Source organism: Paenibacillus sp. J31P316 (assembly GCF_056269105.1).
In genome coordinates this window covers 1-57,671 of record NZ_JBWDNI010000020.1, presented here as the reverse complement: position 1 = coordinate 57,671, position 57,671 = coordinate 1, and the positions used below count along the sequence as shown (strand labels likewise).

Here is a 57,671-nt window from a genome sequence, read left to right as displayed (position 1 = left end):
GGAGCGGGAAGAAATGTACGGCGAGCATTTCGATATCCCGGCGCCGGATGAGCTGATCTTCGCCAGCTGGTTCGAGGGCGGGGAAGTGTTCCGCAGCGGCTGCGCGTATACGCGGGGCAGCGGCAAGGTGTTCTATTTCCGTCCGGGGCACGAGACGTATCCGACGTATTGGCACAAGGATATCCAACGCGTCATCGTCAATGCGGCGAATTGGGCGCGTCCCGTGAAGCGGGAGCGGCCGTACCGCGGCAACGCGCAGCCGCTCGAAACGCTGGCAGGCAAGTAACGAAGGGAGAGGGACAATAATGAACAAATTTCGTATTGGCTTGATCGGACTCGGCGGGATGGTGCAGTCGCATATTCGGTGGATCACCGCCGAAGGGAGGTTCGACGTGGTCGCGGTGAGCGACGTAAACGAATCGGCGCTGGCGGCTGTCGGCGATCAGCTCGGCATTCCGGCGGAACGGCGGTACGCGGACTTCGTGCAGTTGATCGCCGACCCGGACGTCGACGCAATCGTGTCCGTCACGCCGAACCATGTCCATGCGGACATTATGCGGGCGTGCCTGGAGGCGGGCAAGCCGTTCCTGGGCGAGAAGCCGTTTACCCGCGTCTTCGACGAAGCCCCGCCGCTGCTCGCGCTCTACGAACAGCAGCCGGTTGCCGGCATGATCGGCTTCAGCTACCGGTACACGCCGGCGTTCCGCTACGCGCGGGAGCTGCTGCGGGAAGGGAAGCTGGGCACGGTGCGGAGCTTCTCGGTCCAATATTTGCAGGACTGGGGGTCCGCGTCCCGGGGCACGCCGTATATTTGGCGGTTCAACAAGGACATTACTGGAACCGGCACGCTCGGCGATCTCGGGTCGCATATGATCGATCTGGCTCGATTCCTGTTCGGAGAATTCGCCGAGCTCTCGTCGCTGCTGCAGACGCTCATTCCCGAGCGGCCGGATCCGGCGACCGGCGGGATGGTGAAGATCGAAGTCGACGACTTCGTCAGCTTCCAGGCACGGATGGCTGGCGGGGAGGTCGGCATCTTCCAGTCCTCGCGCAACGCGATCGGCTCCGGCAATCAGCACGAAGTGTCCGTTTACGGCGACGTCGGAACGCTGCACGCCTCGACGATTAATCCCGACCAGCTGATCTGGATCCGCCAAGAGGCGCCGGGCCAGCTTGCGCGGACGGTCCTCGACGTGCCGTCGCGCTGCAAGGTAACGCAGTACGAGGATTTCGCGGCCATGCTGGACGGTGTCGCGACGGACGGACTGCCGGACTTCATGGACGGCTACCGCAACCAAGAGGTGCTGGATGCGGTTATCCGCTCGAACGCGGAGAAGCGCACGGTGAGCTTGGCGGGCGAGGCGTTGGAAGTGGCAGCGCTGGAAGCCGAGGCAAGAGGCTGATCAAGCTGAGGTCGAAGGAGGATGCGAGGCGTGGCGCGGGATGATAGCGCTGCTTATCGCGAGCGAACGATCAGGTAAGCTGGAAAGCAGAAGAGCGAAGCAGATAAGGGTGCTTCGTTCTTTTTGTCGTATAAGTGTGTCAGCATTTGGAGGTGGAGGTGTCGAAGAGGGCGCGAAATTGTGCGATAGAGCAGCTTTTGGAGGCGGAGGTGTCGAAGAAGGCGCGAAATTGTGCAATAGAGCAGCTTTTGGAGGTGGAGGTGTCGAAGAAGGCGCGAAATTGTGCAATAGAGCAGCTTTTGGAGGTGGAGGTGTCGAAGAAGGCATGAAATTGTGCAATAGAGCAGCTTTTGGAGGTGGAGGTGTCGAAGAGGGTGCGAAATTGTGCAATAGAGCAGCTTTTGGGGGTGGAGGTGTCGAAGAGGGCGCGAAATTGTGCGGTAGAGCAGCTTTTGGAGGTGGAGGTGTCGAAATTGGTTCGACATTGTGCGCTAGCGACTTTTGGAGGTGAGAGAGAACGTAAAATGTCGACTGCTGTTCGAACGTGCAAAGCCTCCGCTGGCGGGGCTTTTTTTGGTTCGGCATGAATGAATTGGGCGCTGCCTGCATTTATTGGTATCACGGAGCGGAGGAAGCGGGCCGGGCGAGGGGGAGGCCGCCCGCGAATTTATGTAATGGGTTTCACTCCGAATCGGATATCGATGGCGAGCGAAAGCCGCGCCGTTCCTGATGCTGCCCTGCTTGCAGACGAATGAAACAAAATGCCGTCCGTATTATGGAGCCGGATAGGAGGGATGCCGCACGTTTTTGGCAACGGTTTCAAAATCAAAGAGAGGAACGGTGAGTATTGATGAAGGTTCGAATCGGGAAGAAACTAGGGCTCGCGACCGCGCTTATCGCCTTCGTCGGAGGCAATTCGCTGTTCGCGCCGTCCGCGCACGCGAGTAATTACACGGCGGTCGTGAACCCCGGCACGCAATACCAAACTTTCGAAGGCTGGGGGACATCGCTCGCGTGGTTCGCCAATCGGATCGGCGGCGCGCCGGACGCGGTCCGTAACAGCTACGCGGATAAGCTGTTCGCCAGCAGCGGGCTGAACATGAACATCGTGCGCTACAACATCGGAGGCGGCGAGAACCCGGCCTATCCGAACAACATGGAGCTGCGGGCGCGCGTGCCCGGCTTTCAGCCGACGCAGGGCATCTATGATTGGACGGCGGACGCCAACCAGCGCTGGTTCCTGCAGGCGGCGAAGTCGCGGATCTCTTCGAGCGAATTCATCGCGGAGTCCTTCTCGAATTCGCCGCCATGGTGGATGACGCAGAGCGGCAGCGTGACCGGGAATTACGGGGCGGCCAACAATTTGCGGGACGATATGTACGATGCCTTCGCGGACTATCTCGTGACGGTCAACAAGCATTTCAAGGATTACTGGGGCGTGACCTTCCGGACGCTGGAGCCGCTGAACGAGCCGAATGCGAGCTGGTGGACGTACGGCAACCGGCAGGAAGGGGCGCATTTTGACCGAAACAAGCAGGAGATCATTATCCAGAAGGTCGCGAATTTGCTCACGACGCAGGGCTCGCCGACCAAAGTGAGCGCTTCGGACGAGACGAGTATCGACGACGGACGCGATACGATCAACAGCTTTTCGTCCGCGACCAAGAACGCGATCTGGCAGTACAACGTGCATACGTACGGCGGCAGCGACCGGGTCGGCTTCAATACGGCGGCGGCCGGCAAAAACATCTGGATGTCCGAGCACGGCGACGGCGACGCGTCCGGCATGGAGATGGCGCGTTCCATCGTGTACGACCTTCGCTACATGAAGAACACGGGCTGGGTATACTGGCAGGCGGTCGACGGCGGCGGATGGGGGCTCATGGACGTGAACGACCTTAACGATCCGAGCTCCAACTTCACGGCGGTGACCAATAAGAAATACTACGCGCTGGCCCAGTGGAGCAAGTTCATCCGCCCGGGCTACAAAATCATCGACATCGGGGACGGCAACTCCATCGCGGCGTACGACACGGTATCGAAGAATCTCGTCATCGTTACGCTGAACGACTCCAGCAGCTCCAATACGGTGACGTATGACTTGTCGGCTTTCTCGTCCATAACAGGGTCCGTGACGGGTTACCAAACGGTCACGTCCACGGGAGATAATTTGGCGCCGATCTCGGGGCTGACGCTGACGAACAAAACGTTTCAGCGCACGATTCCCGCGCAATCTACGGCCACGTTCGTCATTTCGGGCGCGAACTATACGCCGCAGCAACCGATCGATACGTCGGCGTATTACAAGATCATCAACCGCAACAGCGGCAAAGTTCTCGATGTGACGGGCAGCTCGACGACGCTCGGGGCAGCGCTCGTACAGAATACGGGCGGCAGCAATTACAGCCAGCAGTGGCAGTTCGTCGATGCGGGCAGAGGTTATTACAAGCTGAAGAACCGCGGCAGCGGGCAGCTCGCGGACGTCAATAACGCCTCGCAGAACGACGGGATGCAGATCATCCAGTACTCGGACAACGGCGGCGCGAATCAGCAGTGGAGGATTACCGATGCGGGCGGCGGATACGTCAAGCTCTTCAACAAGAACAGCAATAAGCTGATGGACGTAAGCGGGGAGTCTACCGCGGACGGAGCCGCGATCATTCAGTATACGGATCATGGCGGGAACAATCAGCAGTGGCAGCTGGTGAAGCAGTAGGGGAAGCGAAGCTTGCGAAGGGCAGGCGGGAGCGAGAGGGGGGAGGCTAAGGGCTAGAGGCTAGAGGCTAAAGGCTAAAGGCTAGAGGCTAGAGGCTAGTTAGAGCCTCCCTCGCCCCTTATCGCGTGCGGCTAAAATCGTTCCAGGGCCATGGGGCCTTGCGGCGGTTTTAGCCGTTTTTGTTGCCTGCGGCAGGCTTGCGCCAGCGGACAGGAAAAGGCGTCCGGCGACATGAGGGGCTGCTTGGTGCCGAGTTCGCCTAATTGATCAAAAGAGGGTGAATGAATCACCTTCTTGGTGCCGAAGTGGTCTGATTGAGCAGAAGAGGGTGAATAAATCACCTTCTTGGTTCCGAAGTGGCCTAATTGATCAAAAGAGGGTGAATGAATCACCCTTCTTGGTGCCGAAGTGGCCTAATTAAGCAAAAGAGGGTGAACGAATCACCCTCTTGTCGTCAAATCCAGTCGACTATGCACGGGGCGCCGCTTCGGCGCCTGACGACGTAGTTGCCGTTCGGCCCGCCTGAGCTCGGGCCACCCGTGACCGTCCGGCAGAGACCGATCTGGCCCGGACAATAAGGCGCGTCTGCGTCGGCGTCTCCGGCTCGACCGTCGCCTCGATCTTTGTCACAACGAAAAATCCCCTTTGATCTCCACCTTATCCTTCACGACCGTTTCCATATAGGTCTTGCCCCAGCTGTACATCGCTTCGAGGATCGGCATGAGACTCGTCCCGAGCTCGGTCAACGAATATTCGACTTTGGGCGGCACGACGGGATAGACGTTCCGGTGAACGATGAGGTCGTCCTCCAGTTCGCGCAGCTGACTGACGAGCATGCGCTGCGTAATATCGGGGATCAGCGTCTTCAGCTCGCCGAAGCGCTTGGTGCCTTCTTTGCCGAGATGCCAGAGAATCAGCATTTTCCACTTGCCGCCGATGACGGACAGCGTCAGTTCCTTCTCGCAGTTGAACGTTTTCTCGTCCAGATGTCCCATGATCACAACCTCCTCCGACCCCCATTATAGTCCACGGTATACTTTTAAGCACTAGATAAGAAAAAAGTGCGTACTACCCATCCTGCAGGCATGGGGGCTATACTAGCACCGAACGGTAAACGCATTCAAACATGGAGAAGGAGCGAATCAAACAATGAAACTTCAATTGGCTTTGGACTTGGTGGACATTCCGGGCGCGAAGGCGCTGGTAAAGGAAGTCGAGTCGTTTATCGATATCGTGGAGATCGGGACGCCGGTCGTAATTAACGAAGGACTGCGCGCCGTGAAGGAGATCAAGGAGGCTTTTCCGTCGCTGACAGTTCTGGCCGATCTGAAAATCATGGATGCGGGCGATTATGAGGTCATGAAAGCGGCCGAAGCGGGCGCGGACATCATTACGGTGCTCGGCGCTTCGAACGACCGCACCATTGCGGGAGCCGTGAGCGAAGCTCGCAAAACGAATCGTCAGATCATGGTCGACATGATCAACGTACTGGACATCGAGACTCGGGCAAAGGAAATCGACGCGCTCGGCGTAGACTATATCTGCGTACATACGGGCTACGACCTGCAGGCCGTCGGTCAAAACTCGTTCGAGGATCTGCAGACGATCAAGCGCGTCGTCAAGCATGCGAAGGTCGCGATCGCGGGCGGCATCAAGCTGAGCACGCTCCAGCAGGTCATCGACGCGAAGCCTGACCTCATTATCGTGGGCGGCGGCATTACCGGCCAAGAAGACCGCCGTGCGGCGGCGTCCGACATTCGCGAGCTGATCGCGCAAGGGTAATCGGCAATGGGGAAGATTCCGACGTATACTACGATGCTGTTGGAGGAGCTGACCGCGGCACTGAACGGCATCTCGGAGGATCAGGCCGAAGCGTTCATGGAGCTGCTGCTCGGAGCGCGGCGAATCTATACGGCAGGCGCGGGACGTTCCGGCTTCATGACCCGCGCGTTCGCCATGCGGCTGATGCATCTGGGCCTGCCCGTCTATGTCGTGGGCGAAGCAGTGACGCCGGCTCTTGGCGCAGGGGACCTGCTCGTCATCGGGTCGGGCTCGGGCGAGACAGGCAGCCTGGCGGCAATGGCGGAGAAGGCGAAGCAATTAGGCGCTTCGGTGGCGCTCGTCACGGTCGAGCCGTCGTCGCGGATCGGAAGGCTGGCGGATGCCGTCGTCCGGATTCCCGGAGCGACGAAGGCGCTGTCCGAGCAGGAGGCGAGATCGGTCTCGGTCCAGCCGATGGGCTCGCTGTTCGAGCAGGCGCTGCTGCTCTTCTTCGACTCGCTTATCCTGCGCATAATGGAGAAGCAAGACATGACCGCTGAGTCGATGAAGCTTCGGCATGCCAACCTGGAGTAGCACAGGGGCATCAACAAGGCAGAGACAGTGGATAATAGAGATGACCGAATAGCCAAGGCCGCATTTCCCCTTAAGGGCGGGAAATGCGGCCTTTTTGCATACGCGGAAGGCAACTGCAGCCGCAAATATTGGCAATGTCTATAGCGTCTATTCGAAACCGGTATTAGACCCGCCGCGGCTGCCGGGCTTAAGATGAATATCACATTCACCAACGCCGTCATTTCACCATTTACCAATCCAACATCCGATCAAGGAGGCAGAGACACATGTCCATTTATTCGTATGAGGTCGAAAGCGCGAATCATGGTAACCTTCCATTGTCCAACTACCGCGGCAAGGTGTTGCTTATCGTGAATACGGCCAGCCGCTGCGGCTATTCCCGACATTTCGCAGGTCTTCAGAAGCTGTATGAAGCCTATCGGGAGCAGGGCCTTGAACTGCTCGGCTTCCCTTGCAACCAATTCAACGCCAAGGAGCCGGACAGCGACCCGGAGCTGCGCGCGTACTGCGAGGACACCTTCGGAATCACGTTCCCGTTCGCGGCTAAGACGGACGTAACCGGTCCGCACGCACATCCGTTGTTCGCTTACTTGACCGAGCAGCTGCCGTTCGAAGGGTTCGATCTGTCGACCGAGAACGGGCGGTGGATGGATTCGTTCGTGCAGACGAAGTATCCGGAGCTGTATGGCGGCAACGGCATCAAGTGGAATTTTACGAAGCTTCTTATTGACCGCGACGGTCGACCGATTGCCAGGTTCGAGACGCCCGTCGAGCCGGAGGAGCTGGTGCCGGCGATCGAGGCGCTTTTGAAGGAATAGCGAGGAGAAGCAGACGCAAGGAATATGCATGGATCTACAAGGATAACGCGAAGGTAAAAGGCGGCTTCAGCTTCCGTAACGAGGCCCGGTTGTTTGACGTTCGTCCCGAACAGGTAAATAAGGGTACGACTTATTTGACGGGGTGATAGGCATGAACGAGTTCGAGCGGAACGATAAGCGGATTCGCCAACAGGGGAAACGCGACAATCCGGAAGGGATTCCGACGGACAAGGAGAGCTTGTTCGACCGCTTCAAGAGCGAGCAGACGGTGGATCCCATTCCGGTGGAGGACCTGACGATCGGACAGCAGGACGAGAAGCGGAAGGATCAGACGAAACATGATTCCTCCAGCGAACGTAGATATCGTACGGGGATATAAGGAATCTCATTCGAGCAGGCAAGAAGCGCGCTGCCTGCCCCGGATCGAGAGAACGACAATCGCCGATAGGTCGAAGGGGGAATCGCAATGCTTCCACGGACGATGCAGGAGCTGGAGCAAGTTCGCAAGGCATGCAAGAAACTGGTTACCAGAAGGGCGATGCTGTCGGGGACGGCGGCGATGGTGCCGATTCCGGGCACGGACATGCTGGCGGACGTCGGCATGCTGATGCGCCTCATTCCGGATATCAATAAGCGGTTCGGTCTCTCGGAAGAGCAGCTGGACGGTCTGGACACGCGGCGCAAAGCCGTCGTTTACAGTATGATCACATCGGTCGGCAGTCAACTGATCGGCCATGCCGTGACGCGCAGATTGGTGTTCGCGCTGCTGAAGAAAGCCGCCGCCCGCATCGTGACCAAGAGCACGACCAAATTCGTTCCCGTCATCGGCACGGCGGTCGCCGGCGCGCTCAGCTTCAGCGCGATGAAATACGTCGGCAACAAGCATGTCGACGATTGCTACCGGGTGGCGAAGCGGATGCTCGAGGAGCAGGCGCGCGGGCAGCTTGGCGATCCATTGCCGGCGATTGACGATAAGATAGCGACCTAAGCGCAATAAAGGGAAGAACGGGACGCAAAAAAGGGAAGAACAGGACGAACCTGTTTCTTCCCTTTTTCGTTTGCACGGGCTGTTTTAAGCCAACTGGTGTTAACCATTAGCCAAGATCCAAAGCGGCGTTAAGCAGCTGGACATCATCGACGAACAAATCCACTGAATTGGAGAGCGAAGTGTTCATTATGAAGATTTGAGCCAGAGTCGCGCCCGAGAAAGCAGGCTCTACGTTGAAATAAGCCGTCTTCCAGTTGTTCGCCGTGCCGTCCGGCAGGCGGGAAGGAATCGTGGCCACGAGGCCCGTATTCTGATAGACCAATCCTGTCGTGTAGTAAAATACGCAGACGATGACGGATGGCCCAAGGCCGGAACCGTTCTTCGACAAAGCAACCATCAATTCGAAGCTGTTGCTATCTGGCACGCTGACGAACTTGTAGATATAAGAGCCGGACGTTCCGGCTGCAACTTGGGCGGAATTTGATCCTGTATTGCTGTAGGTCGTATTGAGGCTTGCTCCGGAGCTGGTCCACCCCGTAAGGCCGGATTCAAAACCGCTGTTGGTTACATAATTAACGATACTCATCGTTATTCCCCCTCATAGTTTGAATGTGAAGCTATCTCATTCTATGAAGGCTTGTACGGCTTGGTTCTTCCAAACGGCTATACGAGCAGCCTATTTGCTAGATTTAGCCGACGTTGCGAGGGACGGCAAGGAGAACGCAAGCCTAGAATACGATCATGCCGCCGTCAGATGAAACTGTCAGTCTGCCATTACCGCATTCGTTTTGGCGATACTGGCTTCGAACGTATAGTCCCCGGAACCGACTTTAAGGACGAACCCGGCGGCTATCTTGACGAGGTCCGTAATTCCGTCCGTGCCGGGGGAAGCAGCGCCTGCCGAGCTCCACAGCACCGAGCTTCCTTCGGTTAAAATAAGTTCCTCGTAGCCGACCGCACCCGCTGGAAACGGGATTTCCACGGTGGCCGTGACGTTCGCCGGCACGCGAACCTCCAGCCGGAACCGGCTATCTTCCCGCTGCCATGCGCTGCCGACGGTACCGTAAGGCGTTCGTATGGAGCAGCGGACATGCTCGAGACCGACCATGGGACGAGGGCGAACGGAAACTTCCCGGTAGCCGGGCTGCTCGGGGCGGATGCCGCCAAGACTCCGGTAGAACCACGAGCCGACGGAGCATAGCGCCGGATGGTTCTTCGACGAGGTGCCGTCCGGTTCGACGCTGTCGTTCCATTTCTCCCAGATGGTGCCGGGACCGCGTTCGAGCATGTAGCCCCAGCCGTTAAACCCGGGATTCGTCATGATAGCGAAGACGACGTCGGAGCGGTCGTACTTGTCCAAGGCGGCCACGATATACTTCGTGCCGAGAATACCGCCGGTTATATGGTCGCCGTTGCGGCGGATGTCCTCGACGAGCTTATCAAGCAGCTCTGCTTCCAAGGCAGCGGGGACAAGACCCAGGAACAGCGGGAACGCGAGCGAGAATTGGCTGCCATTGCCGTAGACGAGGTTCTCCGCATCATAAAGCCGGTCGTGGAAGCTCCTCTTGATGCTGCCTGCCAGCTCGGCGTACGAGCGGGCATCGTCCGTTTTGCCCAGCGCATCGGCAATGGATGACATCAGGGAGACGTTCCAGTAATAGAATCCGGTTCGAAACAGCTCGCTCGGCGTTTCTTCCAGGGACAGCCAGTCGTTGCCCCAAGCGCGTTCGGGCTGCGTCAAGATGTCCTGCTCCGTCCGGCTTCGCAGGTAATCGATCCAACGGGCCATGCCGTCGTAATGGCGCTCCAGCAGGCGAAGATCGCCTTCATGCCGGTACATCTCCCACGGCACCAATATATAAGCCGCGCCCCATGCCGGGTCGACGCCCATTTCTTTGGCGCCGGGGGACACGCAGCGGACGCCGCCGTCGGGACGCTGCGAGGTCTCGATGTCTCCCAACCACTTGGTATAGAAGCCGGCCATGTCGAAGTTGCAGAGCATCGCCTCCGCGGTCACGTGGGCATCCGCGCCCCAGCCGCGTTTCTCGCGCGTCGGGCAATCTTCCGGCACGCCGTGAAGGTTGTTCAGGAGCGTCCGTACGAACGCATGCTGAATGCGGTTAAGGAGCTCGTCGGAACAGGCGAATTCTCCCGTGACGGCGACGTCGCTGTGCACGACCTTGCCTACGAGCTGATCTACGGTGAGACGGCCGGGAAAGCCGGTAATTTCAATATACCGGTAGCCCTTGTAAGTGAAGGACGGCTCCCAGGTTTCCGTTCCCTCGCCCTTGAACACGTAACGGTCCGTCTGCTCGGGGTTGGTGTTGGACCCGAACAGGTTGCGGGTCATCGCGCGGCCCGACTCGTCGAGCAGCTCCGCATAAGTCAAGGCGATCTCCGTGCCGCGGGGGGCTTCCGCGGAGAGCTGCAGCCACCCGGCGTAATTCTGTCCCATATCCGCGACGTACACGCCGGGCACCGGTTCCGTCAGCGCGATCGGGGACAGCGATCGGACGATGCGAATCGGCGGCTCGACGGCCGCCTCCAGCCGCGTACGGAAGGACGGAAGCGCTTGCGCGGCAGCCCATGCGCGGTCGTCGTAGCCGCGGTCGTCCCAGCCCGGTTTCTCTTCGCGCGCGTCGTATCGTTCGCCCGCGTAGAAGAATTCGGTGATGATCGGACCGGCTTCCGTCCTCCAAGAGAAGTCGGTCGCAATCGTCTCGCGGCTGCCGTCCGCCAGTAGGATATCCGCTTGAAGAATGAACTTGGGCGTCTCCTGGGCGGGTGATTCGTTAGGCGGTCCGGTCAGATAACGGTAGGGACCGGAGCCGATGGTCGCGGCAAGCACGTTCTCGCCCGGCACGAGCCATTCGGTGATGTCATGGGTCCGATAGAGCGCGCGTTCGTGGTAATCCGTCCAGGCGGGCTCCAGGACGGCGTCGCCGACCTTGCGGCCGTTCAATCGAAGCTCGTAGAGCCCGCAAGCCGATACGTGCACGCGTCCGCCCGCGGCGTCGCCGGTCAGATTGAACGATTTGCGAAGCAGCGAGCCGCTCGGCGCTTCCAACCATTCGGCAGTCCAATCCTCGGCTTGCGCCGGACCGAGCTCGAAGCGGTGGATGGCGGAGAAAGGACTGGCCATTCTGCTTTCGTTCCAAACGCGCACGCGCCAGTGGTACGTTCGGCCGTCTTCCAGCGCAGGGCCGGCGTAGGCGATTTGATTGGACCGGCCGGACGGTACGAAGCCGCTGTCCCATACGTCGCCGATTTCGCGCTCCGAGCTTGAGGAGGAAGCGGCGACGATGATTTGGTAGGCGGTCTGCGAGACGCCTCTCCGGTCGGCCGAAAGCAGCCATTGAAAACGGGGCTGCCGATCGCCGAGTCCGAGCGGATTATGGGAATAATCGGTTTTCAAATCCGTTGGGGCTTGAAGCGAAGTTGCAAAGGCTGCCATCGGTATACACGCACCTTTGTTGTCAGAGCCGCTGAGTCAGCAGGGGCTCATGGAATATTTGTCAGAATATACCCAATATAATATACTCTTTATATCCATTGTCAATCATGCGTTTCAACTCGGGAGGTTCCAGTTTCATGAAGGCGCAAATTCCGTTATACAGTCAAATCCAACAGTACGTGCTCGAACAAATACAGACGGGCGCGCTCCGGCCGGGCGACCAGGTACCGCCGGAAAGGCAGCTGGCAGACCTGTTCAACGTCAGCCGAATTACGGCCAAGAACGCGATTATCGGACTGGTCGCCGAAGGGTACTTATTCCGTCACCGCGGCAAAGGAACGTTCGTCACGGAACAAGAGGCGCCCGTGCAAGTCATAGAGAACGCGAACGCCCCAAGCTCCGGTGCCGGGAGCGTTCGTTCCGGCAGCATACCATCCGGCATTGCTGCCTCGGTCGGCGCGACGCTAGCGGAAGCGCGGTCCGGGCAGCCCCGGAGAGTCGGGATGATCATGCCCTGGATGGAGTTCCGCTACCAATCCTTGCTCGTCTCCGGCGTGGAATACGAGCTGAGCCGGAGAGACTGCCATCTCGTCTTCAAGCGGGTGGACGAACAGAACGGGGAAGAACGATCGGCGCTGCAGAAGCTGCTCGAGCTGCCGGTCGACGGGCTGATCATCGTCGCGAGCCGCAGCGATTTCATTCACGACGACCTGCTGCGGCTGCTGCTGGAGAAGTTTCCGGTCGTCTTCGTGGAGAAGTATTTTCGCGACTACAAAGTACATGCGGTCCATTGCGATACGGAGAAGGTCGGGTACATGATGGGGGAGTACTTGATTCGGGCAGGCAAACGCAAGGTTGGTTACGTGAGCTATCCCGCGAATTATACGGCAGGGGTCAAGGAGCGGCTGTTCGGATTCCAGTCGGCGGCAATGGCGGAGGGAATACCGCTCGTGCATTTGAGCCTGTCGCTGACCATTTCGCCCGAGGTCGTGACGGGCATGAACCAGCTGCATCATCAGCCGGTTCCGGCGGCCATCTTCGATTTTCTCGACAGCCATCTTGACCTGGAGGCCATCGCCACCGTCGATGCTCATATCGCCCAGTTCGTGGGCAGGGCGTGCTGGCAGCGGGGAAGGCAGATGACGATCGTCAGCTGCGACGAGCCGAGCTTCTCCGCGGAATGCATCATGCCGGAAGCGTACGTCGACCAGTCTCCGGTAGAGATGGGCATCGCCGCGGCCGAGCTTATCCTTGATGTTATGGAACAGCGGCATGCGGACACGTCGATTCGGAGAATCGAACCTAAGCTTGTCGTGTTAAAGTAAATGAAATTGGATATATTGACTTATCCAATTTGCGTTCCTATAATGGGGGAGAAATAATCCCATTCGAGGTGATCGCATGCGAGGATTAGCAGGTAAAGTCGCCGTCGTGACCGGCGGCGCGCAGGGACTGGGCGAGGCCATCTCTGCGCGGCTGAGCGAAGAGGGCTGCGAAGTGTGGATGCTGGATCTTAATCCATCCGGAGAGGAGACCGCCCGCGCCATCGGCGGCAAGACGGGCCTTGCCGTGCATTTCGAGCTGGCGGACATACGGGACGAGGAGACGCTGCGCGACGTCTTCCGGAAGATCGACGCGCATTCGTCGCGCGTCGATATCCTTGTCAACAACGCGGCTCGCTTCGTGTTCAAGGGGCTGGAAGCCAGCGCGCAGGATTGGAACGAGACGCTCGGGGTCAATGTTATCGGCACGTCCCTCGTGACGCAGCATTGCGTGCCGCTGATGAAGAAGGCCGGCCAGGGCGCCATCGTCAACATGTCTTCTGTAAGCGGTTTCATTGGGCAATCGAACTTCGCGACTTACAACGCGACGAAATTCGCCATCCGCGCGCTGACGAAATGCTGGGCGATCGACCTGAGTCCGCATCGCATTCGCGTGAACAGCGTATGCCCCGGCTACATTCGGACGGAGGCTTTCGAGAACAGCTGCCGGCAGCTCGGCATCGACGCGGAGGAAGAGAATCGCCGGGTGTCGCGTCTCCATATTTTGGGGCGGCAGGGCACTGCGGAGGAAGTGGCGGGAGCGGTCGCGTTCGCGGCATCGGACGACGCGTCGTTCATGACGGGAGAAGACTTAATGATCGACGGGGGGTATATGGCCTTATGAGTCCGACGAATCGATGGACCGTAGCCGTGACGGATCATGCTTTCCCGGACCTGCGGCAGGAAGAAGAGATCCTGCGGCCGTTAGGTTTTGACTTCCGCGTCGGCCAGTGCAGGACGCCGGAGGAGACGGCGGCGTTCTGCGGCGACGCCGATGCGATTCTAACCCAATGGGCACCGATCACCGCTGACGTCATCGAAGGACTGAACCGCTGCAAAATCATCGTGCGTTACGGAATCGGCGTCGACAGCGTCGATCTTGAAGCCGCGAAGCGGAAGGGCATTCCCGTCGTCAACGTGCCGGATTATGCCGTGCAGGAGGTTGCTGACCATACGCTTGCGCTGATGCTTGGCGTCGTGCGCAAGATTCCGAGGGTCGTCTCCCAGGTGCGGCAGGGCGTATGGGAAATCGCGCCGTGCCGCCCGATCATGGGCTTGGCCGGCCGCGTTCTCGGCACCGCGGGCTTCGGCAATATCGCCCGTGCCGTCATCCGGCGGGCGCAGGCTTTCGGCATGAAGACGATTGCTTACGATCCGTATGTGCCGGAGCAGGCATTCGCCGAGCACGGCGTCGAGCGCGTGGATTGGGAAGGTCTGCTGCAGCAGAGCGACATCCTGTCGCTTCATCTTCCGCTGACCGATAAGACGCGTCATGCCGTCGATCGCGAGGCGTTGTCCCGCATAAAGCCGGAAGCCTACCTGGTGAATACGTCGCGCGGCGGCATCGTGAACGCGGACGATCTGGCGGAGGCGCTGCAGGAAGGACGGCTTGCGGGAGCGGCGCTGGACGTACTGGAAGTCGAGCCGATTGCGCCGGAAAGTCCTTTGCTGCAGCTGGACCAGTGTCTCGTGACCAGCCATTGCGCCTGGTATTCGGAGGACTCCCTGCTGCTGCTTCAGAAGTACGCCGCGCTGGAGATCGCGCGCCTGTTCGGCGGCGGCCGGCCGCTCCATATCGTCAATCAAGTGGAGCCGCGCCCGATTGTCTAGCCGTGAAGAAGAGAGGAGGGCATTCATTTGCAAGCGCTAGTCTACAAAGGTCCGCGAATCGTGGAAATCGAAGAAACGGAGATGCCGGTATACCTTCCGCATGAAGTGTTGATTCGGGTGGAGAGCGTCGGTATTTGCGGCAGCGAGCTGGAGGGATACCTCGGGCATAGCAGCATTCGGAAGCCGCCGCTCGTCATGGGGCATGAATTTTCCGGCCGCATTGCATCGGTGGGCGCACAGGTTGTCGGCTTGGTTAAAGGCGACAAGGTCGTCGTTAACCCGCTGATCGCTTGCGGCAACTGCGCCAACTGCTTGGCGGGCAGGACGAATATCTGCCTCGCGCGGCAGATCGTAGGCATTCACCGTCCAGGCGCTTTCGCCGACTATGTCGCAGTCCCGGCCGGCAACGTACACAAGCTTCCAGAAGCGATGGATGCGCGTCTGGCCTCCTTGGCAGAACCGCTTGCCGTCGCCGTTCATGCCGTGAAGCTGGGCATGCGCCCGCTGGAGGATCTCCTGATCTACGGAGCGGGACCGATCGGCATGCTTTGCCTGCAAGCCGCGCGGCAGATGGGAGCGGGCAGGATCGCGATCGCCGACATCCAGCCGGGGCGACTTCGGCTTGCGGAGCAATGGGGCGCAGTGGCAATCGATGCCGCGGACTTCGACCGGCAGTACAAGCAAGCTTTCCCGGGCGGGGTATCCTGCGTGATCGACTGCGCGGGGGTGCAGGCAACGCGGGACGGCGCGCTCGCAGCGGTCCGATCCGGCGGCACGATCGTGATGGTCGGCCTGGGCCAGGATCGCTCCCGGCTGGACGTGAATGACCTGGTGCGCAGGGAAACCGCGCTCGTCGGATCGTATACGTACTCCCCGGCCGACTTCGAGCAGGCGATCGGGCTCCTGAAGCAAGGCCGAATCGATATTGCCGGATGGACCGAGTCGCGCCCGCTTGCCGAAGCGCCGGACGCATTCCTCGAGCTCGTTGAAGGACGCAGCGCATTCGCAAAGATTTTCCTGACCCCATGATTCCCTTACTCCATGACCCTCTGATTCTATGACTCCATGACTCCGTTTGAATGAACCTGCTCGCGCCATCCTTTCATCGTAAATCCATATCGAGAGGAACGAAGCCCATGCCTGTCAGAATGATCGACTTGTCGCTTGATATCTACCACGGCGCGCCGACGTTTGCCTGGGATCCGAAATGCGCCGTTATCGTGCATAACACGACCGATTCCATCGGTTACAACATCACGCAGTTTTCGATGAGCTCGCACCAGGGCACGCATCTGGATGCGCCGTTCCACTTCTTGGACGACGGCAAGACGGTGGAGCAATTAACGCTGGAGCAGTGCGTCGGAGATGCACTCCTGATCGACCTGTCGCACAAAAGACCGAAAGAGCCGATTACCGTTGACGACTTCGCGCCGTACGCTTCCCGCATCACGGAGGGCGCGAAGGTCATCTATCGCACGGACTGGTGCAGCCAGTTCCCGGCCAAGCATTACTTCTCGGACTTTCCGTATATGACGATCGAATTGGCCGAGTGGCTGGCGGCGCGCAGGATCGGCATGATCGGGATGGACGTGCCGACGCCGAATCCGACCGACTACGATCCCGTCCATAAAGTGCTGCTCGGGGCCGAGATCGTCATCGTGGAGGGCTTGAAGGGTTTGCGCCAAATTGACGCCGAGACCTTCTTCTTCGCCGCCGCGCCGCTGAAGCTGATCGGCCGCGACGGCGCGCCGGTCAGGGCATATGGCATGCTGAACGAGTAATCGCCATGCTTGCCCATTAACATGCAGCGATTAACATGCAGCGAATTAACATGCAGCGAACGGCGCAAAAAAAAGCGGCAATCCGGAATGCCCCGGAATGGCCGCTTTTTAACGCTCTTAATAAAAACGTTCGCGTCCTAAACCAACACCTCGAACAGCCGCGCCGTGAACCGCCCGTCAAGACGGACGGTCAGCGAGCCCTGCGATTCGTTCAGGCTCGCTCCCGCCTGCTTATCGGCATGCGCCGCGGAAGGGTAAAGCTGGCGCACCCGCGCCTCGCGTCCCCGCAGGAAATCGAGCGGCAGCGTCAAGCATTCGTCTCCGCTGTCCAGGCGCCATACGGCGATGACCGCTCTGCCCTGTTCCTCGTTCCATAATCCCGCGCTGCCGAAGGCCTGCTTGTCCCCGATCCGCATCATGCCGGTCGGCCAGATGCCGGAGGATTGCCGGATGAAGCCGCGCAGCTCCTTGAAGAGCGCGATTCCTTCCTGCGCCAGCGCGAAGTTGCGCCCGTCCGCGCGATCGATTCGTCCGGACATGTACAGGTTCGCGAGCAGGCCGTTCACCATATTAAAGATCGTCTGCTCGCCGTCCTGCATCCGCGCGGCGTCGCGTTCGAGCGCGGCATCCGCCTGCTCCCTGTCCGGGAACAGCACGGGCATCGGATACGCCCAGATGCCGGCATGCTCCGGGGCCAGCGTCGCCAGCGCTCCGGACACGATGGCCGGATACTTCCAGTAGATTTCCTGGTCGGAGGTGCTTTGCACGTCGAAGCGCTGGAGGATTCCGTAGTCCTGCCGCATGGCGCCCGAACCGCAATTTTCCCAAATGATGTTCGGTTGCCGCTCGCGGACCTCGTCCATGAAGCGGTAGAACGCGTCTACGTAATCGAGCAGACCGGCCGCTTCCGAGCCGTTCGGCTCATCGATGCCAGTGCTGACGCATTGGTTATAGTCGTTCTTGATATAGGAGACGCCCATGGCGGCGAGCCGGTCGATAACGCCGTGTACATACGCGCGAACGTCGGGATTCCGGTAGTCCAAGTAGACGCGGTCCGAAGCGCCGATCCGCCGGCCTCCACGGAGGAGGAACCAGTCGTCGGGCTTGTTGAAGAGGTCCGCTTCTTCGCCGCACACTTCGATTTCCAGCCACAGTCCGGGCAGCATGCCTTTGGCGCGAATGAGACCGAGGATACCCGGAAGTCCGTCCGGCCCGAAACGGTCGCCGCTCGGGTTCCAGTCGCCGAGCCCTTGTCCCCAGTTCGCCGTCCGCGAGCCGAACCAGCCCGCATCGATCATGAACACTTCTGCACCGGCACGGGAAGCTGCATCGATTAGCGGCACCAGGGACTCCACCGTGGGATTGCCCCAGAGGCAGTTCATGTAGTCGTTGAAAATAACGGGATATACGCTGCCCGGCGTCGGCAGCTCCCGAAGTAGCGTGCGCCGGTAACGCGTCAGCTCCCGGATGGCTTCTTGAAAGCCGCCTTTGACGCAGCCGAACGCGGCCGTCGGCGCTTGGAACGTTTCGCCGGGGGCCAGCGTCTTCCACCAGCCGCCGTAGCGTTCGCTTGCGGCATCGAGCTGCACGTATAAGCCGCCGGTCCGGCTCGTGCCGCCGAGGCTTCTCCGGCCGATCTCCATATGCCAGTGCGAGGAAGCTTCGATCTGGCCGTACCAGACCTGTCCGCATTCCACGTCCTCGATGACGATCATCGGCACGAACCGTCCCGTGCTCCACGTGCCGACGGACGAGAAATGAACCGCCGCGAAATCGGGATGCACCGCCACCGGATACACGCCGAGCTCCTCGAGGCCGGCGCTGCGCCACTGTCCTTCGCCCTCCCATGTTTGGAGGCAGTAGTGAACGCGGATTTTGGCGGGATCGTTCCAGTCGCGGATGCCCCCCGCCGCCAGTCCCTGCACGAAGAGAGAAGACACATGATCGAGTGCGATCGGTTCCGAGCCTTCATTGGTAGCGCTTACGTTTTGGCGGTAAACCGAAGCGCCGGTTACCCAGTCATAGGCGACGGTGACGGCGATACGGTGCTCCGGGTGGCGGTATATTAGCCTGAACCCGTCCGCGCGATCGATAATCTCGTGCAGCACGAGACCTTCCGTGACGCTCGAATAGCCGTCGTTCAGCGCCGCATAGCGTCCGAACGTCCGAGGGCGAACGCCCAGCTGCACGGGAGCGACGGCCAGCGGATCCAGAGCGTCGGCGCCGGCTCCGGTCGTGCCCAAGTAGGTTTGTCCCAGCTTTTGCCCGTGAGCTTTGAAAATCATCTGCATCTGTTCATGCTTCTTGTTCATGGTCGACGCCCTTCCTTAGGAACGGATAATGGCAGCGGAGCGGCAGCCGAACGCGTCTCGGGCACAGCCGCTGTCTCGCTTCAGTGTATGCCCGATGGAGGAGGGACACAATATCGAATCTTGCGGGGGAAGCTATCGGATCTTGCGGGCGGGAAGGCGAGGCGTCCGTATCTGTATCCTAAGCTTCTATGTCTCCGCCCGGCGGCGGTAATCCCGCGGAGATACTCCGTTCTTCTTCTTGAACAGCTCGTTAAAGTAAGTGATGTCCTGGTAGCCGACGGCAGACGCGATATCGCTGATTTTGCGGTCGGTGGCCCGGAGAAGGCGGCAGGCTTCGTGCATGCGGACGTTCTGATGATAGGCTTTCGGCGGCATGCCCGTGTGCTTCTTGAACATGCGGTGCAGCTGGCGCTCTCCGATGCCGGCAATGGCAGCCATCTGCTTCGCGGGTAGTTCTTGATCGAAGCGGCCGTGTATGGCGGCAATGACCGCCTCGACGCCGTCGGGGACGAGGGCAGCCGCGCCTGAGGCATCGCTTCGGCTATCCAGACGGAAGAGATAGAGGAGCAGACCCAGGACGCCCTGATAAAGCGCGGCTTCGCGGCCGGGGCGGTCCGTCTGATATTCGTCGTGAAGCCGCTGGAACATCCAGTGGAATTCCCCGTTCGAATCGCGGAACCTGCGGTATTGCTCCGATTCCAGCAAAGGCTGCAGTACCGCTCCGCCAGGTACGGAACCGACGAGATGAAGCGCGGCCTCCGGCGCGATGACGCAATTGTAGACGATGAGGGGATGCTTGGGAGCGGCAGCCGAAGGCCGGAACACATGCGATACGCCCACTGGGAGGAAGAAAATATCGCCATGCACGACGGGGAAGCCTTCCTCCCCGATATGATGCGTACCCGCCCCCTCGCTGACGTAGCTGATCTCCAGAAAATCATGCCGGTGCTCCGTAAGCTCGAAGTTCTCGATTACCCGATTGACGTAGATCGGCAAGGAAGGATTGAAGAACGTTCTCCCGGTATACAGGAGGATCGGACGATGAAGCGTCATGGCTGTATCTCCTCTTTTTGAATGTCTGAATGACCCTGAATAAAAGTCCATTTCACCCTGAAAATAATTCGTGCTTCCATCTTATACTGAGGGAACGGAACGATACAAGACAACAGTTAAGCATAGAAATGGAGCGTGCAAAAGGATGAGTATTACCGTAACATCGCTTACTTCCGAGTACCGCACGGAGCTGCTCGGGACGGACGTTCAAGCGCCTCGGTTCGGCTGGAAGCTGGATTCGGATCGCAGAGGCACGGTTCAGGAAGCCTATCGGCTTCAAGTCGCGGAGGCGAGCGGGGAATATGCGGCGCCGCTCTGGGATTCCGGCCGCGTGCTGTCGGAGGCGTCGATTCAGCTCGCGTACGCAGGTCCGGCGCTGCAGCCGCGAACGCGCTATAAGGCGCGCGTGCAGGTCTGGGACGCCTTCGGCCGCGAGTCGGATTGGAGCGAGTCCGTCTGGTGGGAAACGGCGTTCTTCTCGCCGGACGAGTGGCAGGCAAAATGGATCACGCCGGCTGCATCCGCCATCGATCCGCAAGCAGCGCCGGTATTCTTGCTGGCCAAACGGTTTGCGGTTAAGGCGGGCGTTGTATCCGCGCGCGTGTATGCGACAGCCGCAGGCGTGTACGAGCTGTACATGAACGGGGAGAAGGTCGGCGACGAGCTGCTCTCGCCGGGCTGGACCAGCTACCGTTACCGCCAGCAGTATCAGACGTATGACGTGACGAATCAAGTGACGGCCGGCGGCTTGAACGGTATCGGCGCCATGCTCGGCAACGGCTGGTACAAAGGGCGGCTGGGCTGGGAAGCCAATAAAATCAATCACTACGGCGACCGCCGCGCGCTGCTGCTGCAGCTGCATATCGTCTATGCCGATGGCACGGAAGAGGTCGTATGCAGCGACGGTTCGTGGAAAGTCGCCGAAGGCCCGATCCGGCTGGCGGACATTTACGACGGCGAGACGTACGATGCGAATCTGGAGCAGAGCGGCTGGAGCACGGCGGCGTTCGACGATTCGGCCTGGAGCGGGACGGAAACCATCGAGCTTCCCGTGGCGCAGCTGAAGGCGCAGGAGCATCAGCCGATTCGCGTGACGGAGATCATCAAGCCGAAGAGCCTCATCGTTACCCCGAGAGGCGAAACGGTGCTGGATATGGGGCAGAACATGGTCGGCCGCATTCGAATTGCGCTGGATGTACCTAAGGGTACGACGATCACGATCCGGCATGCGGAGGTGTTGGACAAGGAAGGCAATTTCTATATCGGCAATCTTCGTACGGCGAAGCAAACGATCGCGTATACAGCCGCAGGCATCGCAGGCGAAACCTACGCGCCGACGTTTACCTTCATGGGATTCCAGTATTTGAGCATCGATGGCCTTCCGGAGGGAGCTGCGGTTGGGCTGCTGGAAGCCGTCATTGGCGAAGTCATTCATTCCGACATGGCGCCGACCGGCGAGTTCGATTGCTCGAGCGACATGGTGAACCAGCTGCAGCATAATATCCAGTGGGGCCAGCGGGGGAATTTCGTCGACCTGCCGACGGATTGCCCGCAGCGCGACGAGCGTCTTGGCTGGACAGGGGACGCGCAGGTGTTCGTTCGAACGGCTGCGTTCAACTACGATGTCGCCTCGTTCTTCACCAAATGGCTGCGGGACTTGAAGGCCGATCAGCGACCGAACGGCAGCGTGCCGTTCGTCATACCGAACGCGCTCAGCTCTTCCGGGCTGCCGCCCGCGGACGAGGATATCCCGACTTCGGCCGCCTGGGGCGACGCCGCGGTTATCTGCCCATGGACGATCTATCTCTGCTATGGCGACGTCCGCTTGCTGTCGGAGCAGTACGAGAGCATGCGCGCGTGGGTCGACTATATCCGCGGCCAAGGGGACAACGAGCATCTGTGGAACACCGGCTTCCATTTCGGCGACTGGCTGGGGCTCGATGCCAAGGAAAACAGCTACGTCGGCGCAACGCCGCGGGATCTGATCGCAACGGCGTACTTCGCGTATTCGACCCGTCTGCTGCGGGAAACGGCGGTCGTGCTCGGCAAGGCGGCGGACGTTCGCAAGTACGGCGAACTGTACGAGCGGATCAAGGCGGAATTCCGGCGCGAGTTCTTGACGCCGAACGGCCGGCTGGCCGCGCCGACGCAGACCGCGCATGTGCTGGCGCTTGTGTTCGAGCTCGTCGAAGGGGACGCGAAGAAACGGATCGCGCGCGATCTCAACCAATTGGTCGTGGAGAACGACTATCACCTGACGACGGGCTTCGTCGGCACGCCGTACCTGTGCTTCGCGTTGTCGGATAACGGCTATCATGCGACAGCGGTTAAGCTGCTCATGCAAGAGACGTACCCATCGTGGCTCTACTCCGTATCGAAAGGCGCGACGACGATCTGGGAGCACTGGGACGGCATCAAGCCGGACGGCTCGTTCTGGAGCGACGACATGAACTCCTACAATCACTACGCTTACGGCGCGGTCGGCGAGTGGATGTACCGTTACGTGGCCGGTCTTGATATGGATGAAACCGAGGCGGCGTATAAGAAAATCCGCATTCGCCCTCGTTATGCGGACGGCGCGCTGACGCATGCGCGCGCGGCGCTGGAATCGCCGTACGGCCGGATCGAATCCGGCTGGAAGCAGGAGGCGGGAGAGACGGTCGTACGCATCGCCATCCCGGCGAACACGACGGCGGATGTTATTCTGGAAGGCGTCACGCTGGCCGAGCTGCAGGAAAGCGGCATTTCGGCTGCGGCTGCCGACGGCGTGCAGGCGGCGGCCGACTCCGATAGCGGCGTTCTCCTGACCGTCGGATCGGGCGAGTATGCGTTTCGTTACGCGGTGAAGCAGCAGGTGGAGGAGCCGGTGCTGGCATAGCAGCGAAGGACGATCATACGCGGGAGATTGGACGCGACAAGCCCCGAAGGAGCCGATAGGCTCTTTCGGGGCTTGTTGTTGTTGAGGCCGGCGAACGGCCTAGGGGGGCGCTGACGAGTTCGGATACTCGAAAAAGCTGCAGCCGGGTGCGCAGGACGTATCATGATGTTAGTTTAAGGGCTGGAGTCGAGCGTGCGCAGTCGTCAGGAGGCTCGAAAAAGCTGCAATCGAGCGTGGGCAGTCGTCTAGACTTGGAAAAACCGCAATCGAGCGGTGGCGGTAGTCCGTTCCCTCCGAAATAACTGCAAATCTGCAGTTATTTTTGAGTTAAAACCCGGCGATAACGAAATAACTGCAAAAATGCAGTTATTCATCCGGGTTAATGCTGAACAGACTCGAAATCGGCGAAATAGCTGCAGATTTGCAGCTATTTTCGATTTTCGGGCGTAATGGGCGGAAATAAGTGCAGAATTGCAGTTATTTCCTTTCGACGCAAGCCAAGCTGCGTGGAATTTCATTCATTCATTCATTCATGCGTGCTGTTGCGACCGGCTGCCTTTTACCCACTGCCGGCCTGCATGGATATCGCATAGACAGCAGCAAGCCCCTCGGCAGCGAGCTCACCAAGGCAATGGCTAAATGCCCCGCACCAGTCCGCCGTTCACCATCGCTAAATGCCCCGCACCAGTCCGCCGTCCACCATCAGGCTTTGGCCGGTCACGTAGCTGTTCGCAGGCGAGACCAGGAAAGCGACGTAGCGGGCGAATTCGTTCGGATGGCCGTAGCGTCCGATGCCGATTTCACGCTCGGATTTCGCAACAAGCTCCTCGTACGGGATGCCCGTGCTTGCCGCGCGCGCCTCGTCCAGCGTCCGGATGCGGTCCGTATCGAAGCGGCCCGGCGCGGCGGAGTTGATCAAGATGTTGCGCGGCGCGTATTCGTCAGCCAGCGTCTTGATCAGCCCCTGCACGCCCAGGCGCAGCGCGTTGCTGAGCACGAGGCCCGGGAGCGGCTGCTTGATCGATATCGAGGAGACGTAGACGATCCGTCCGCCCTCCGCGGAGAAATGGGGGAGCGTCTGCCGGATCAATCGCACGACGCTCATCAGATTCAGCTGAAACGCCGATTCCCATTGCTCGTCCGTAATCGCGATGAACGGTCCGGCCGGCGGGCCGCCTGCGTTGCACACGAGCCCGTCGATTTGGCCGAATCGGTCCACGCTCGCCGCGATAAGCGATTCGATATCCGCGGTCGAGGAGAGATCGGCGCGCACCGCAAGCACGTCGCCGCCGGTCGCCGAGCGGATCTCGGCCGCCGCCGCTTCGATCGTTTCCGTATTTCTGCCGCAGATGACGACATTCGCGCCCTCCTGCGCAATGCGCAGCGCGGCTGCTTTTCCAAGCCCCTTGCTAGCTGCCGTCACGATGACGGTCCGTCCTTTGAGTTCCAAATCCATCCTATTCAAACCTCCTCAGATGATGATGCGGGTGCACGTTGTGCGTCCTAGTTGATTATTTCTTTGAAGCGTTAGCCTGATTATACCTCACGGAAAAGACAAAAGCCGAACGAAGCTCAGGCATGGCCTGTTTCGTCCGGCTGTTATGTTATTGCATATTAGGCTTTTCCCGCGGCTTCCCTCTCTGCAAAACGCTGCAGCAGGCGGATCGCAGTAACATGCATACCCTCGTGATAGAGGGTATAGCTTAGAAATTCGTAAACGGTACGCAGCGTTACTCCGTTCTTGGTCGTGTAAGGTGCCTGTACTTCTTCGTGTAACCGATCTCCCAGCGACTGCATGATGCGTACGGGCTGCTCAGCAAGCAGCTTGATTAGTACCGCTGATGCAGGAAGCTCCCCGACCCAATCGGCCGGCTTGGTGCCGCTTGCAAACCACTGCTCGAAGTTGTCCGGCAGCAGCAACGGCTCGCCGGCAAAATGAAAGGCAAACCTCTCCTGAACGAAGTATATATGCCCCAAATTCCACCGGACATTATTGTTGAATCCTGCCGGAACGTCATCTAACTGATTCTCCGATAGCCCTTCAACGGCACGAATGGTCAACTGACGGATAGATTCAAGCTGCTTGAATAATGGGTCCATCGCATATTCCTCGCTTATTTATCGTATTTAATACCGGGACTGTAAAAGTCCCACGGGGACAAATAACGTCCTTGTGTTGATTTTATCATCCATTGGTGGATGAGGCAACCTTATTCCCATTTCGGATCCTTTAGTTTCTGCATTGCTTATGTTCTGCTTTGCTTATGTCCTGCTTTGCTTATGTTCTGCTTTGCTTATGTTCTGCTTTGCTAATGTTCTGCTTTGCTAATGTTCTGCATTGCTTATGTTCTGCTCTGCTAATATCCCGCTTAGCTTATGTTCCACTCTGCTCTTGAGCCGGAAGCTAAGACGGTCTTCAAGCTAAGTCAACAGATACCCCTTGGCGACCGCCTCCTCCAACAGTTCATCGACGAATTGCCCCAAGGCGGGAGCGGCTTCGGCAATGACGGCCATTCTTTTCTTGACAGCGCCCACCGTCACTTGATGGGCCTTCCAAGCCTTGCCTTCGGTATAGAAATTATGCAGCACCGGATGAAGCCGATCCATCGCCGCGGCATATTGGGCTTCTGCTGTCCGGCCTTCCTCGAACTCGATCCACAACGCCATCCACGTCTCCTGCTGGTCCGCCGGAAGCAGTCCGAAGATCCGTTTGGCCGCCGCTAATTCGCGCTCCCATTTATCCTCGTAGCCTTTGACGTCGTAGGCGAACGTATCGCCCGCATCGATCTCGACCAAATCATGAATGAGCAGCAGGTGCACGACCTTCTTCAGGTCCAGCTCTTGATGGACGGCATGCTCTTGCAGCAATAAGGCCATGACGGCAATATGCCACGTATGCTCGGCGTCATTTTCGCGCCGCGAGCCGTTCATCAAGTACGATTGGCGCAGTACATGCTTGAGCTCGTCAATCTCGCGTATGAATTCGATCTGTTGTCTGATCCGTTCTGCTTCCACCTCGAAAATCTCCTTCGTCTTGCATGATTTCAGTTATCGGTTCGTTACTGTGAATTTTATCATGGGCGAGAGGATTCACAACAGGACCTATGTCTTGCAGTCAATACGGCTTTGCCCTCTACCACGTCCCGCACGTGGTAGATGTCTTTAACGGCATCGATATTTAATGGCCCATAGATATGGGGGAAGTCCTGATTCAACGCATACAAATCCTCATAGATTACAGGTTCGCGAACCTCATCTGCATTGATCTCGAGTAAAAGCAAATCATGCTGTCCGTTATGCAATCGGCTGGCCAAAGCATCGATCTGGGTCTGCGTGCAACAGTGTATGAATCCATCCGCGACGAGGCTGGGAGGCTCGTGGCGATTAAGCTCTCGGGCCAGATTCCATTCCTGTCCGTGGATAAAATGATAGATGCTCACGATTGCGCCTCTTTCGCGTTATCCCACCAGTCCTTCGCGCGATGCAGAAAGTCGCTGCCTGCTTCGATCAACTTCAGCGCATCGGCCACGGATGATTTATTCGATGCATGGATGAGAAGGGCTTCGTAAAATGCGCGTATGCTGCGTCCTGCGGGTGTATGGTCGGGCAGCAGCGCCATCGCTTGGATTTTGGGCAGCGCCCAAATGTTGCCCGTACCGTTCTGTTGAATGGTCAGCATCTGATAGAGAGCAGGCCATACCGCGGTGCAGAAAGCTCGAACGGACTTCTGCAATCGCTCGTCTCCGTGCCCGAGCAGTTCTTCGGTACGAAATCGACTTGCGGGGCGTAATTCATCTAAATCATTGCGGGCACGGGCGTATAGTTGTTCGTTCGTTAACTCGCCTAACAGCAGTCGCCCCTGGACAAGCTCATAGGTATTGGCTGCCAGACTGCCGTACTGCGCATGAGACGGCGTTAGGACCCTGGTCTGAATGTATTGATAAGGCGACGGATCCATGGCGGAAAGCTCCTTATGAATGGATAGCGCAAGCGGCAACGGGAGCTGCCCGCTCTCAACTACCGCGGCATCCTCCAGATACAATTGAAAATCGATATCGCTCCAGCCTTCGATGAATCCTCCCTTCACCGCGGAGCCGTGAACGACCAGCCCGATAAACCACTGCCCGGCGTGACGAAGGTAAATATCCGCGACTTGCCGCACGATCGATCGCGTTTGTTCGAACCGTTTGGAGTTCCCCTCACTATCTAGCAATGGACTCAACCCTTCCCTATGTGGCTCATGAAAATTAGATCAGATTAACATTTATTGGGCATGGGTACAAGATTTATTTTATTCGCAAAATCCCGAATCGAAGAAGAGGCGAGAGTTGCACCAAGCAGGGATGGGCGAAGCGATGCCGAATCCGTACAGAAGGCGCTTGGGATGCTGATATGACGTGCACGGAAAGCGCTTCCGAATTGCGCAGGCAGCAGTCGGACATTCTTTCATCAACGGATTGGAGCGAAGGAAGAATATGATCACTCAGGGGATTGAAAAGTATTTAACGCCGTATAAACTGGATCGTCCCGTGCTGACGGGTTCGGGCGCGCCGGGCGCTTATGACGAGCTCGCCGTGGACTGCCCGTTCGTGTTTCAGCATCAAGGCAAATTCTTCATGCTGCATATCGGCTTCAACGGCGTCGCCTACCAAACGGCGCTGGCGACGAGCGATAATCTGATCGATTGGTCGCCGTACGGCGTCATTCTGAGGCGCGGCGAGGGCAACGGCTGGGATAGCCGCAATGCGGCGGGCTGCTGGTTGCTGCGCGAGAACGACCTCGACGGCGTGCCGAAGCTGAAGAAGTGGAACGACCGCTACTGGCTCGTCTATCATGCGTATCCGGACGACGGTTACGAAGCCGGACCGGCGCGGATCGGATTGGCATGGACGCAGGACGAGGACCTGTTGACGTGGAATCGCCTGCCGGAGCCGATTCTGACGCCGGAAGACGGGGAAGAGTGGGAGCGCGGCGGCCTTTACAAGGAGTGCATCATCGAGCATGAAGGAAAGTTCTACATGTTCTATAATGCCAAAAACATGCCGGATGCCGACGATTACTGGATCGAGCAAACCGGGTACGCGGTGTCCGACAATCTGACCGATTGGACGCGCTCCGCCGCGAATCCGATCTTGCGCGTGGCCGAGGGACGATGGGATTCGCGCTTCGTGAGCGATCCTTGCGTCGTGAAGGACGGGGATCGCTGGCTCATGTATTTCTTCGGCTTCGACGGCCGCCATGCGCAGGAAGGCCTAGCGTTATCGGACGATTTGACGGCATGGACGAAGCTCGAGGAACCGATTCTGCGCCACGGCGAAGCGGGCGAGATCGATGCCATTCATGCGCATAAGCCGAGCGTCGTCATGCACGAAGGCGTGCTGTACCACTACTACTGCGCCTGCCGTCCGAACCGGCCCGGCGATCCCACGACGAATTTCGGCAGCGAGTTCCGCACGATCTGCGTGGCCACGTCGCAGCCGCTGGCGTGGGGATAGTCGACAAATGGTTGGCGGTCTGATAAGGAGGTTAAAATGTCAGACAGAACGACAAGCAATGCCATTCGCCATGAAGCTGATCTGATATTGACCGAATATGGGCTTCAGGACGCACTGGCTGCATACGGACAGCCTGTCGTGCAAGGCAGCTATGCCTTGGATTTGATGACATGGCGGGACCTGGATATCTATTTGGTGACGGAGGACCGGAGTACGTCCCGGTTCTTCGAATTAGGCAAAGCGATTTGCGAATGCGTGCAGCCGTCCAAGATGAGCTACAGGAACGAGCTGAACGGCGAGTCGGCTCATTTGCCGAAAGGGCTCTATTGGGGAACGTATGCCGACTTGTTCGGCCAAACGTGGAAAATCGACGTATGGGCGATCGATTCGGAGCAGTATAAGCAGAAGGAAGCGGCGTTCGCGCAGCTGCAGGCCCGGCTTAATGACGGCAATAGGCCTGTCATTCTCGACTTGAAGAACGAGCTGTACCTGCATGCGGATTATCGGAAACGCTTCTTCAGCGTCGATATCTATGAAGCCGTGTTCGAAGGCGTTCAATCGAAGGAACAATTCTCCGCTTGGCTGGAACGGCATCGGGGCCTGAGCTATTCCTTTTAGCGGAAAACACTTACACATCACGAGATGGCCCGGCTTCTAGCGAGGCAGGCAAGAAACGCCTCTGAGACTGGGCTCGTCTCGTCCAACTTGCATGAAATGAGGGATACGCCATGAATGAATTACGTACGCTGCGTCGGGAGGAGCTCGCGGAGAGCTTCGCTTTGTCCGAGTTTGCGTTTCAATATGAGCTGAGTGCAGCGGACAGGGAAGAGCAGATCGGCCGAGCCGACGAGAAGCAGATGTGGGGCTATTTCGTGGAAGGCCGATTGGCCGCCAAGCTCCAGCTAATTCCGCTGCATATCTGGGTGAACGGTCGGCGCTTCGCGATGGGCGGGATCGGGGGCGTAGCCAGCTGGCCGGAATACCGCCGCGGCGGCATGGTCGCGCAGCTGCTCGGCCAATCGCTCAGGGAAATGCGGGATAACGGGCAGACGGTGTCCATGCTGTCGCCGTTCAAATTCGAGTTCTATCGCAAATACGGCTGGGAAGCTTTCGTCGATCAACTCCACTATGACATTCCCGTCGACAAGCTGCCCAAATTCGAAGCGGCCGAAGGCAGCACTGTCAGGCGCGAGGCCAAGGACTGGAAGCTGCTGAACGCCATCTACGTCGACTACGCGAAGCAATTCAACGGCATGATGGATCGCGACGAAGCGTGGTGGACGAGCGTTTTGCGCAAGAAAGGCATGACGGCCGTCTACAGGAACCCGCAGGGAGAACCTCGGGGGTATGTGTATTACCACGTGAGCAATCGGGCGGCGACGCTGCATGAGCTGGTGTTCCTGGATGAAGAAGCGAGAAGAGGGCTGTGGAAATTCATTGCCGATCACGACTCGATGATCGCGAAGGTAGAGGTTAAGGCGCCCGTGGACGATCAGCTTCCGTTCCTGACGCATGATCCCAGGTTCAAGCAGGAGCGGATCCCGTATTTCTCGGCGCGGATCGTCGATGTCGAAGCGTTTCTGAAGCAGTATGCTTTTGCCGTTGGCGCTGCGGCGGAACCGATCGATCTGGCGATTACGGACAAGCATGCGGACTGGAATCAGGGGATCTACCGGCTGGCGTTTACGAATAACGGGGAACCTGCCGCGGTCACGAAGCTCGGTGAAGGCGAGGTGCCGGAGGATGGCATGCTGAGCTGCACGATTCAAACGCTGGCGGCTCTTCTTATGGGGTATCAACGAGCGGGCTTCATGGCGCGCATCGGGCGACTTCAAGGCTCGCAAGCGAAGGTTAGCCTCTTGGAGGCGGCCATTCCGCAGCGTACGCCGTATTTGACGGATTTCTTCTAGATCGAGCGCTAGCAGGCGGTCGTCTTGAACGGCAGCGAGCTTGCGGGTTGAACAAGGGGCGTTCCTTCGGGAGCGCCTTTTTCGATTCGCCCAAATCTATGAAAATCCCAGTCATCTTCCCATGCGCCGGAATAGATTAATAGAGTACTAGATTCAAAGGCACCAAAATGGGAGGAATGGCGGATGGCGATCAGCAAAAAAGAGCTTGCGAAGTATACAGGCAAGAAGATCTACGCGGTCAAGAAGGACGGAACTGTCGTGACGGGGACATTGGCGCAAATTTCGGGCAATCGCGTGGTTCTTGTGCAGGAAAAAGGGAAGACGGTCAAAACGAAGGCGCTTCTCCCCTTGGTACTCTTCGATTTGCTGGCGATTGGCTTATTCACCGGATTTGGCGAGTTTGGCGGTTACGGCGGGTATGACGGATATGGGTACGGCGGGTATGACGGTTTCTATTAAGGGATTTTTATGAAGGCTTCTATGAAGGGATAAGAAGAGGCGCTCTTCTCCGCGATCGATGCGGAGGGAGCGCTTTTTTTGTGTTGAAAGAGCGCCGAAGATAGGCGGAGTGTGCCGCTACTTCTTCTTCTTCAAATCCTTCATGATCTGCTGCCCGGTCGGCGTCTGGGCCAGCCCGCCCCTGGCGGTCTCGCGCAGCGTGTCCGGCATGGCGGTGCCCACCTCCAGCATGACCTGAACGACTTCGTCGGAAGGGATGACGCTGCGCACGCCGGCAAGCGCCATGTCGGCCGCGGCGAGCGCGGTGACGGCGCCGAAGCCGTTGCGGACGATGCAGGGCACCTCCACCAGGCCGCCGACGGGATCGCAGACGAGGCCGAGCGAGTTCTTGAGCGCCAGGCCGACGGCGTGGATGGCCTGCGCCGGCTTCCCGCCGCGGACGTCCGCCAGCGCGCCGGCGGCCATGCCGATCGCGGAGCCGACCTCCGCCTGGCAGCCGCCCTCCGCGCCGGAGACGAAGGAATTGTTGGCGATGACGTAGCCGATCGCGCCCGCGGCGAACAGGCCGTACGTCATGTCCTCGTCGCTCCAGCCGAACCGCTCCTGGCAGCTGACGAATACGCCGGGGATGATGCCGCAGGAGCCGGCGGTCGGCGTCGCGATGATGCGGCCCATCGAGGCGTTGACCTCGGAGACGGCCAGCGCGTAGCCCATCGCGAGGCTCGCCTCGTCGCCGAGCAGCGTATGCCCGCCGGGAGGCGCCGCGTCAGCGATAATCCTCGTTTCAGCGCTGAGCACAGGGTCCGCGGCGGTTGCAGCTTCCGTACCGGGCGACCCCGACGCGCCGGTCGCCACTCCCGCGCCGGTCGCCACTCCCGCGCCGGTCGCCGACCCCGCGCCAGATGCGGCTTCGCCGCCGCGATAGGCCAAGACGCGCTTCGCGTCCTGGCCGGTGAGTCCGCTGCGGGACGTCGTGTCCTCCGTCAAGCCGCGGCGGACGGCCTCTTTCATGATTCCGTAGTACGCGGCCATTTGCCGAAATTCTTCCTCGGGCGCCTTACCGGTCTCCCCGGCCTGTTCCTGCAGCATGTACCGGCCGATGGACAATCCGGCTGCTTCCGCCTGCTCGGCGAGCTGCCGCAGCGTTCGAAAATGCATGGGTCGCGCTCCTCTCAAGTAATATGAACGAAACGAACGGAATGGATCTCGGCATAAGCGGCGAGCTCGCCCCGCAGCGTCGGCGGGAAATCCTCGTCCGTCTCCAGCACCATCATCGCCTCGCCGCTGCGGCTCTTGCGGTCGACGGACATCGTGCCGATGTTGATGCCGTGATGCTGCAGCAGCCGCGCCACGATCGCGATCATGCCGGGCGCATCGGCGTTCCGAATGACAAGGGTCGGATAATTGCCGCACATCTTCACCTTGAAGCCATCGATATCGACGATCTCGATATTGCCGCCGCCGATGGAGGTGCCGACCAGCGTAAACGCAGGCTCTTCGTCGCTCGCGTCCGCGTACAGATGAAGCTCGGCGGTGTTGGGATGAGAGAAAAGCCCTTTGCCCGTAATCGCTTCTACCCGCATCCCCGCCTGCTCGGCCAGCCCCAGCGAATCCGGCAGGCGGACGTCGTCCGTCGCCATATCCAGCAGGCCGCCGACAATGGCGGCATAGGTGCCGTGCCCCTCGTACGTCGCGGCGAACGAGCCGTAGAAAACGATATCCGCCCGTTGCGGAAGCGGTCCGAACAGCTGCCTCGCTGCCCGTCCGATGCGCGCCGCGCCGGCGGTATGCGAGCTTGATGGCCCGATCATCGGCGGACCGATGATGGAGAAGACGTCTTTGAATCGCACGGCGATCCCTCCCCGATAACCGACTTCTGCCGGCCGGTTTATAAGAAGACCTGATTAAAATGGTAGTATGTGGAATACGTTTCGAATTATGCATTTCCGCCGTTCCGAACCGTTCTTGAGACCGTTTCGCCGGCGAAGGAAAATAAATCCTCTTGAAAAATTCCCTACCCAACGATCGGTAGACGTAGTACTGTATGGAGAAAACAAGAGATCAGACAGGCTGAAAGGAGATCGGTGATGAACATTCTCATCGTTGATGACGAACCTCGCCATGTTAGAGGGATGGTTCACATGCTCCGGACGATGCGCCCGGATGCGCATGTAACGACGGCGAAGGACGGGGAAGCCGCGCTCGCGAGCGTACGGTCCGAGCTGCCCGACGTCGTGCTCAGCGATATTCAGATGCCGAATATGGACGGGCTTACTTTTCTGAAGCGGCTGGAGGAAGAAGGGCTGAGAACGAAGGTCGTCATGGTATCGGCGTACAATCTGTTCGAATACGCCCAGACCGCGGTTCGACACGGCGCTTACGATTATTTGCTGAAGCCGGTGGACACCGTCAAGGTGGAAGCGCTGCTGGAGCGGCTGGAGCAGCAGCTCGCAGCCGAAATGCAGGCGCGGGAAGCATCCGCCGAGATGCTGCAGCAGCTGCAGCTGGCTTCCCCCGCCTATCGGAGCAGGCTGCTTCATCAGTGGCTGGCCGGCGAGCTGCCGCCCGAGGAACGGTCGGGGCTGTACGACTGGGAGCTGCTGCGGGAGGTCGATGTCCTGATGCTGACCGAAGTGAACCGGCAGCCGCAGCACCGCAGCGATGCCGAACCGGATTCGCAATCGATACCGCTTCAGCTGCTGACGGAACAGCTGAGCCGGCTTGCTTCGGGGTTCGGGCAGGCATGCGTATTCCCGCTGCAGACGGAGCCCAATCAAGGGATACGGCTGGTCACGGCGCTGCAGCTTGCGAAGCCGATGCGGCAGGAAGAGCTCCGCGGCGCGCTGCTGGCGCTTACGCATTCATGTCGGCAGTATGGCGCGCTCCGTCACGGCATTGGATCGATGCTATCCGAAGCGTCCCGTGATAGCGCTGCAACCGGCGTGAATAGCGCCTCTGCCAAGGAATATGTCGCCATTCAGAATAGCGCCTCTTCCAAGAGTGACGTCATAGTAGAAAACGTCACCGTAAACCTGACCCCCTCCACAGAGGAATATGGCGCCAATGACGGCACCGCTGCCGCGATTCCTTCCCTGTACCGTCAAGCCCGGAATGCCCTCGCCTATACCTTCCACGAAGAATGGCAAGGAGTCGTCTTCGGAGAAGCGATTGTTCCGCAGGCGGCAGGCACAGCCTTCCGTCTGGACGGAGAGGAGCTGTTCGAAGCGCTTCAGGAACCGACGCTGGCAGCTGCCGAGGCGTTGTGCCGGAGGGCTTTCCGGGAGCTTGCCGCCCAAGGCCATACCGATCCCAAGCTCATGAAGGATCATGCGGCGCTGACGCTGATGAAGATCAAGAGCCGTACCCGGGACATTGTCGATCCGCTGGTTGGAAACGTTCTCACCCAAGCGGCCGCCTCGGACATTGCCGCCTGCTCCGGCAGCGGCGCGCTGATGGATCTGCTGCTGGAGTGCCTGAACGCCGTGCAGCGTTCGCTTGCCGAGCGGAAGCAAGGTCGCGGCGAGCTCGTCGTGGACACCTGCTTAAGCTGGATCCAAGCGAATTACCAGGCGGATATTACGCTCGAGATGGCGGCGGTGCAGTTTCACTTCAACGCGTCGTATTTCAGCACGTTAATCAAAAGCCGGACGGGCCGCTCGTTCTCCGATCACGTGACGGAAGCGCGCATGCGCCGGGCCAAGGAGCTTCTCGCCGCAGGCCAGCTGAAAATATACGAAATCGCGGAGCAGTGCGGCTACCGGGACACGAAATATTTTACGCGGATGTTCAAACGGCAGGTCGGACTGTCTCCGGAAGCTTATAAACATACGGCGAGGCCGAACGCCGGGAACGAGGAGGCGCCATGACATTTCGGATGAGACTGCTGCTCAGCTATCTGACGCTGATCGCGCTGCCGCTGTTCATACTGAGCACGCTGTTCTATCGGACGAGCCTGAACGTCGTCACCGAGCAGGCGCAGAAGAACGTATACGCCGTCGTGGAGAAGAACAACGACGTGATCGACACGAAGCTGGGCATCGCGGATCAGAACAGCCGCGCGCTGTTCGTGGACAAGGATCTGTTCAATATCTTCAACATGCTCAATCCGGCGAGCGAAGAGGAGCTCATCGCGGCCGACCGCCAGGTGTCCGCGATCCTAAGCAAATATTTCTCCCAAGACGAGGACGTGTACAACGCCCAGCTGTGGACGTCGTACATCAGCTTCGGCTTGTCGCGGGCCATGCCTCAAGGCGATCCGACGCAGTCCCTGGTGTACAAGGAGGCCGTGAAGGCGGCGGGCAAAATGGTCTGGTACCCGACGTACGACTTTATCCGCATGTTCGATCAGCCCTGGCTGACGGAAGGGACGATCGATTATCGGTATTTGTTCTCCGCGACCCGGCTGCTTAACTTTTCCCATATGGAGGACAGCTCGCTGGTGAAGCTCAAACCGAACGTGGAGCGTCCGGTTCTGACGATCAGCTACAAATCGACGGTGCTCGATAAGCTGTTCGAGAAGAGCATCCCGACCGGCTCGTCGTACATGGTCCTGGACCCCGATAATTTCGTCGTGGCCTCGAGCGACAAAGCGCAGATCACCAAGCGCTACGAGCAGTCCTGGCTCGATGCGCTAAGCAAGCGAGAGAGCGGAACGGAGCGGCTCAAGCTGAACGGCAAGAACCAGATCGTTTGCTTCGACCGCTCGGAGGTAACGGGCTGGATGTCGATCGTCATTACGCCGCAGTCGGCGCTCGTGAGCAATCTCGTGCCCGTCATCCGCACGTCGACGATCGTCAGCGCGCTGGTCTTGATCGGCGTCGCGCTGCTGTTCGCGTATTTCATCCTCGCCCGGATGACCGGTCCGATCAAGAAGCTGATGAGCGCGATGCGGTCGGTAGGCGAAGGGGACTTCCAGACCCGCGTCGAGGTCGCCCGCAACGACGAGTTCGGCCTGCTGTCGCAGCGGTTCAATCGCATGAACGACCGTATCCACATGCTGGTCAAGGAGAATTACGAGATCAAGCTGAAGGAGAAGGAAGCGGAGATTCAGGCGCTCAACATGCAGATGAATCCGCATTTTCTGTACAACACGCTCAATATCATGAACTGGACCGCGATCGAGAACAATCAGAAGGAGCTCAGCCACATGCTCGTCTGCTTGTCCAATATGCTGCATTATACGTCCCGCAAGGATTGGGGCGCGGTGCATCTCGCGGAGGAACTGGAGTGGATGCGCAATTATTTCTACATCATGACCGTCCGGTTCGAGGGGAAATTCGTCGTCGCGTACGACATCGAGCCCGCGCTCTACGAAGAGAAGCTGCCGCGGCTGCTGTTCCAGCCGTTCGTGGAAAATGCGATCCTGCATGGCTTCAGCGCGTTGGAGGAGGGCGGACTCATTACGATACGCGGCTGGGCGGAAGGTTCAAGCCGGTATTTCGAAATCCGCGACAACGGCCGCGGCATCAGCAAGGAAGGCATCGATGCGATATTATACAAGGAATCCGCATCCGTCGGCATCAAGAATACGATCTCGCGCATCCGAATGGCGTACGGGGACGAATACGGCATCTCCATTCATTCCGTGCCGGGCGAAGGAACGAGCGTGAACATTCATCTTCCGCACAAGACCCAATAATAGTCCACCATTCTAAAAATGCTCGGGTTTTGTAAGCGTTACCGCTCACTTACAATAAAGTCATCATAGACTGCAGCTATGAGCCAATGAGGATGAACGCAGAGAGGGGCTCGCTATTCATGTTAAGAAATCAATGGAAATTCGTTTCCGTGCTCTTGGTCGTCATGCTTTCGAGTATCGCCATCTTGTCGGGCTGCACGAAGTCGGACGGCGGCAATGCCAATACCAATGCGAATGCCGGTACGAATGCTGCCGGCAACAACGGCGCAGGCGAGGATGCGAACGCCGGATCGGCCAATGCGGGCAGCGGCGAGAAGATCAAGCTTCGGCTGACGGGCTGGGGCGCGCCGGACGAGGTTGCGGCGTACAAATTCGCCATCGAGAAGTTCGAGAAGGCGCATCCGAATATCAACGTGGAATTTCAAGCGATCAGCGCCGATTACGATACGAAGCTGACGACGATGGTTGCCGGCAACGACGAGCCGGACGTCGCCATGATGGAATCGGCTACGATCGCTTATCCGCTGGCCGAGCAGGGCAAATTCGTGAATTTGCAGGATTACCTGTCCACGGACACGGAAATCACGCCCGATGCGCTGGTGCCGAACATTACGTACTCCTCGGAGCCGGGCAATGTGATCGGAATCGGACCGGGACCGGAAACGTTCGTGCTGTACTATAACGAAGACGTGTTCAAGGACGCGGGCATCGAGCCGCCGCCGGCAGATCCCGCGCAAGCATGGAAATGGGATCAATTCGTAGACGTTGCGAAGCGTCTGACGATCGACAATAAAGGCCGCAACGCGACCGAGGAAGGCTTCGATCCGAAGAGCATCAAGCAATTCGGCATCAACCTGCCGACGTGGTGGGGCGTCTACAGCAACTTCATCTACTCCAACGGCGGGGATTTCCTCTCGGCCGACGGCAAGACGCTGGCGCTTAATCAGCCGGAAGCGGTCGAGGCGCTCCAGAAGATGGCCGATCTGATCAACGTGTACCATGTTGCGCCGTCCCCGCTGCAATCGAAGAACATTCCGGGTACGAACGTGGCGCTCCAAACGAAGAAGGTCGCCATGGCTTTCGACGGCCAATGGGCAACCGCAAGCCTTGCGCAATCCAAATTCAATTACAACGTAGCGCCGATGCCGGTATTGAAAGAACCGGTAACGACCGTCGTGGCCGGCATGTTCTCGATCTTCAAGTCGACCAAGCACCCGCAGGAAGCGTGGGAGCTGCTCAAGGCACTGATCGATCCGGATGCTTCGTTGGACGTTCTGAAGGCCGGCACCTGGATGCCTTCCCATAAGGATTGGTACACGGATGCGGACAAACTGGCCCAATGGACGAAAGATCTGCCGTCCCGTCCGTCCAACTACAAAGGCGCGGTCATCGACATGCTGCTGAGCCACAGTCACGCGACGCCGACGTCGTACGTCAAGAACTTCAACAAAATCATGGATGTCATCAATCCTGCTATGGATAAAGTATGGCTTGGCAAGCAGTCGGCCAAGGAAGCGCTGGATGCGGTTGCCGCGAAGGCGCAGGAGCAAGTACAAGGCCGCCGCGACGTGAAGTAAACCATTCGTTCGCGGCCGCCGGCGAGGAGCAAGGACGCAAGAGGCGTCCGGAAGCAAGCCGCCGGCGGAGTCAAGCAAGGCCGTCCGCAGCTGTGGACGGCCGCTATCGGGGGCAGCGCTCCGACCTGGAGCGCTGCCTTTTTCCATAGACAGGAGGGGATTGGCATGGAGATTTCGGCTGTTGACGGGCAAACCGCTCGCGACCGGAAGAAAAGCACCACGAGCAAGAGAGAGCGAAAGGCGTTGTTTTACGGCCTGCTGTTCACGTCGCCGGCGATACTCGGCTTTCTGATTTACACCCTGGGTCCCATGGTTGCAAGCTTCTATCTCAGCTTGACGGATTATAACGTCTTCAAGGATCAGACGACTTTTATCGGATTCGACAATTACGCGAAGCTGTTCTCGGGGAAAGACGAGCTGTTCTACCCATCGCTCGGCGCAACGTTCTATTTCGTCGTACTGCGCGTGCCGGCGGTCATTATCATCTCGTTCCTCCTGGCGCTTCTGCTGAATATGAACGTGAAGGGCCGTTCCATGTTCCGGACGATTATCTACCTGCCGAGCATCGTGCCGGCGGTCGCTTCATCGATGATTTGGCTGTGGCTGCTGAACCCGGATCTCGGGCTCGTCAACACGGTGCTGGATTGGCTTCACCTTCCGACGAGCAGCTGGCTGTTCGGAGAGAAGAGCGTTATTCCGTCCATCGTCCTCACGACGCTGTGGGGAATCGGCGGGACGGTCATTATTTTTCTAGCCGGACTGTCCGGCATTCCGAAGCAATATTACGAGGCGATCGACGTCGACGGCGGCGGCTGGTTCCATAAGCTGCGGCATATTACCATTCCGATGGTGACGCCGACGATCTTCTTCAATACGATCATGACGATCATCGGCTCCTTCCAGGTGTTCAGCGAGGCCTATATCCTGACGCAGGGCGGACCGAATAACAAGAGTATGTTCTTCGTCTTCTATCTGTGGCGGACGGCGTTCCGCGATACGGAGATGGGCTACGCTTCCGCGCTGGCTTGGATCCTGTTCGTCATTATTCTGATCTTCACCTTCATCGTCTTCAAAACTTCGAAATCCTGGGTGCACTACGAGGGGGATCGATCATGAGAGAATCCAGGCTGAAGCTTGCCGCAGGGTATGTCGCCCTGCTTATCGTGTCCGTGATGTTCATCGTGCCGTTCGTCTGGCTGCTGCGCAGCTCCGTGATGGACTTGTCCCAAATCTTCATCATGCCGCCGGAATGGATTCCGAAGCCGTTCCATTTCGAAAACTTCAAGGAAGCCTTGACGGTGCTGCCGTTCGGTACGTTCTTCAAGAACACGATCACCATCGTCGTCAGCGTGCTGCTCGGCACGGTCATCTCGAGTACGATCGCGGCATTCGGCTTCTCGCGTATCCGTTGGAAAGGGCGCGATATGATCTTCGCCGTGCTCATGACCGGCATGATGCTGCCGGCAGCCGTGACGCTTATTCCGAGCTTTATCGGCTGGAAGGAGCTCGGCTTCTACGATACGTTCTATCCGCTGATCGTGCCCGCGTATTTCGGCGGCGGGATCTTCAATATCTTCCTGCTTCGCCAGTTTTACTTGACGATTCCGCAGGACTTCGACGAGGCGGCTTTCGTGGACGGCGCGAATTATTTTCAGATCTACTGGCGCATTCTGCTGCCGCTTAGCCGCTCTGCCGTCATCGTGGTCGCGTTGTTTACGTTTCTCGGCTCGTGGAACGACTTCATGGGACCGCTCATTTACTTGAAGAGCGACAGCCGGTTCACGCTCGCGCTCGGCCTGCAAATGTTCCAAGGCAGCTACACCGCGCAGTGGGACCTGCTCATGGCAGCTTCGGCAACCGTCGTTCTGCCGTGCGTCGTCGTCTTCCTGGTCGGACAGCGTTACTTCTTGGAAGGAATAACGCTGACGGGCTTGAAAGGATAGAGGCGATTGGTTTGCGTAAGGCGATTGGTTTGCGTTCACCGACGGAGGTCGGGAAATGCAGCATTCGCCAGCTTCCTCGAAAGGTCGGGGAATGCAGCATTCGCCAGCTTCCTCGAAATGTCAGAGGAGTGCAGCATCCGTCTACTACTAGACGACTACTAGACAAGGAGGCATGCAAGCATGTCGAAGGTAGAAAATCAGGTGAAGGGCTGGCAGGGCGTCCCTTTCTCCGCCGTGCATATCGATGATGCTTTCTGGCGTCCGCGGCTGGAGGCGCTGAAGAACGTCACGATCGACGTCTGCCTGCGCAAATGCGAGGAGACGAACCGGATCGCGAATTTCGCGCTGGCCGCGGGCTTGGCGGAAGGCAAATACGAGGGGATGTACTATAACGATTCCGACGTGTACAAGGTGCTGGAAGGCGCCGCCTACGCGCTGATGACGGATCGCGATCCGAAGCTGGAAGCGGAGGTCGACCGGATTATCGGATTGATCGAGGCGGCTCAGGAGCGCGACGGATATCTCTCCACGTATTATACGGTGGAGGCGCCGGACCAGAAGTGGACCGACATGGAGAAGCACGAGATGTACAACGGCGGTCATCTGATCGAGGCCGCGGTTGCTTACTATCAAGCGACCGGCAAACGACAGCTGCTGGACGTTGCGTGCCGGATGGCCGATCATTACGATACGGTGTTCGGGCCTGGCAAACGCCACTGGGCCGAGGGGCATGAAGAGATCGAGCTGGCGCTCGTGAAGCTGTTCCACGCGACGGGGGAAGAACGGTACTGGAAGCTGGCGCTCTGGCTGCTCGAGGAACGCGGCCATGGTCACGGCGTCGGCGCGATCTGGGATAAGCCGGACTGGGGGCCGGCGTATTGCCAGGACGACGTTCCGGTCCGCGATATTCACGAAGTGAAGGGACATGCGGTCCGCGCGATGTACTTGTACACGGCTATGGCCGATGTCGTGCTCGCCTCCGGAGATCCCGCTTATATGGATGCGCTGGATCGCGTATGGGCGCATACGGTGGAGCGGAACATGTACGTGACAGGCGGCATCGGGCCGTCCGTTCATAACGAAGGCTTCACGCATGATTATGATTTGCCGAACGAATCGGCGTACTGCGAGACCTGCGCAGCCATTGCGATGGCGTTCTGGAATCACCGGATGAACCTGCTTCACGGCGACGGGAAGTACGCGGATATCGTGGAACGGGAGTTGTTCAACGGCGCGTTGTCCGGAATCTCCTTGTCCGGCGACCGATTCTTCTACGTCAATCCGCTCGCGTCCAAGGGCGAGCACCATCGGGTCGAATGGTTCCATACTTCTTGCTGCCCGACGAACCTCGCGCGATTCCTGCCGTCCATCGGCCAGTATACGTATGCCAAGGCGGAGGACGGAATCACGGTCAATCAGTATATGAGCAGCGAGACGACGATTGAGCTGAGCGGCGGCCGCAAGGTACAAGTTGCGCAGTCCACGACTTATCCGTGGAACGGACGCGTCACGCTCACGGTTACGCCGGAGCAAGCCGGGGAATTCGCGGTGCGTCTGCGCCTTCCGGGCTGGTGCAAAGGCTACCGCGTAACCGCGCAAGGTCAGTTCGTCGGCGGAGCGGAGTCGTTGGCGGAGAAGGGATATCTCGTCCTGAAGCGGCAATGGGCGCCGGGCGATACCGTCGAGCTGGAGCTGGATATGCCCGTCGAAGCGGTCCGTTCCCGTCCCGAGGTGGAAGCGAACCTGGGACGGATCGCCTTCCAACGCGGACCGGTGGTCTACTGCGTCGAGCAAGCCGGCAATGCCGAGCTTGGTTACGATGCTTTCGCGCTGGATGCGCAGGCGGCGTTTGCCGTTCAGCACCGCGGCGAGCTGCTCGGCGGCGTGACCGTGCTGCACGGCCGAACGGCCGAAGGCGCACTCTGCGAGCTGATCCCGTACTATGCATGGGATAATCGCGAAGCGGGCTTCATGCAGGTATGGCATCGCGAAGCGGAGGACCGGGGGCTTTATCGGTCTTAAGGAAGAGCAAGGGGCAGTTGCTGAGGCGACTGCTCCTTTTTTCGTTGTAGGGAAGTGGATTGAAACAATAGAAGGGAAATGAGCAAATCTAAGATTTTAATAGGCAGGCGGCATCCTGAAACGCTCTTCCAGAATCACGCGCAGCTCGGCGGGAATTCGTTCGAACTCGACACCTTTCCCCAGGAACAAAAGCCAATCCGCATAATACGCCAGCGAATCCGCATCGGTCACGTCCAGTTGAAGATTGAACATCCCGCTCGATTGAAACATCCCGGTGAACGACAAAATGATTCCCGGGGGGTGCATCCGCTTAAAACGCTGAATCCCGATCGCATCAAGCTTCACGACAAGATTGGACTCGCGTGCAAACAGCAGCTTCTTGCTTAAAATCTCTTGTTCCGACCACTTCAGCTCCCGTTCGGAAATTGCCGAATCCCGCAGCATCACGACAGGCAAATAACGAAACTCATTCGTATCCAAATCATAAACCTCGGCCTGCCACTGCGCGTTCGAGTTAAAGACATGCAGCAAAAAAACGTCCATTAATTGCGGCCAGCCTGGGCTGAGCTCGTAAGTCAGGCGCAAGTGTTTATCCCGAACGGCAAGCGAAATCAACTGGTTCAGCTCCTCGGGCGCCGCATCGTCGAGCTCCAATAGATTCGGATTGGAAGGATTCGTGTTTTCGAACAGCAGGATATGATTCAGCTCGATCAGCTCGTCTTGCTGGGTTTGCGAAGCGATGCCGATCAGTTTCTCGGTGATGGAGCGGCGATTGTGCAGATAAGGCAGCTGCGAATTTTTCGAGGCGATAAAGCTGATGAAAATCGCTTTGAGCTCTTCCGGCGTGAAGCGGACGGAGGGCAGATACTGATTTTGCAGGACATTGTATCCGCCGCCGCGGCCAAGCTCGGTCGTCAGCGGAAAACCCATGGACTGAATCTCGTTAATGTCGCGAATCGCCGTCGCGCGGGAAATTTTGAACTCCCGCTGAATCTCGGCAATCGTAAAATGCGCGCGGTTATTGATGTAGCGCATGATCAGGTTCACTCGTTCTGTTTTCTTCATGATTGTATTGTATCAAAAAAGCGGCGGAAAGCGCGAAGCAGAAAGTACGAAGTCGAAAATAAAGGTATCACTTTTTGATACATTCGGAAAATAGAATCAATCTTGTAAAACAAACCCGCAAAGGAGAGAATAAAAATGACTACTTACTCCATCAAAACAATCTCGGAGAATTTCAAAATGACTGGTTACGGTGTTACGCTTGAAGATTATAACGACTGGGCAGGCAACGCAGCCAAAACGGCGGCGAAAAAAGCGGAAATCACTGAAAACAACAAGCTTGCCGAACTTCTCGCGCTCGCGGACGGGCAAGAATACCAAATCAATTACCTAGTTAACGGCAAGGCTTGGCGCGGCTTCGGCGTGATGGGCGAGTTCGACGCGGAAGGCGCGGACGTCCTCGATTTTCTCGCTGGCGAGTACCTCGTCGTGCCTGGAACGAGCGCTGACAAAGACCGTCTTGCCGACGAAATCACCGGCAAAGTGTTCGGCGGCTTGCTGCAAGAAATTACGGACTACAAATACGTTGGTCCTGGTAACTCGACATTCGCGAAAGCAGCCGAAAACGGCGGATTCTACGGCGAAATGTGGCTTCGCGTACAAAAAGTCGAAGGCTAATTGCCCAATAGGAGGAGAACTCGCATGGCAAATTACACGTTGGAACACAAAAAATCATTCACGTTGACCGCTTACGGTTTTTCGATCCAATCGAATTTCCAAGACATGCCGGCGATGCAAAAGGAAAAGGCCGAATTTTGGGGCGGGCTCAAAGCGGACGGACGGTTCGATAAGCTCAAAAGCGCCGCAAAGGACGATCGCGAATGGTCCGTTAACGAGGTTTACCAAGGCAAACCGTGGAATTATTTTGCGGTAGCAGCCGGCAAGTCGGTGACAGACGCAACGCGCCTCATCGAGTTTCCGGAGAGCGAGTACATCGTGGTCGCGGGAAATGGCGACAAGGAAACGTTGTTCGATCAGCTGACTTACCGCGCGTTCGGCGAAGTTTTGTCCCAAATCACCGACTATGCTTACATCGGCGGTCCGAACGCGACGTATCGGGAAGATAACGGAGACGGCACCTTCTACGGCGAATTTTGGGTGCCTGTGGTTAAAAAATAATAAGCATGTCCAATCTTGCCCAAAAAAAAGTCCGCGGTTTCTGCGGACTTTTTCGTTTATCGAATCAAGTTCTTGATAGTTGTTGGTATTAAGGGAAGGCCTTCATTTCATAGACGTTTTGAAGCGTATGGACAAGCTTCGTCTTCTCGTCATCATCCTCTGCGTGGAGATACCCCTCTACAAGTCTGTACCCGAATATGAGAAGGATCATCTCGTAGACGCAATGATCGGCGATAGCGGGTGCATCCGCATGCTCCGAGAAGCCTTTGTAATACGCGGGAACACATCGCCGGTAGTATTCGACCATGTGATCGATATCCGCTTCATCCGCAATCAGGCTTGCGAGATCCTCTCCCAAGTAGCCCCATCCGGATGTATCCCAGTCGATCAGCGCGATTTTCCCATCGGCATAGATCAGGTTGGTCACCCAGAAGTCCCGGTGACAGAGCACGAGGGGCAATTTTTCAATGCGGGCGAGTATCTCGTCCGAGCGCTCGTCGATGTCGATTAGCATTTGCCGCACGTGCTGCGGGAATTCGCAGTCCTCCGAGCGTATATAATCGTAGACGACCGGCCATGACCGGTAATGCAGATACTTATTCTTCATGAAATCCGCATGGCTCAGGTTGGTCAGGCTCTGCAGCACAGCGGGCTGCTCCGCATACAACTTGCCTTGATAGCGTCCCAACTCCAGCGCAGCCTGTTCAAACATATCACTGGTCAAGTCTAAGCCGGTTACGCCGTCGATATATTCCAGCCACAGTTGCCATTCATTTTCCTCGGCATTGATCTCTGCATGATAACATGTCGGCCAGCGGAAGGCGTCCGTGAACGTCGCACCCAAGTCGGACGCATAGAGATCATATTCCCGGCGCCATGAGCCCGGATCTCCGTAACGCTCCCATTTCTTCTGAATTTTCAGCACGATACAGTACGGTAATCGTTCTCCGTCTGCGGTTTCGGCGATCCCCGTTACCTGGCACACGGTTCCCACAGTTCCGCCGCGTAATGGCATGGTTTGGAAGTCTGCTGAAATGATATCCTTCTGGAACCGTCGGCTTAACGTGTAGATAAGAGTTTCGAATGTAATCATCATTTCTACCAACCTCCGTTTGTCTTCGTTTTACTCGCTCTCGCCCTGCCGGGCAATAATTTATTGTTTTTGGACGCAAAAAGGCCACGGACAAGCAGCCTCTAAAGAAGCTGCTGTCGCGCGGCATCGGGACGCCAAAAGATACGACCTTCATCGTATCCTGCAAACAGCACTATTCACGAAAGGTTACTTTGGATGGCATACCAAATAATACGGACGATACCCCGCTTTTTTGCCTATGCCAGCTATTCAGTTTTAAGACCGAACCACCCTATAAGCAGTTGCCATTCAAACACATCTCCCTTCGTTCAGGAATTTGCTTATCGCTAAGCCGTCTATAAAATACCCTTTTTTGGAAATAAAAGCAATGCCGGATTTTAAGGGTAAGCTGTTATTGGCAGCGGCTATTATTGCCGCCAAGATCAGCTCTTTGCATTTGCATCAGGAAGCAGGGCGTGCGGAAACAGAACCAATGACGTTGTAAAATTTGGAAACGGGAGGGGCTGGCATGTTCGTCGGTAATTTGGTTAAATGAATCGAAAGCCGGACTGGGAAGTATCTTAGCTATTTTTGCCGAAGATCTGACGCAAGAAAGGAATCCATCATTTGAACATTGTTTATATGCTTTCGGCCCCCGTGTTTACGGTATTTTTGCTGTTTATTGCGATGAAGTGCTTTTTGCTGATATTCAGAACGGATCTCTTAAGGTGGACAAGACCGGACGTGCCAAGATGGGGACAGCTCCTATCCATATGGATAGGGAGAGCAGGATGCCTTGCGGTGACGGGATTGATTCTATGGTGGGCTGCCCCGTACATGCAGGACGATTATGCACTGGTCACGCAAAAGTACGCGGTGATGGAGGGTTATCCGATGAATGCCTATTCCGAGCATAAAGATCTCAACGAGTACGTGGTCTTCGAAGGCCAGACGCTGGGCTTCGCATTCGATTCGGGAATGACGGTCGGAAAGAAATATAAGGTGAAATATTTACCCCATACGCATACCGGCATATACAGAAAAGCGGTCAAGTAAACGCGGTTAATGGCATAAACGAAAACAGAACCGGCTTTCCGCAGATGATGCGGACTTTCACGGTTTGCGGATGAAATGGGATGGACCTACGATTTCAGCGAATACACCCAACAAGATGTGGGTCACGACAGCCAAGCGATAGCAGCACCTAACCTTTTGGCGGCCAACTGCGACTTCGTATCGAATGAACAAAAAAAGGAAGATGTGTTTATTTCGGCTTTTTTGTATTTCAATGTTAGGTTCATGTATAATAGAAGGTAACGGTTTTTAAGGGGAAGGGGGAATTTTGCTTGGGAGATCAAGTCGCGGACCAACAAGAGAAAACCAAGATGAAATGCTTGAAAAGACTCATCACCCCCGTCATGAAAGAAGGGTTTCAAGCCTTGCGGATGGACGACATCGCCAAGCTTATGGATGTCAGCCGAGCCACGTTGTACAAGCACTTTTCTTCGAAGGAAGAAGTCATCGAAGGCGTCGTTCGCATTTTCGCGGATTACGTCGCCAAGCTCGAGGACTTGGGACCGGAAGACGACGACACCGTCTACGCAATCGGATTCCAACGCTTGTTCGAACAGTCCGTGACGCTTGCCGGGAAAATATCGGATGAGTTTATGAAGGAACTGCAAGCGGTCTATCCGGTGCTGTACGATGAGCTTAAGACCGCTTTGAACGAGCGGAAAGAAGTAATCGTCCGGTTTTACCGCAACGGGCAAAGCAAGGGAGTCTTCAATCCGATTAACGAACACCTGCTTGTGCTCCAAGACGTTGTATTACTAAGGGAAATCGTGAACCCCAAATATTTGCTTTCCCGTAATATTTCGTTTCGGCAATCGCTTGCCGACTATTATCTGCTGAAAAAAACGCAGCTGTTTAAAGCGGATAAAGCGTCGATCGTCGACGATTCGAAAATCGAACCGATTATCGACCATCTCGTGGAGAAGTTCACCAGTACCTTATAGCGCGGAACAATAGCGCAGAACAATAGCCCGGAACAATAAAAAGAAGGAGTCGCAAATCATTCTGCGACTCCTTCTTTTCTTGATTCCAGCCGCCTTCAGGCGGATTCCCGAACTTTGCCTTTCGGTTGCGCGACGGATCTCTTGGTCGGCTTCAGGTCGGGCATGAACCAGACGAGCACCACGACGAGCGCCGCCGTCAGAAACGCAGCCGAACCGAGGATCGCCGTCGAAGTTGCGTGAGCGATAGCGGACTTGGAAGCTTCGCCCCCGCCGATCGCCGTTTCGAATACCGTAACCAAGATCGCGAGCCCTAACGAGCCGCCGGTTTGGTGGGCGGCATTGACGAGCCCCGAAGCCGCACCCGCGTCCCGTGCCTCCACTTCGGCGATGCCGAACGAAGTGAACGGAGAGAACACCATGCCTGCCCCTATTCCCATAATGATCAATGGAACGAACATTTCGGGGAAATATAACGTATGGGACGAAAGCCGGCTGAGCAGCAACGTGCCGATAATCGCGATCACGATGCCCGAGATCAGTACTTTAAGATTGCCGAACCGCGAAACGAGCATTGGCATCAAGTACATCATCCCGAACATCACGACCGACATCGGAAGAAAGGCGATGCCGGCTTGGAAAGCGGTGAAACCGAGCACGTTTTGCAAATATTGGGGCAGGAAAAAAAAGAGCGAGAAGTTTCCGGCGACCATGAGAAACCGGCCGAGATAAGCTCCGGATCTGCGACGGTTGGAAAATAACCGTAGCGGCGTGATCGGCTGCTTCGCCCGGGCTTCGATAAAGACGAACGACGTCAGCATGACCGCGCCGAACGCCAGAGAAATCAAGGTGAGCGGCCGCGCCCATCCTTCGGAAGCCGCCTGGATAAACCCGAACACGAGTGCCGACATGCCCAGAACGGAAGTCAAAGCGCCCATCGCGTCGAATTTGCCCGCGGTTTTGTCCGTTTCGCGAAGGAAACGCGGCGCGAGTATGAGCAAGGCGATGCCGATCGGAACGTTGATGAACATCCCGACTCTCCAGGATACGTATTCGGTCAGCCATCCCCCGAGCACGAGGCCGACGCTGCCGCCCCCGCCCGCGATGGCGCTATAAACGGCAATTGCTTTCGCGCGCTCTTTCGCTTCCGTGAAGCTGACCGATAGCAGGGCCAGCGTGGACGGCGTGGCGAATGCGGCCGCAAGTCCTTGCAGGGCGCGGGAGAAGAGCAGGAATTCGGCCGATTGCGCGACGCCGACCATAACGGACGCGATCGTAAACAAGGCGATGCCCAAGGACAAGGTTCTCCGTCTTCCTATAATGTCTCCGGTCCGGGCGCCTAACAGCAGCAAACCGCCGAAGACGAGAATATAGGCGTTCTGTACCCAAGTCAGGCTTGTCGTCGACAGGTGCATCATCGCTCCGATTTCCGGAAGCGCGGTGACCATGACGGACGAGTCGAGAATAATCATGAGTTGGCAGGCAACGATAAGCATCAAAATAATATTCTTAGATGATTTCAACTCGATCATCCTTTCGCGTTGGTGTCTTTGTCGAGTTGAATCATATCACGCTCCTAAAACAAAGTAAACAAAATATATGTTTTTTGTCTATTTAATTTAATGGTAAATAGTACTCCGATGTTTCGGTACGGCGCCTAACGATTATGGACCGATTCACATAAAAAGCCGGGAACCCTTGGGTCCCGGCGCTTTTTCAAATCGCGAACGACTTGTTGAATCGCAATCAACGTAAAAGCGTAGACTAAATCACATACTCTGAACCGTCGGTCTAATCACGATCTCGTTAACGCCCGTATCTTCGGGTTCGTTGATGGCGTAAGCGATCGCTCCGGCGATCCGGTACGGCGAAATGCCCATGTCGCGGAAATGACCAGCCATCGCTTGCACCTCGGGGCTCGTCACCGTGTTTAGCAGCTCCGACTCCGTTATCCCCGGGGAGATGATAGTCGTTCGAATACGGGAGGTCGGCGACTCTTCCTGGCGCAGCCCTTCCGTAATCGCTCTGACGGCGAATTTGGTCGCGCTGTATACGGACGAGGTTGGGCTGACGGTATGGCCGGCAACCGAAGAAACATTGATAATATGCCCCGACTGCTGTTCTCTCATGATCGGCAATACAGCGGCAATGCCATGCAGCACGCCTTTAATATTCACGTCGATCATCTGATCCCATTCGGCGACCCTTAATTCACTCAGCCGCGACACCGGCATGATTCCGGCGTTATTCACAAGCACGTCGATCCAGCCGTATCGTTCGAGCGCGAACTTCGCAAGCTTCTGCAAGTCTTCGGAGGAAACCACGTCGGCCTTCAGGTATACGGCTTTCCCGCCGGTTTGCTCGATTTCGCTCACGATCGTTTGCAGGCGTTCCTCTCTTCTTGCCGCCAATACGAGCTTGGCTCCCTTCATAGCCAACAGCTTGGCCGTGGCTTCCCCGATGCCACTTGATGCTCCCGTTATAATGACCACTTTCCCGGCTATGTTTTCCAATGCGAATCGATCCCTTCGAATTTCGTTTTCAAACGCCTTGTTCAACACGCGTTGATTAAATGGCATTTGTTGATTATTAGTATATAGAGATACGAAAGGACTTCAATCGCCGATGTGACCGCATTTGTTTCATACTCAACATCCGGAGCGAAAGTGTTCATCTATTGAAGGAGGCCGACCCGGCATGGGCACGGAACTGAAAATCGACAGCAGCTGTGGCGATTGTTCGAGCGAAATGATAGATGAGCACTAGTACGATGAAGAAGAGGGCGGTGAACGCAGGTTCATCAAGAAAGAGGCGCCGGATTGGCGCCTCTTTCTTTACGCTTAATCCCACCTTCGTTCATAGAGGAATTCATAAGTTTCCAAAAGCTCGGTATGGAAATTTCTAGTATGCCGTGGGATACTTGCTAGTAAGAGGATGGCACGGAAAGGTGGCGCCCAAGTGGTTACCGTTACGACGCGGATCGAGATCGATGCTCCGATCAATCTATGTTTTGATCTAGCGAGGGACATTGATATCCATACCCAAACCGTATGGAAGCATACGAAAGAAAAGGCCGTAAGGGGCGTTACTTCGGGACCGATCGGATTCGGGGAAACGGTCACCTTTGAAGCGACTCATTTTGGCATTAGACAGCGGCTGACGTCGAAGATTACAACGTTTGAACGACCGTTTCATTTTACGGACGACATGCAAAGAGGTGCCTTCAAGAGACTAAGGCACCTGCACGAGTTTAGCGAGCAAGATAATAAAACCATCATGACGGATACGCTGCAGTTCGAGGCTCCGCTCGGGTTCTTGGGATGGATGGTCGAACGAGCGGTACTCCGGCGTTATATGAAACGATTCTTGGAACATCGGAATGAGCAGCTGAAGTTGATAGCGGAGGCGATGGTAGAATGAGCGGCATCCTGATTCATACCTGTACGCTTGAGGAAGCGGACCTGCTCGCTGAGTTGAATAAGCAGCTGATCGAAGACGAGAAGCACGATAATCCGATGAACGTCGTGCAACTGAAGGAACGCATGAGGCAGTTTATGGAGACAGGCTACGTGGCCTATACCTTTGTGGAGAAAGAACAGGTCAGAGGTTATGCGCTAGTCAATCACCAGAGAGATCCGCTGTACGTAAGGCAGTTCTTCATCTGCAGGGATAGCAGAAGAAACGGCTATGGAAGGCTGGCATTCTCCAAGCTGCTCGCCTATTTAAACGCCACTTATGTGGACATTGAAGTGCTGCATGGGAATGAAAGCGGCTATGCGTTTTGGAAGTCATTGGGCTTTCGGGAAAGAAGCGTATCTATGCGGTTGGAGAATCCGCTGCAGTCGCAGTAGTCACGGCAAACACAGCTGTTACGGCAATCCTAACTCTACTAAAATCCACGTAAACCGAGGTGCCATATGGATACTCGCGTCATTCAACAAGCTAGGGAACTATCGGAACGCATCATCCGGCAAGCAGGAGCCATTGCGAGAGAGAAATTCGATCAAGTGGGCCAACTGGAGACGAAAGGCGATTTTGGCGACGTCGTTACGGAAGTCGACCATCTAGCCGAAGCGCATCTGCTGCATCACATTGGCTCCGCTTTCCCCGATCATCAAATCCATAGCGAAGAAGCGGGCAGCTTGGGGAGCGAGAGCGACTGGCTGTGGTTAATCGATCCGCTGGACGGAACGAATAACTATGCCATCGGACTGCCGGTGTTTACGGTATCGATCACGTTAATGTACCAGAGGGAAGCGGTTCTGGGCGTTATCTATGAGCCGATGACGGACCGCTTATTCGTGTCCGCCGTTGGCGAAGGCGCATTCTGTAACGGAAAGCCGATGTCCGTGAGAAGCAACCCCAATCTGCTCAAGGGGAACGTCGGCTGGATTCAAGGGCATGTCGTGCGGAATGACGATCGAGCCGTTCGGTTGAGACAGCATATTGATTTGCGTTTCAAACGGATGATGCGATTATGGGCGCCGACCTTGCAATGGTGCATGCTGGCCAAAGGCGATATCGACGGCATTATTTTGTACAACTCCGAGGGGGACGATCTGTATTCCGGTCTGTTGATGGTTAAAGAAGCCGGAGGCATCGTCATCGATTTCGAGGGAAATCCGTTTATGGGGATGAAAGAAGAACCTTACATCATTGCTTGTCATCCGGAACATCGCGATGAGCTGCTAAGTATCGTAAGAGAGGGCTTAGGCTGATTCGGCGGCTCAATCAACCATTCAAGGAGGAGAATGACCATGGAACATATCTCATTCGCGCTTCGCATCGACCCTGCCAACATCGAGGAATATATCAAACGGCATGACAATGTCGATCCCGAGCTGGAGGCCGCTTTCGCCAAATACGGGATCAAGCAGTACCATATCTTCCACATGGGAGACGGCACGTTATTCGCTCACATGCAGGTCGAGAATTACGAGGAAGCGATGCGCGGGATCGCGGCGACGCCGGCCGAGGCGAAATGGCAGCGCTTTATGGCGGATCTGCTGCTTCCGTGGGAGAACGGCCAGTTGTCCAAGCCGCTGCGCCAGGCGTATGCGTTCGAGGCTCGTGGGGATGAGTAGCGTTGAGGGAAGCTGGAGGACGATCACGCCGGAAGAGGCAAAACTAATGGGAACCGACGTGGCCCATAACGAAATGGAAAACGGTCAAAGACGTTTTCGATTAGTGAACGAAGACGGGAGCTCGTATATAAGATCAGAGGGGTCTAATAAAGGCGTTTGGGAAAATAGCCATTATCATAAGCAATTGCATGAACTGTATATTGTCGAGCGTGGATGGATCGTGTTCGCGGACCTTATCGACACGGGTCAAGTAACGTTCACTTATTTGGCGAAGGGGGAGACCATGGACGTTAAGCCCTTCAAGCATCATAACATCTATGTGTCGGCGTCTGCCGTAACTCATGTAGTTAAATATGCGGGCGGCAACACGCTGAATCCGGACTGGTTTGCTTCATCGGAACTAGATAAGGTAACAAAAGGCGTAGCTGAGGATGAACTATTGAAACTCATAAAGTAGGAAACCCCAGCTGTAGAAGGGGTCTTGGAGATTCGGGCAGATCGCGAGATGACTGCGTACCATGTGAAGGCGGAATAAACCTTCCATAAGAATGACGTTCAGTCATCTCGAAGAAACCCCAAACTACAAACCAAAGGAGACGACGCCTATTCCTATCGCAGCCTACTGGCGTTATTTCCTGTACGTCGTGGACCACAAAATAAACGTCCTCGTCGAATGCTGGCGAGAAGGATTATATCTCCAGGGCATCGTGCATGACCTGTCCAAATTTCATCCCAAAGAATTTGTCCCCTATGCTCTCAAATTCTATGCCGACTGCAAGGACGAACAGACCGAATTGCGATGGCAATACGCGTGGCTGCACCATCAGAATCGCAACAAGCACCATTGGGAGCATTGGGTGGTCAATAAGCATGCGAGGGAAGCATTGCCGATGCCGCGAAAGTATATCATCGAAATGGTGTGCGACTGGCGATCCTTCTCGAGAAAATGGGGACGCAAAGTCAAGGAGTCGAGTTTGCTGGAGCGAATGCTGACGTCGGACAGCATCATTTTACATGCAGCGACGAGGCAGGAACTGAACGACTATTTAGAATCCCAAGCCCATGTAGGCAGGTGACTCGATGAACATCAGAAGATTGCAATTTCAAGATATAGCGGCTTACTGGAGCCTGCGATTAGAAGCGCTGCAGCGATTTCCGCAGTCGTTCGGAGCTTCGTACGAAGAAGCTCAAGATACGCCGATCGAGCGTATCCAAGAACGATTTTCCGCAGCGGACGAGAACTTCATCGTGGGTGCTTTTACGGAGACAGGCGAATTGATTGGCATGGTCGGATTCAGGCAGGAGACTTCCCTCAAAATGCGGCATAAAGGCATGGTGTGGGGGATGTACGTGGAGGAACGCTACCAAGGACAAGGAATAGGGAAGCAATTATTAATGGAACTCTTGCATGACGCCCATCGCCTATCCGGACTGGAGCAGATCAATTTATACGTAGTAGATACCAATCTACCGGCCAAACGACTCTATCAATCCTTGGGGTTTCAAACCTACGGCATAGAGATTCACGCCATGAAATTAGATGCGAGCACCTACGTGAACGAAGAATTAATGGTCTATAGACTCGAACGAAACGCAAAGTGAGTCTCAAAGAAGCGTGAACCTCAAGGGGGATCCAAATGGTTGAATATGTGACGCACTACTACAAGTCCGTTCCATTCCGAAGCTTGTCGGCATTAACGAGGCCCGAAGCGATGGCAGTCATGAGTGATCTATGCGACGACTCGGCTTTCTTCGAACGGTTCAAGGAGCCAGCCGACTATTGGGATAATAGAAGAGAAACCGAGATTTGGTTAAGGGAACGATTTATTGCGAAAGGCGGCAAGCCGAAGGATAACTATCCATTCTATGCGGTTTTCGGGTCGTCTACATGGATTGAGCAGTATTCGTTAACCGCAGGGATTGGCCTGGATAAGGTTCAATTGCCATTCTCGATTTTCGATGAAAGCGACGTTAGCTTCACGTTACCGGACAGCATGGTTTCGTATTGGATCGCCAGGGATAAGCCGGAGGCCTATTATCGCCCGCATCTTCATGGGCATGTCTTTACGCTCTCGGAGATCGGGGCGCTAGCTACCAGCGAGTTGATGGACATGATCCCATCCATGCACCCGGAAGGGACCCTTCCTTATGTGGAAGCACAGATTTGGAATCATAAAGCCGCGCGTAAGTTCGTTCGCGATCAGCTCGCGACGGACAAGGGATAACCAATAAGGAGCGTGACGATGACGATGGAATCGCCAATTTACAGTAACCCCGTGCTAGAAACGGAGCGGGTCAGGCTAAGAAAAATCACCTCGGCCGATGTGCCTGCAATCTATCAGTACTGTTCGGACAACGAAGTCGCCCGCTATACGAGCTGGTACGCGCATATCACGCAGGCGGACACGGAGGGATTCGTCAATCATATCATCCAATTATATGAGGATCAGCAGGTAGCCCCCTGGGGAATCGAAGATAAAGAAACAGGAGCGATCATTGGCACGGTCGGCTTCGTGTATTGCAACCCCAAGCATGCTCGGGCAGAGATCGCCTATGCGTTATCGCGCCCCTATTGGAATAAGGGAATCATGAGCGAGGTTGTGGAGCGCGTGATTGCATACGGATTCGAAGTCCTGCAGCTAGTGCGAATCGAAGCGCGCTGTCTGGTCGCGAATACGGGATCCGCGAGGGTGATGGAGAAGTGCGGCATGGCATTCGAAGGAATCCTGAGAAAACATCTCTTCGTCAAAGGGAAGTTCGAGGATATGAATAAGTATGCCATTATTAACGATGATAATTGTAGGCGTATGCAGGGGTTGCCGTGAGCTCCACGATTGCCGCGATTGCCGCGATTGCCGTGAGTGCGGACTCGCTGACAGCCCAGTAACGCAGATGATTAAAAGTCGCACGCGAGGAGAATCCAAATATGCTTCAAATTCTCGATGTTCGTCATCATCCTGAACTCCTGGAAGACGCCATTTCCTATATTTGGGGGCAATGGGGAGCGGAGTCGAATCGGAATTTCTACCGGGATTGCATCGTTCAGTCCTGCAAAACGGACAGCGATCTGCCGCGGTTTTATGTCGCTGTCGAAGAGAACCGCATCATGGGTTCGTATGCGCTCTTAAGAAGCGATTTGAACAGCAGACAGGACTTGTGTCCTTGGTTTGCCTGCCTGTACGTGAATCCAGATGCCCGGGGCAGGAAGATCGGCGAGCTGCTGCAGCATCATGCCATACGGGAGACGAGGGAAAAAGGCTACTCCAGCCTGTATCTCTGCACGGATCTGATCGGTTATTATGAAAGAAATCAATGGTCATACGTCGGGCAGGGCTATTCCTTGAACGATGATGTGACTAGAATCTATGCCTATCACATGGACAAGCCTCTCGGGGAATCAGAAACGGAGCGTAAACGATGAATGCAGCTGTTTATCCGAATAACGTCAATATCATTAACTTCATTCGCGGCGTAGAGCCAAGAGAGCCGATCGATCTGCTCGAGCCGGTCCAAGAGCAGCTTGCGCTCGTGCAAAAGCACGGCCTGCCGGCTAGCTGGCTGCTTCAATATGATGCGTTGATCAATCCGGCATTTACGGATTTGCTGCTGCGCGAAGCGGATGCCTCGCAGGAAATCGGCGTATGGTTCGAAGTCGTGCAGCCGCTGGCGGAGAAAGCGGGCATTCCGTGGAGAGGCCGCTACGCCTGGGATTGGCATGCGCATATCGCCTTCTCCGTCGGCTATACGCCGGAAGAACGAGAGCGGCTGGCGGATGTGCTGATGGAGGATTTCCGCGCGATCTTCGGCTACTATCCGCGATCGGTCGGGTCCTGGTTTATGGATGCGCACTTATTGGCTTATTTGTCCGACCGGTATCATATCGTGGCTTCCTGCAACTGCAAGGATCAATGGGGGACGGACGGCTATACGCTGTGGGGAGGCTACTACAATCAGGCCTATTATCCGAGCCGCTTGAACGGATTCATGCCCGCCCAGACGGAGGAATGCCAAATTCCGGTTCCCGTATTCCGCATGCTCGGCAGCGACCCGATCTATCAGTATGATGCACAGCTGGGCGGCAATGGACAGAGCGTCATTACGCTCGAGCCGGTGTATTCGGGCGACGAAGGGGGAGGCGGCATTCCCGAGTGGGTCCGATGGTTCTTCGACGTCAATTTCCGCAAGGAGCAGGTCTCATTCGGTTACACGCAAGTCGGCCAGGAGAACTCCTTCGGCTGGGATTTGATGAAGGACGGTTTGATTCAGCAAGTCGAGCTGCTTGCCAGCAAACGGGAGGAAGGCGTATTGAAGGTGGAAACGCTGGCGGAATCGGGCGAATGGTTCAGGGCCCATTATCCCGTCACGCCGGCCTCCTCGCTGGTCGCGCTGACGGATTGGAGGCATGAAGGCCGCCAATCGGTCTGGTATTACAACCGCTATTACCGGATCAATCTACTGAACAACAACGGCGACCTCTGGATTCGCGACATTCACTTGTTCGACGAACGTTACGAAGAGCGCTATATGAAGGATGTGGCCCTGGATAAAAACAGCCACTACGATACGCTGCCGGTTGTCGACAGCGCCCGATGGAGCGACAAGCTGACGTCGGCCGGTCTCCGTCCCGTTATTTATGACGACGGAGGCAAGGCCGTGCCGGTCGTCGTACAGGCGGTGGAAACGGATGAGTCCGTGATCGGCGAGCTTGCGATTCGGATTCGTTTGGAAGGGGAGCGCACGCTGCGGATTCAGTGCTCGGAGCGCAGCATGGCTTTCACCGCGAATTGGACGGGCTGGGGCATTCAGCTGGTATGGGGCGATACGCCCGAATTGCCGAAGATGGAGTTGGAAGCGAATGCGATTCGTTATGCCTTCAATGGTTATCCCTATAAGGTGGAATTGGAAAACAATCAACCGCCTGAAGTCATGTCGGAGCTGAGCGGCAAGGCCGTGGGCGGAATCGAGATTCGCGCCGTGGATCGGGAATTGAAGTTTTTGGTTTAATGTGCAGGGTACGAACGGTGAAACGCTGGTCAAATGACCAACTATACATTGAAGGGACAACAACGTTATCGTCCTGACAAGTGGTCAAAGTTGACCGTTAGAACGAACATCGCGTCCATTCCAAGTGATTAATGGACATGGATGACCATTAGAAGATTATTCCACGGTTTAGTCAGAGATTTCGCGCGCTTATGGACATGAATTTCCGTAAGAAAGTTAAACTCCCGAAATATTGACGCTAACGGTCATTCATTGGGCCTAGAATAGAAAGTGGACACCTCTTAAGAGAAAGTGAATAATAACTTCAACAGGAGGTGTTCACATGGGTGAACAACGGAAAAGATTCAACGAAGAGTTTAAAAAG

56 protein-coding genes (1 of these 56 running past the window's edge) are annotated in these 57,671 nt (G+C 56.8%); 39 read left to right on the top strand and 17 right to left on the bottom strand.

Features of this window, described 5'->3' with window-relative positions:
• From AC0YNU_RS29690 to AC0YNU_RS29680, 3 genes are all read left to right on the top strand, one after another.
• On the top strand, positions 1-286 hold the 3' end of the coding sequence (locus tag AC0YNU_RS29690; RefSeq protein WP_475763113.1) for a ThuA domain-containing protein. It extends 479 nt beyond the left edge of the window; the window shows 286 of its 765 coding nt (coding positions 480-765); its start codon lies off the left edge, out of view; its stop codon occupies positions 284-286.
• A gap of 19 nt (positions 287-305) precedes the next feature.
• Entirely contained in the window at positions 306-1,403 is a 1,098-nt protein-coding gene (locus AC0YNU_RS29685; protein WP_475763111.1) for a Gfo/Idh/MocA family protein, read from the top strand.
• 850 nt (positions 1,404-2,253) lie between these two features.
• Positions 2,254-4,119 carry an RICIN domain-containing protein gene (locus AC0YNU_RS29680; RefSeq protein WP_475763109.1) on the top strand — a complete coding sequence of 622 codons (1,866 nt, stop codon included), beginning with the start codon at positions 2,254-2,256 and terminating at the stop codon, positions 4,117-4,119.
• Between the two features lie 131 nt (positions 4,120-4,250).
• Here the strand turns inward: AC0YNU_RS29680 and AC0YNU_RS29675 are convergent, their stop codons facing one another.
• Entirely contained in the window at positions 4,251-4,511 is a 261-nt protein-coding gene (locus tag AC0YNU_RS29675) for a hypothetical protein (RefSeq protein ID WP_475763107.1), read from the bottom strand.
• Positions 4,512-4,745: 234 nt separating this feature from the next.
• Complete coding sequence (gene hxlR / locus AC0YNU_RS29670) at positions 4,746-5,114, bottom strand: transcriptional activator HxlR (protein WP_475763105.1); 369 nt, start codon at positions 5,112-5,114, stop codon at positions 4,746-4,748.
• 154 nt (positions 5,115-5,268) lie between these two features.
• Between hxlR and hxlA the strand changes: the two genes are divergently transcribed.
• The 5 genes from hxlA (at position 5,269) to AC0YNU_RS29645 (ending at position 8,280) form a co-directional block, all read left to right on the top strand.
• Positions 5,269-5,901, top strand: a complete 633-nt coding sequence (hxlA, locus tag AC0YNU_RS29665; RefSeq protein WP_475763103.1) for a 3-hexulose-6-phosphate synthase — start codon at positions 5,269-5,271, stop codon at positions 5,899-5,901.
• A 6-nt stretch (positions 5,902-5,907) separates the two neighbouring features.
• Positions 5,908-6,474: a 6-phospho-3-hexuloisomerase gene (hxlB, locus tag AC0YNU_RS29660; protein ID WP_475763101.1), complete on the top strand. Its 567-nt coding sequence runs from the start codon at positions 5,908-5,910 to the stop codon at positions 6,472-6,474.
• A gap of 266 nt (positions 6,475-6,740) precedes the next feature.
• Positions 6,741-7,292 carry a glutathione peroxidase gene (locus tag AC0YNU_RS29655; RefSeq protein ID WP_475763099.1) on the top strand — a complete coding sequence of 184 codons (552 nt, stop codon included), beginning with the start codon at positions 6,741-6,743 and terminating at the stop codon, positions 7,290-7,292.
• 151 nt (positions 7,293-7,443) lie between these two features.
• Entirely contained in the window at positions 7,444-7,671 is a 228-nt protein-coding gene (locus AC0YNU_RS29650; protein ID WP_475763097.1) for a hypothetical protein, read from the top strand.
• 87 nt (positions 7,672-7,758) lie between these two features.
• Entirely contained in the window at positions 7,759-8,280 is a 522-nt protein-coding gene (locus tag AC0YNU_RS29645; RefSeq protein WP_475763095.1) for a hypothetical protein, read from the top strand.
• A gap of 106 nt (positions 8,281-8,386) precedes the next feature.
• Here the strand turns inward: AC0YNU_RS29645 and AC0YNU_RS29640 are convergent, their stop codons facing one another.
• Together AC0YNU_RS29640 and AC0YNU_RS29635 are read right to left on the bottom strand one after the other, a co-directional pair.
• Positions 8,387-8,866: an NTTRR-F1 domain gene (locus tag AC0YNU_RS29640; protein WP_475763093.1), complete on the bottom strand. Its 480-nt coding sequence runs from the start codon at positions 8,864-8,866 to the stop codon at positions 8,387-8,389.
• 177 nt (positions 8,867-9,043) lie between these two features.
• On the bottom strand, positions 9,044-11,734 hold the full coding sequence (locus tag AC0YNU_RS29635; protein ID WP_475763091.1) for a family 78 glycoside hydrolase catalytic domain: 2,691 nt from the start codon (positions 11,732-11,734) through the stop codon (positions 9,044-9,046).
• A 137-nt stretch (positions 11,735-11,871) separates the two neighbouring features.
• Between AC0YNU_RS29635 and AC0YNU_RS29630 the strand changes: the two genes are divergently transcribed.
• The 5 genes from AC0YNU_RS29630 to AC0YNU_RS29610 all read left to right on the top strand — a co-directional run bounded on the left by AC0YNU_RS29630 (position 11,872) and on the right by AC0YNU_RS29610 (position 16,667).
• Positions 11,872-13,059: a GntR family transcriptional regulator gene (locus AC0YNU_RS29630; protein ID WP_475763089.1), complete on the top strand. Its 1,188-nt coding sequence runs from the start codon at positions 11,872-11,874 to the stop codon at positions 13,057-13,059.
• A 76-nt stretch (positions 13,060-13,135) separates the two neighbouring features.
• A complete protein-coding gene (locus AC0YNU_RS29625; RefSeq protein ID WP_475763087.1) occupies positions 13,136-13,900 on the top strand; it encodes an SDR family NAD(P)-dependent oxidoreductase in 765 nt (254 codons plus the stop codon).
• The gene (locus AC0YNU_RS29620; protein ID WP_475763085.1) at positions 13,897-14,886 is read left to right on the top strand and encodes a C-terminal binding protein; all 990 of its coding nucleotides are present in this window, start codon (positions 13,897-13,899) and stop codon (positions 14,884-14,886) included. The genes AC0YNU_RS29625 and AC0YNU_RS29620 overlap by 4 nt, the downstream gene beginning before the upstream one ends.
• Positions 14,887-14,913: 27 nt before the next feature.
• Positions 14,914-15,915 (top strand): zinc-dependent alcohol dehydrogenase, encoded by a 1,002-nt coding sequence (locus AC0YNU_RS29615; protein WP_475763083.1) that lies wholly within the window; start codon positions 14,914-14,916, stop codon positions 15,913-15,915.
• A gap of 107 nt (positions 15,916-16,022) precedes the next feature.
• Entirely contained in the window at positions 16,023-16,667 is a 645-nt protein-coding gene (locus AC0YNU_RS29610; RefSeq protein WP_475763081.1) for a cyclase family protein, read from the top strand.
• Between the two features lie 137 nt (positions 16,668-16,804).
• Here the strand turns inward: AC0YNU_RS29610 and AC0YNU_RS29605 are convergent, their stop codons facing one another.
• Together AC0YNU_RS29605 and AC0YNU_RS29600 are read right to left on the bottom strand one after the other, a co-directional pair.
• The gene (locus tag AC0YNU_RS29605; protein WP_475763079.1) at positions 16,805-18,979 is read right to left on the bottom strand and encodes a glycoside hydrolase family 36 protein; all 2,175 of its coding nucleotides are present in this window, start codon (positions 18,977-18,979) and stop codon (positions 16,805-16,807) included.
• Positions 18,980-19,165: 186 nt separating this feature from the next.
• Complete coding sequence (locus AC0YNU_RS29600; protein ID WP_475763077.1) at positions 19,166-20,032, bottom strand: helix-turn-helix domain-containing protein; 867 nt, start codon at positions 20,030-20,032, stop codon at positions 19,166-19,168.
• A gap of 145 nt (positions 20,033-20,177) precedes the next feature.
• On the opposite strand from AC0YNU_RS29600, the gene AC0YNU_RS29595 reads away from it, so the two are divergent.
• The gene (locus tag AC0YNU_RS29595; RefSeq protein WP_475763075.1) at positions 20,178-22,910 is read left to right on the top strand and encodes an alpha-L-rhamnosidase; all 2,733 of its coding nucleotides are present in this window, start codon (positions 20,178-20,180) and stop codon (positions 22,908-22,910) included.
• Between the two features lie 670 nt (positions 22,911-23,580).
• Here the strand turns inward: AC0YNU_RS29595 and AC0YNU_RS29590 are convergent.
• The 5 genes from AC0YNU_RS29590 to AC0YNU_RS29570 all read right to left on the bottom strand — a co-directional run bounded on the left by AC0YNU_RS29590 (position 23,581) and on the right by AC0YNU_RS29570 (position 27,123).
• Positions 23,581-24,366 (bottom strand): SDR family oxidoreductase, encoded by a 786-nt coding sequence (locus AC0YNU_RS29590; RefSeq protein WP_475763073.1) that lies wholly within the window; start codon positions 24,364-24,366, stop codon positions 23,581-23,583.
• A gap of 158 nt (positions 24,367-24,524) precedes the next feature.
• Positions 24,525-25,010, bottom strand: a complete 486-nt coding sequence (locus AC0YNU_RS29585) for a DinB family protein (protein ID WP_475763071.1) — start codon at positions 25,008-25,010, stop codon at positions 24,525-24,527.
• Positions 25,011-25,331: 321 nt separating this feature from the next.
• A complete protein-coding gene (locus tag AC0YNU_RS29580; protein WP_475763069.1) occupies positions 25,332-25,925 on the bottom strand; it encodes an HD domain-containing protein in 594 nt (197 codons plus the stop codon).
• Between the two features lie 59 nt (positions 25,926-25,984).
• Entirely contained in the window at positions 25,985-26,350 is a 366-nt protein-coding gene (locus tag AC0YNU_RS29575) for a DUF952 domain-containing protein (RefSeq protein ID WP_475763067.1), read from the bottom strand.
• Positions 26,347-27,123: a hypothetical protein gene (locus tag AC0YNU_RS29570; protein WP_475763065.1), complete on the bottom strand. Its 777-nt coding sequence runs from the start codon at positions 27,121-27,123 to the stop codon at positions 26,347-26,349. The genes AC0YNU_RS29575 and AC0YNU_RS29570 overlap by 4 nt, the downstream gene beginning before the upstream one ends.
• Positions 27,124-27,385: 262 nt before the next feature.
• On the opposite strand from AC0YNU_RS29570, the gene AC0YNU_RS29565 reads away from it, so the two are divergent.
• From AC0YNU_RS29565 to AC0YNU_RS29550, 4 genes are all read left to right on the top strand, one after another.
• Entirely contained in the window at positions 27,386-28,405 is a 1,020-nt protein-coding gene (locus AC0YNU_RS29565) for a glycoside hydrolase family protein (protein WP_475763063.1), read from the top strand.
• A 36-nt stretch (positions 28,406-28,441) separates the two neighbouring features.
• Complete coding sequence (locus tag AC0YNU_RS29560; RefSeq protein WP_475763061.1) at positions 28,442-29,023, top strand: hypothetical protein; 582 nt, start codon at positions 28,442-28,444, stop codon at positions 29,021-29,023.
• 110 nt (positions 29,024-29,133) lie between these two features.
• Positions 29,134-30,315: a GNAT family N-acetyltransferase gene (locus tag AC0YNU_RS29555; RefSeq protein WP_475763059.1), complete on the top strand. Its 1,182-nt coding sequence runs from the start codon at positions 29,134-29,136 to the stop codon at positions 30,313-30,315.
• Positions 30,316-30,498: 183 nt separating this feature from the next.
• Positions 30,499-30,774 (top strand): hypothetical protein, encoded by a 276-nt coding sequence (locus AC0YNU_RS29550; protein WP_475763058.1) that lies wholly within the window; start codon positions 30,499-30,501, stop codon positions 30,772-30,774.
• Positions 30,775-30,891: 117 nt separating this feature from the next.
• Here the strand turns inward: AC0YNU_RS29550 and sdaAA are convergent, their stop codons facing one another.
• Both sdaAA and sdaAB read right to left on the bottom strand, forming a co-directional pair.
• The gene (sdaAA, locus tag AC0YNU_RS29545; protein ID WP_475763057.1) at positions 30,892-31,932 is read right to left on the bottom strand and encodes an L-serine ammonia-lyase, iron-sulfur-dependent, subunit alpha; all 1,041 of its coding nucleotides are present in this window, start codon (positions 31,930-31,932) and stop codon (positions 30,892-30,894) included.
• Positions 31,933-31,946: 14 nt separating this feature from the next.
• On the bottom strand, positions 31,947-32,624 hold the full coding sequence (sdaAB, locus tag AC0YNU_RS29540; RefSeq protein ID WP_475763055.1) for an L-serine ammonia-lyase, iron-sulfur-dependent subunit beta: 678 nt from the start codon (positions 32,622-32,624) through the stop codon (positions 31,947-31,949).
• A 237-nt stretch (positions 32,625-32,861) separates the two neighbouring features.
• Between sdaAB and AC0YNU_RS29535 the strand changes: the two genes are divergently transcribed.
• The 6 genes from AC0YNU_RS29535 (at position 32,862) to AC0YNU_RS29510 (ending at position 41,954) form a co-directional block, all read left to right on the top strand.
• Positions 32,862-34,640 (top strand): response regulator, encoded by a 1,779-nt coding sequence (locus tag AC0YNU_RS29535; RefSeq protein ID WP_475763053.1) that lies wholly within the window; start codon positions 32,862-32,864, stop codon positions 34,638-34,640.
• Positions 34,637-36,412: a cache domain-containing sensor histidine kinase gene (locus tag AC0YNU_RS29530; RefSeq protein WP_475763051.1), complete on the top strand. Its 1,776-nt coding sequence runs from the start codon at positions 34,637-34,639 to the stop codon at positions 36,410-36,412. Before AC0YNU_RS29535 ends, AC0YNU_RS29530 begins: the two co-directional genes overlap by 4 nt.
• Positions 36,413-36,531: 119 nt before the next feature.
• Positions 36,532-37,989, top strand: coding sequence for an ABC transporter substrate-binding protein (locus AC0YNU_RS29525; RefSeq protein WP_475763049.1), 1,458 nt, complete (start codon positions 36,532-36,534; stop codon positions 37,987-37,989).
• 165 nt (positions 37,990-38,154) lie between these two features.
• Entirely contained in the window at positions 38,155-39,105 is a 951-nt protein-coding gene (locus tag AC0YNU_RS29520; protein WP_475763047.1) for a carbohydrate ABC transporter permease, read from the top strand.
• Positions 39,102-39,932 (top strand): carbohydrate ABC transporter permease, encoded by an 831-nt coding sequence (locus tag AC0YNU_RS29515; RefSeq protein WP_475763045.1) that lies wholly within the window; start codon positions 39,102-39,104, stop codon positions 39,930-39,932. The genes AC0YNU_RS29520 and AC0YNU_RS29515 overlap by 4 nt, the downstream gene beginning before the upstream one ends.
• A gap of 180 nt (positions 39,933-40,112) precedes the next feature.
• Entirely contained in the window at positions 40,113-41,954 is a 1,842-nt protein-coding gene (locus AC0YNU_RS29510; protein WP_475763043.1) for a glycoside hydrolase family 127 protein, read from the top strand.
• A gap of 96 nt (positions 41,955-42,050) precedes the next feature.
• Here AC0YNU_RS29510 and AC0YNU_RS29505 read toward each other — a convergent pair whose 3' ends face one another.
• Positions 42,051-43,019, bottom strand: coding sequence for a helix-turn-helix transcriptional regulator (locus AC0YNU_RS29505; RefSeq protein WP_475763042.1), 969 nt, complete (start codon positions 43,017-43,019; stop codon positions 42,051-42,053).
• A gap of 135 nt (positions 43,020-43,154) precedes the next feature.
• Here AC0YNU_RS29505 and AC0YNU_RS29500 point away from each other — a divergent pair, with 135 nt between their 5' ends.
• The gene (locus AC0YNU_RS29500; protein ID WP_475763040.1) at positions 43,155-43,634 is read left to right on the top strand and encodes a hypothetical protein; all 480 of its coding nucleotides are present in this window, start codon (positions 43,155-43,157) and stop codon (positions 43,632-43,634) included.
• A 24-nt stretch (positions 43,635-43,658) separates the two neighbouring features.
• Positions 43,659-44,135, top strand: a complete 477-nt coding sequence (locus AC0YNU_RS29495) for a GyrI-like domain-containing protein (RefSeq protein ID WP_475763038.1) — start codon at positions 43,659-43,661, stop codon at positions 44,133-44,135.
• Positions 44,136-44,223: 88 nt separating this feature from the next.
• Here AC0YNU_RS29495 and AC0YNU_RS29490 read toward each other — a convergent pair whose 3' ends face one another.
• Positions 44,224-45,231, bottom strand: coding sequence for a phosphotransferase (locus tag AC0YNU_RS29490; protein WP_475763036.1), 1,008 nt, complete (start codon positions 45,229-45,231; stop codon positions 44,224-44,226).
• Positions 45,232-46,008: 777 nt separating this feature from the next.
• Here AC0YNU_RS29490 and AC0YNU_RS29485 point away from each other — a divergent pair.
• Together AC0YNU_RS29485 and AC0YNU_RS29480 are read left to right on the top strand one after the other, a co-directional pair.
• The gene (locus AC0YNU_RS29485) at positions 46,009-46,263 is read left to right on the top strand and encodes a hypothetical protein (RefSeq protein ID WP_475763034.1); all 255 of its coding nucleotides are present in this window, start codon (positions 46,009-46,011) and stop codon (positions 46,261-46,263) included.
• A gap of 290 nt (positions 46,264-46,553) precedes the next feature.
• A complete protein-coding gene (locus AC0YNU_RS29480; RefSeq protein ID WP_475763032.1) occupies positions 46,554-47,222 on the top strand; it encodes a TetR/AcrR family transcriptional regulator in 669 nt (222 codons plus the stop codon).
• 95 nt (positions 47,223-47,317) lie between these two features.
• Here the strand turns inward: AC0YNU_RS29480 and AC0YNU_RS29475 are convergent, their stop codons facing one another.
• Positions 47,318-48,742 (bottom strand): MFS transporter, encoded by a 1,425-nt coding sequence (locus AC0YNU_RS29475; RefSeq protein WP_475763030.1) that lies wholly within the window; start codon positions 48,740-48,742, stop codon positions 47,318-47,320.
• 246 nt (positions 48,743-48,988) lie between these two features.
• Positions 48,989-49,732, bottom strand: a complete 744-nt coding sequence (locus tag AC0YNU_RS29470; RefSeq protein ID WP_475763028.1) for an SDR family oxidoreductase — start codon at positions 49,730-49,732, stop codon at positions 48,989-48,991.
• A 445-nt stretch (positions 49,733-50,177) separates the two neighbouring features.
• Between AC0YNU_RS29470 and AC0YNU_RS29465 the strand changes: the two genes are divergently transcribed.
• The 11 genes from AC0YNU_RS29465 (at position 50,178) to AC0YNU_RS29415 (ending at position 57,307) form a co-directional block, all read left to right on the top strand.
• Positions 50,178-50,639, top strand: coding sequence for an SRPBCC family protein (locus AC0YNU_RS29465; protein ID WP_475763026.1), 462 nt, complete (start codon positions 50,178-50,180; stop codon positions 50,637-50,639).
• A complete protein-coding gene (locus AC0YNU_RS29460; protein WP_475763024.1) occupies positions 50,636-51,070 on the top strand; it encodes a GNAT family N-acetyltransferase in 435 nt (144 codons plus the stop codon). The genes AC0YNU_RS29465 and AC0YNU_RS29460 overlap by 4 nt, the downstream gene beginning before the upstream one ends.
• A gap of 66 nt (positions 51,071-51,136) precedes the next feature.
• Complete coding sequence (locus tag AC0YNU_RS29455; RefSeq protein ID WP_475763022.1) at positions 51,137-51,937, top strand: inositol monophosphatase family protein; 801 nt, start codon at positions 51,137-51,139, stop codon at positions 51,935-51,937.
• Positions 51,938-51,976: 39 nt separating this feature from the next.
• Positions 51,977-52,303 carry an L-rhamnose mutarotase gene (locus AC0YNU_RS29450; RefSeq protein WP_475763020.1) on the top strand — a complete coding sequence of 109 codons (327 nt, stop codon included), beginning with the start codon at positions 51,977-51,979 and terminating at the stop codon, positions 52,301-52,303.
• Between the two features lie 46 nt (positions 52,304-52,349).
• Positions 52,350-52,760, top strand: coding sequence for a hypothetical protein (locus AC0YNU_RS29445; RefSeq protein WP_475763018.1), 411 nt, complete (start codon positions 52,350-52,352; stop codon positions 52,758-52,760).
• 91 nt (positions 52,761-52,851) lie between these two features.
• Positions 52,852-53,379, top strand: coding sequence for a DUF5662 family protein (locus AC0YNU_RS29440; RefSeq protein ID WP_475763016.1), 528 nt, complete (start codon positions 52,852-52,854; stop codon positions 53,377-53,379).
• A gap of 4 nt (positions 53,380-53,383) precedes the next feature.
• Positions 53,384-53,905 (top strand): GNAT family N-acetyltransferase, encoded by a 522-nt coding sequence (locus AC0YNU_RS29435; RefSeq protein WP_475763014.1) that lies wholly within the window; start codon positions 53,384-53,386, stop codon positions 53,903-53,905.
• A gap of 35 nt (positions 53,906-53,940) precedes the next feature.
• Positions 53,941-54,528 (top strand): hypothetical protein, encoded by a 588-nt coding sequence (locus AC0YNU_RS29430; protein WP_475763012.1) that lies wholly within the window; start codon positions 53,941-53,943, stop codon positions 54,526-54,528.
• Between the two features lie 18 nt (positions 54,529-54,546).
• The gene (locus AC0YNU_RS29425) at positions 54,547-55,128 is read left to right on the top strand and encodes a GNAT family N-acetyltransferase (protein ID WP_475763010.1); all 582 of its coding nucleotides are present in this window, start codon (positions 54,547-54,549) and stop codon (positions 55,126-55,128) included.
• A gap of 101 nt (positions 55,129-55,229) precedes the next feature.
• Positions 55,230-55,724 (top strand): GNAT family N-acetyltransferase, encoded by a 495-nt coding sequence (locus tag AC0YNU_RS29420; protein ID WP_475763008.1) that lies wholly within the window; start codon positions 55,230-55,232, stop codon positions 55,722-55,724.
• Positions 55,721-57,307: a hypothetical protein gene (locus tag AC0YNU_RS29415; protein ID WP_475763006.1), complete on the top strand. Its 1,587-nt coding sequence runs from the start codon at positions 55,721-55,723 to the stop codon at positions 57,305-57,307. The genes AC0YNU_RS29420 and AC0YNU_RS29415 overlap by 4 nt, the downstream gene beginning before the upstream one ends.
• Positions 57,308-57,671 lie beyond the last annotated feature (364 nt).

Coding starts and splice junctions, on each gene's coding strand:
- AC0YNU_RS29450 (WP_475763020.1), top strand. CDS start 51,977: ATGGAACATATCTCATTCGCGCTTCGCATCGACCCTGCCAACATCGAG.
- AC0YNU_RS29650 (WP_475763097.1), top strand. CDS start 7,444: ATGAACGAGTTCGAGCGGAACGATAAGCGGATTCGCCAACAGGGGAAA.
- AC0YNU_RS29505 (WP_475763042.1), bottom strand. CDS start 43,019: ATGAAGAAAACAGAACGAGTGAACCTGATCATGCGCTACATCAATAAC.
- AC0YNU_RS29605 (WP_475763079.1), bottom strand. CDS start 18,979: ATGAACAAGAAGCATGAACAGATGCAGATGATTTTCAAAGCTCACGGG.
- AC0YNU_RS29645 (WP_475763095.1), top strand. CDS start 7,759: ATGCTTCCACGGACGATGCAGGAGCTGGAGCAAGTTCGCAAGGCATGC.
- AC0YNU_RS29435 (WP_475763014.1), top strand. CDS start 53,384: ATGAACATCAGAAGATTGCAATTTCAAGATATAGCGGCTTACTGGAGC.
- AC0YNU_RS29455 (WP_475763022.1), top strand. CDS start 51,137: ATGGATACTCGCGTCATTCAACAAGCTAGGGAACTATCGGAACGCATC.
- AC0YNU_RS29565 (WP_475763063.1), top strand. CDS start 27,386: ATGATCACTCAGGGGATTGAAAAGTATTTAACGCCGTATAAACTGGAT.
- AC0YNU_RS29430 (WP_475763012.1), top strand. CDS start 53,941: ATGGTTGAATATGTGACGCACTACTACAAGTCCGTTCCATTCCGAAGC.
- AC0YNU_RS29655 (WP_475763099.1), top strand. CDS start 6,741: ATGTCCATTTATTCGTATGAGGTCGAAAGCGCGAATCATGGTAACCTT.
- AC0YNU_RS29610 (WP_475763081.1), top strand. CDS start 16,023: ATGCCTGTCAGAATGATCGACTTGTCGCTTGATATCTACCACGGCGCG.
- AC0YNU_RS29585 (WP_475763071.1), bottom strand. CDS start 25,010: ATGGACCCATTATTCAAGCAGCTTGAATCTATCCGTCAGTTGACCATT.
- AC0YNU_RS29535 (WP_475763053.1), top strand. CDS start 32,862: ATGAACATTCTCATCGTTGATGACGAACCTCGCCATGTTAGAGGGATG.
- sdaAA (WP_475763057.1), bottom strand. CDS start 31,932: ATGCATTTTCGAACGCTGCGGCAGCTCGCCGAGCAGGCGGAAGCAGCC.
- AC0YNU_RS29530 (WP_475763051.1), top strand. CDS start 34,637: ATGACATTTCGGATGAGACTGCTGCTCAGCTATCTGACGCTGATCGCG.
- AC0YNU_RS29550 (WP_475763058.1), top strand. CDS start 30,499: ATGGCGATCAGCAAAAAAGAGCTTGCGAAGTATACAGGCAAGAAGATC.
- AC0YNU_RS29560 (WP_475763061.1), top strand. CDS start 28,442: ATGTCAGACAGAACGACAAGCAATGCCATTCGCCATGAAGCTGATCTG.
- AC0YNU_RS29635 (WP_475763091.1), bottom strand. CDS start 11,734: ATGGCAGCCTTTGCAACTTCGCTTCAAGCCCCAACGGATTTGAAAACC.
- AC0YNU_RS29600 (WP_475763077.1), bottom strand. CDS start 20,032: ATGACGCTTCATCGTCCGATCCTCCTGTATACCGGGAGAACGTTCTTC.
- AC0YNU_RS29555 (WP_475763059.1), top strand. CDS start 29,134: ATGAATGAATTACGTACGCTGCGTCGGGAGGAGCTCGCGGAGAGCTTC.
- AC0YNU_RS29515 (WP_475763045.1), top strand. CDS start 39,102: ATGAGAGAATCCAGGCTGAAGCTTGCCGCAGGGTATGTCGCCCTGCTT.
- AC0YNU_RS29425 (WP_475763010.1), top strand. CDS start 54,547: ATGACGATGGAATCGCCAATTTACAGTAACCCCGTGCTAGAAACGGAG.
- AC0YNU_RS29620 (WP_475763085.1), top strand. CDS start 13,897: ATGAGTCCGACGAATCGATGGACCGTAGCCGTGACGGATCATGCTTTC.
- AC0YNU_RS29630 (WP_475763089.1), top strand. CDS start 11,872: ATGAAGGCGCAAATTCCGTTATACAGTCAAATCCAACAGTACGTGCTC.
- AC0YNU_RS29495 (WP_475763038.1), top strand. CDS start 43,659: ATGGCAAATTACACGTTGGAACACAAAAAATCATTCACGTTGACCGCT.
- hxlR (WP_475763105.1), bottom strand. CDS start 5,114: ATGGGACATCTGGACGAGAAAACGTTCAACTGCGAGAAGGAACTGACG.
- AC0YNU_RS29685 (WP_475763111.1), top strand. CDS start 306: ATGAACAAATTTCGTATTGGCTTGATCGGACTCGGCGGGATGGTGCAG.
- AC0YNU_RS29625 (WP_475763087.1), top strand. CDS start 13,136: ATGCGAGGATTAGCAGGTAAAGTCGCCGTCGTGACCGGCGGCGCGCAG.
- AC0YNU_RS29520 (WP_475763047.1), top strand. CDS start 38,155: ATGGAGATTTCGGCTGTTGACGGGCAAACCGCTCGCGACCGGAAGAAA.
- AC0YNU_RS29490 (WP_475763036.1), bottom strand. CDS start 45,231: ATGATGATTACATTCGAAACTCTTATCTACACGTTAAGCCGACGGTTC.
- AC0YNU_RS29460 (WP_475763024.1), top strand. CDS start 50,636: ATGAGCGGCATCCTGATTCATACCTGTACGCTTGAGGAAGCGGACCTG.
- hxlB (WP_475763101.1), top strand. CDS start 5,908: ATGGGGAAGATTCCGACGTATACTACGATGCTGTTGGAGGAGCTGACC.
- AC0YNU_RS29590 (WP_475763073.1), bottom strand. CDS start 24,366: ATGGATTTGGAACTCAAAGGACGGACCGTCATCGTGACGGCAGCTAGC.
- AC0YNU_RS29510 (WP_475763043.1), top strand. CDS start 40,113: ATGTCGAAGGTAGAAAATCAGGTGAAGGGCTGGCAGGGCGTCCCTTTC.
- AC0YNU_RS29595 (WP_475763075.1), top strand. CDS start 20,178: ATGAGTATTACCGTAACATCGCTTACTTCCGAGTACCGCACGGAGCTG.
- hxlA (WP_475763103.1), top strand. CDS start 5,269: ATGAAACTTCAATTGGCTTTGGACTTGGTGGACATTCCGGGCGCGAAG.
- AC0YNU_RS29640 (WP_475763093.1), bottom strand. CDS start 8,866: ATGAGTATCGTTAATTATGTAACCAACAGCGGTTTTGAATCCGGCCTT.
- AC0YNU_RS29680 (WP_475763109.1), top strand. CDS start 2,254: ATGAAGGTTCGAATCGGGAAGAAACTAGGGCTCGCGACCGCGCTTATC.
- AC0YNU_RS29525 (WP_475763049.1), top strand. CDS start 36,532: ATGTTAAGAAATCAATGGAAATTCGTTTCCGTGCTCTTGGTCGTCATG.
- AC0YNU_RS29440 (WP_475763016.1), top strand. CDS start 52,852: ATGACGTTCAGTCATCTCGAAGAAACCCCAAACTACAAACCAAAGGAG.
- AC0YNU_RS29445 (WP_475763018.1), top strand. CDS start 52,350: ATGGGAACCGACGTGGCCCATAACGAAATGGAAAACGGTCAAAGACGT.
- AC0YNU_RS29415 (WP_475763006.1), top strand. CDS start 55,721: ATGAATGCAGCTGTTTATCCGAATAACGTCAATATCATTAACTTCATT.
- AC0YNU_RS29420 (WP_475763008.1), top strand. CDS start 55,230: ATGCTTCAAATTCTCGATGTTCGTCATCATCCTGAACTCCTGGAAGAC.
- AC0YNU_RS29500 (WP_475763040.1), top strand. CDS start 43,155: ATGACTACTTACTCCATCAAAACAATCTCGGAGAATTTCAAAATGACT.